Here is a 57,671-nt window from a genome sequence, read left to right as displayed (position 1 = left end):
GCTTCTGAGCATAAGGTGTTTATCAACGGCAATCGGACTGTGGTTTTTAGCTAACCCAAGCTTATATCAGCTAAAAAGTGAAAGGGCTTGTTACAGCTGGGTATTCACCACTGTGACAAGCATTATTAGGCGATATACCAAGACTCTCTTTGCCTAGTGCATTAGAAGTCTTCTATAGTATTGCTGCAGTATTTAACTCACTGCTTCTACGGGTTCTAGTTGTAGTTTTGAAGCAATCAGTACAGCTTGAGTACGGTTATAAACGCCTAGCTTTCTAAAGATAGCAGTAATATGTGCCTTTACTGTCGCTTCAGAAATATGTAATTCATAGGCGATTTGCTTATTCAGCAAACCTTCGTGTAGGTATTGTAATACTTTATATTGTTGTGGCGTGAGTGAAGCAACTTGCTGTGCGAGCTCTCTGTCTTCATTTTCAACATTGGCTACTTTATCTTTTATATTTTCTGGTAACCAAGTTTCTCCTTCAAGCACAGTTTCGATACCTTTTGCGATATCTTGTGTTGAGGAAGCCTTCGGAATGAAGCCCATGGCGCCGTATGCCATTACTTTAGAAATGATGCTGAGATCTTCACTGCCTGACACAACCACAATAGGAAGACTTGGGTAGTCTTCACGAATACGGATCAGACCGTATAAATCACCGCTGCCGGGCATATGTAGATCAAGCAAAAGTAAATCTAACTCGTCTTGCTCTGATAACACAGCAAGGGTACTGTCAAAACTTTCAGACTCGAAAACGGTTAAATCATCAAACTGACTTTGTAATGCGCCTTTTAAAGCTTCCCTAAATAAAGGGTGATCATCCGCAATTAAAAACTGATTCATGCTTTACTCCTAAAAATTCGGCTGTCATCTGAAAGAAGACAGCCGATATAGTACGATTAGAATTTAATGAAATTCAAGTTTTTAGCGTTCTATTAACGATTTAAACGATTTTCTATTAATTCATCTACTACAGTAGGATCGGCCAGTGTCGACGTATCACCTAGCTGTTGGTGCTCATTCGCGGCGATCTTACGTAAAATACGGCGCATAATCTTACCAGAGCGTGTCTTAGGCAGACCCGGTGACCATTGGATCATATCTGGTGAAGCAATTGGGCTTAACTCTTTACGAACCCAGTTACGCACTTCTTTAGTTAGCTCATCGCTTAGCTGCACGCCTTCATTCGGTGTTACATACACATAAATGCCTTGACCTTTGATGTCATGTGGGTAGCCCACTACAGCCGCTTCTGCGACTGCTTCGTGTGCAACTAGAGCACTTTCGATTTCAGCAGTACCTAAGCGATGACCTGATACGTTCAATACGTCATCTACACGACCTGTGATCCAGTAATAACCGTCTTCATCGCGACGACAACCGTCACCTGTGAAGTAAACGCCTGGGTAAGCTGAGAAGTAAGTTTGCTCAAAACGCTCATGGTCACCATACACTGTTCGCGCTTGTGACGGCCAGCTATCAAGAATAACTAGGTTACCTTCTGTTGCGCCTTGAAGTGTTTCACCTGCAGCATCAAATAGAGCCGGAGCAATACCAAAGAATGGACGTGTTGCCGAGCCTGGTTTCATGTCTGTCGCACCTGGCAGTGGTGTGATCATGATGCCACCCGTTTCAGTTTGCCACCAAGTATCTACGATTGGGCATTTGCTGTTACCAATGCGCTCATGATACCAAGTCCATGCTTCAGGGTTGATTGGCTCACCTACTGAACCCATGATACGCAGTGAATCACGCTTTGAACTCGCTGTTGGCTCATCGCCTTTCGCCATTAGTGCGCGAATAGCCGTTGGAGCAGTATAAAGAATGGTTACATTGTGCTTATCAACCACCTCACCAATACGGCCTGCGCTTGGGTAAGTTGGTACACCTTCAAATACAACCTGAGTACAGCCATTAGCTAGTGGGCCATATGCCATGTAGCTGTGACCTGTGATCCAACCCACATCGGCTGTACACCAGTAAATATCGTCTTCTTTAATATCGAACACATATTCATGGGTCATTGATGAATAAACTAGGTAACCACCGGTTGTATGTACAACACCTTTTGGCGTGCCAGTCGAACCAGAGGTATAAAGAATGAAGAGTGGGTCTTCGGCATTCATTGGTGTTGGTTCACATTCAGCTGGTACATCTGCTGTTAACTCATGCCACCATACGTCATGACCTTGCCAATCAACTTCACCACCGGTTAGTTGATGCACAACAACATGCTCAACCGTCGTTACGCCATCTTGAGAAACGGCTTCGTCAACGTTGGCTTTAAGCGGAACTGTATTGCCACCGCGGCGGCCTTCATCAGATGTGATAACCACTTTCGCGCCAGAGTCTTTAATACGATCCGCAATTGCTGATGGCGAGAAGCCACCAAATACCACTGAGTGGATAGCACCAATACGCGCACAAGCCTGCATTGCATAAATTGCAAATGGCGTCATCGGCATATAAATCGCAACGCGATCGCCTTTTTCAACACCTAGCTTTTTAAGGCCGTTGGCAAGTTTTGCCACTTCGTCATGAAGCTGTTGGAAAGTGATATTTTCGCTTTGCTCTGGGCTATCCCCTTCCCAAATTAGCGCAACTTTATCGGCCTTGTCTGTAAGGTGGCGGTCGATACAGTTATAAGATGCGTTAAGCTCGCCATCTTCATACCAATTAATGCTGATATGACCTTTATCGAAAGAGGTGTTTTTAACTTTTGTATAAGGGGTTGACCAATCAAGGCGTTTACCGTGCTCAGCCCAAAATGCTTCAGGATTGTCGATAGACTGTTTATATAAAGTCTCATACTGGTCGTTATTAACTAATGCATTGTTCTTGATAGCTTCAGGAACCGGATAAATGCTTTGTGACATAGTCATCTCCATATTAATTTACTTGCCCTTGGGCTTTCATCAAGGATCACTCAGGCGTTGCAGTTAAAGAATTAGACCTTAGTTGTATAAAGGTTAAAAAACAAACATAGATCAATTTTTGCAATAAAGTGCCTAAAATAGAACCAAACAGTCCAACCCTATATTAAATAAATGAAAAATACAGCGTAAAATGCGTTTAATCCTACTTTTATAGACGAAATATTGCCACAAATTATTAATGGACTGTGAATTTTTTGTTTATCCCTCCACCTTGGTCGTATAGACCAAAGACTAATTGAGCAAAAAGCGACCATCAACAACAGTGGATATGAACTCTCATTTATGACAGCGTCGTTACAATTAACAACGCAGCTTTAAGGAACATCAACTATGACAACTAAAAGTGTAGCAATTAAAACCCTTACAGCTCTAGCAGTATCAAGCGCTCTAAGCCCACCTGCTCTAGCAGGCACCATTGAAGACACCAAAATAAGCTATGGCGGTTACGTTAAGCTCGACGCTATTTGGAGTGATTTTTCTGACGGTACTTTAGGCGCACAGCATATTGGCCGTGATTTCTATGTGCCTGGTACAACACCTGTATCAGCTTCTAGCAGTGAAGATGCGGTATTTGATATGCATGCCCGTCAATCTCGTTTTAACTTTGGTACAGCCACTAAGCTTGAAGATGGCAGCACCATAAAAACGAAAATTGAGCTAGATTTTATTGCCTCAACAGGTGGTAATGAGCGCGTCAGTAACTCTTATTCTCCGCGTATTCGTCAAGCATTTGTTACCTACAAAGGTTGGTTATTTGGTCAGGCTTGGTCAAACTTCCAAAACGTCGGTGCTCTGCCTGAAACAATCGACTTCATAGGTCCAGCTGAAGGTACAGTATTCGTTCGTCAAGCTATGGCGAAATATACGAGTGGTAACTTCTCGTTCTCAGTAGAAAACCCAGAAAGTACAGTAACCACTGCTGATGCAGGCCGTGTTGTTTCAGATGATGCATCTATGCCTGACTTCACGGCTCGTTACACGCACAATGCTGATTGGGGTAACTTTGTACTTACTGCTTTAGCACGCCAGCTCACTTACAAAATTGGCGCTGCTGATGAAAGTGAAACATCATTTGGTGTAAGTGCATCAGGTCGTGTGAACTTTGGTAAAAATAACTTCAAGTTTATGCTAACTCAAGGCGCGGGTCTTGGCCGTTATGTAGGTCTAAACGTTGCAAATGGCGCGGTATATGATGGTTCAAATCTGCATACGATTGATTCAACGTCTGGCTTTGTTGGTTATCAACACCACTGGAATGACAAATTCCGTTCAACTTTCTTATACTCTTTCTTCAATGCTGATAATGTCGACAACGTTTTAGGTGATACTTATAACCCGACTAAATCAAGCATGAGCTATAGTGCTAACTTGCTTTACTCTCCGGTTAAAAAGCTGACTTTTGGTGCTGAATATAAGGTAGGTACACGTGAAACAGAGAATGGTGCTGAAGGTGATTTAGATCGCATCCAAATGTCTGTGAAATACGTGCTCTAAACTCCCAACTTACCCATACTTTATGGGCAAAGTTTTTAGCGGCGTAATACGCCGCTTTATTTTTTAAGTTTCGTCGAAGTTACTCTTCAACTAACTGTTCGCTTCTATAAAATCCTGCTTCATCAGATAGTAAATCAACTAACTCAGGTAAAACTTCATCCATGGTCTTTTTTAGTGTCCATGGTGGATTCACCACCATCATACCTGATGCCGTCATTCCATGAACGTCAGTATCGGCACTGGTTGCCAGTTCAAATAATTGAATGTTTCTAACGCCAGACTCTTTTAAAGTTTGCTCCATTAAATCAATGCGCTCTCTGTCTACAACCGGATACCAAATCATATAGGTGCCAGAGCTAAACTTTTTATGCGCCTTAACTATCATCTTCACGGCATGTTGATAATCGGTTTTAATTTCATAAGGCGGGTCCATCAACACGCAGGCTCTTCTTGAAGTTGGTGGCACCAAGCCCTGCAAGCCTTTAAAGCCATCTTCACCTTTTACACGCAAAGATTTTTTATGTTGAGTGTTTTTCTCAAGTAAATCTAGATCTTGCGGGTGTAGTTCAAAGAACCAGCCTTTATCTTGACGACGTAAAAACTGTTCTGCCACTTTTGGAGAGCCAGGATAAAACGCTAATGACGCTTCGTTCATACCTTTAACCAACTCAACAAAATCTAGAATTGCTTGGTTTTGACCTTGGTAATGCCAAAGCTTGCCAATGCCATCAAGATATTCTTGTGTCTTTTGTGAATCAGCGCCTGCTAATTCAAAAAAACCAGCACCAGAATGCGTATCAATGTAATCAAACGGTTTATCTTTTTTAGTCATGTATTCGAGCACTTGTGCCAGAACAAGGTGTTTGATGATGTCAGCAGGATTGCCTGCATGAAATGAATGTCGATAACTCAGCATAATTGCGCCCAAAAGTGTTTACCTGAGCACTCACTCAGGTTTGAAGATAACAGCTTACATTATCACCTAATTACCTTCAGATATAAACGACACCGTCCTGAGAAATATAAAATTAAAGAGAACCCAACTTTTCAAAATAGTGTTTATTACATGTATTAGAGCTGAATTTACTCATTTATGACTAAATAATGACAAAATGCACCGCAAAGCTAGGTATTTGCTAGCATCCTTAGTCAGTTTGTTTTACATTTGTACCATATATAACAGTCAATAGAGCGCCTTTATGAACAACGAAACTCTCCCAAAACTCGAACAATTGATTGATGAACTGATCAACCAAAACAATCGTTTAAATAACGAACTTTCAGAGCTTAAAGCTCAAAATGAAAAACTAGTTGATGAAAATGAAACTCTGCAGCTAGAAGTACTTGAAAGTGAAGAAAAGCAAAAAGAGACAAGCCAAACTTTATCTGGCCTGTTGAGCAAGCTACAGAGTGCAACTCAGGCTAGCTAATGTCGCAAAAAACCAATCAAGTTGAAGTGAGCCTGCTTGGCAAAACACATCAATTTGCCTGCACTGAGGGGCAAGAAGCCGCGCTCCTCGATGCTGCAGCCTTGCTAAATAGCACGGTAGAAGAAATGAAGCAGCGCAGCTCTATTCGCACTGAGCACAACGCGTTACTTATGGCCGCGCTTCACCTGTGTCACGACTTACAAGCACAAAAAACTGCGCAAGAGGGGTTAATCACAAAACTTTCTTCTCATCTAACTAGCAGCGAAGAGTAATTTACTTTAATCAACTCGCATAATCGGTTAAATTACGTGCAACTTTGAATTGCACAGTAATGTTCTATTTGATTATGCGATTTTTCTTCGCCCTACTTTTTATTTTTATCTCAATTTCAGCTTCTGCAACACAATGGCTAAAGTTCGATGACAAGACTTTTTTGATTGCCCCTCCGTCCGACGCCCGATACCTCACAAGTAATCAGGCTATTTTAGTCGGTCAAAGATGCGCAGCTATTATTGATGCACATGGAGACTTTAGCGCACTAGAAAATTTTGCAAGCGAAGTAAAAAAACGCATTCCCCAACCTATTTGCCATTTATTCAGCACCAGCAGTGATGAAGAGCAAATCTTAGGGATGATGCTACTAGCGAATGAATTTCCTGGTGCGACATGGCATGCACCACGTCATGTTTCACAGCATTTCAATGAATACCAAAGCGCCTTAAAAGATAAACTCTCTCGATTCGAAAAAAGTCTACAACTCAGTCAATCGCGGGTAGAAATACAATCTAACGCTCAGCTTCAACAACGTCTTAATAAAGCTAAAGCACGTATTGATAAGTGGCTAAGTACATCATTTTCTTCTCCTACTTTATTAAAGGCTGCTCAAGTGACTCTAGATTTAGGTAAGCACTCTATTGTCGTAGAAGAAATCGAAGGGGCGACACAAGGTAACCTAAGTATATTAAGTCATCATAATCTGGGATTATTTGCAGGCTTAACCACGAACCCTATTCCCTATGTACAGGAAAGTGATTTAGAGGCTTGGTTCACAACAGTTAAAAAACTACGTCATGCTGAAAAAGTGACTTGGTTACTACCTGCACAAGGTAAGCCATATAAACTCAAAGCGTTAGAAAAACCAATTTCCTTTTTAGAGGCCGCAATCAACAGCGACTCGATGGCAATGCCAGAAGCATTGCTGGCAATGTACAAAACGGATGAGCTCACGCAAACTCGGCTGAGATTGATGTATGAGCTAGCTAAAGCCAAACAGGTGCAAAAAATGCAAAAGCAAGGGACAGTGCTATAATTGGTAAAGGAGTATGGGTATGAATATACATTTTAGAAGCATTTTATTGTGTATCGGGTTGCTAGTATTAACAGCATGCCAAAGTACCTCTTCACCTGATCAAAATGGCTCAGCTGAACCTCATGAAATTTCGGCGCTATTAAATCAGTCTACACCTGAATATAAGCCATATAAAGCAGATAATAAAATACAAGAAGACATACATTCCAGTATTACACCCAAAGTTAGCCCTGTCGTTTACGACGATCTTTGGCAAGAAATAATTGCCAGTTTAGCCTTTGACATAGTGCCGACACCTCGCTTGCAAAAACGCATTGATTGGTATTTGAAACAACCCGATTACTTGTTGAAAGTAAATAAGCGTGCAAAGCCTTACCTGTTTCATATTGCTGAAAAAATAAAGCAAAAAGGCTTACCCATGGATATGGTATTACTGCCATTTGTTGAGAGTGACTTTCGCCCTAAGGTACATTCTAGTCAAAGTGCAGTGGGCATTTGGCAGCTAATGGATAGCACCGCCTATCACTTTGGCGTTACAACCGATGAATGGTACGACGGCAGACAAGACGTGTTGGCCTCAACCGATGCCGCCCTTGATTATTTAGTTTATCTTTACCAACGCTTTAACGGTGATTGGTTACATGCTCTCGCAGCCTATAACACCGGAGAGGGTCGAGTAAAAAAAGCGATTCGAAAAAGTAAAAAACAAGGCAAGCAAGGCTACTTTTGGCAACTCAAACTCCCTTCTGAGACCGCCGACTACGTACCAAAGCTACTCGCTCTAAGTTATCTACTCCAGGCCAAACATCCTGAGTTTAAGATACCAAAGCTGCCCAATTATGCCTTAACCAGTGAAGTCGACTTTGCTCAGCGTTTTGACTTTTCGGTACTTGCCTCACTTACAGGGGTTAGTAAAAGACAACTCCACCAGCTAAACCCTGGCTACCTACAACACCAAAGTGCCCCTGAAGGCCCTCACAAAGTATTGTTACCCCTGACCGAAAAACAACTTTGGCAAAGTGACTTCTTTCAAAACTACTTTAGCCAAACTTACACCGTGCTGAAAAACGACACCTTTTATGGTTTAGCGCGTCGCTTTAATACTTCGGTCAATGCATTAATGGCACTCAATAATAAACAAACAAGTCTTTTAAAAGTCGGAGAAGTACTAAAAATAAAAAAGGCACAACCGCTCGCCAACTTAATGCTTGAATATCAAGTAAGCCCTTACCTTGCTCAAGAAGAGAAACAACCAGTGTTAACCATGGAACATGAATACATCATTCAAAATGGCGACTCTCTTTGGGAGATCAGTAAACAATTCAATGTGCCCGTCAAAGATTTACTGACATGGAATAACCTAAAAAGCACTAGCTTGCTTAAACCAGGCAAAAAGCTGGTGCTGCATTTACCCAGACCTGCGCAAACACCTAAAAAGCCAGAACCTAAAAAGTTTCTTTCTGAGCTCGAGCAGCTCGTAAAGCCGAATACTTCTCCTTAACACTCGCACTTCATGGTTTGCTCACGTAAAATGTGCACCAAACTGAGATAAGAGAGAAAAACATGCAAATTACTAAAGATACGGCTGTCGAGTTTCACTACACGTTAAGTGAAGCCGGTGAGCAAATTGAAACAAGCACAAACGCTGAGCCATTAACTTACCTTCATGGCACTGAAGGCATGCTACCAGGTCTTGAAGCGGCACTTGAAGGCAAAGCTGCAGGCGACAAATTCAGTGTGACACTTGAGCCTAAAGACAGCTACGGCGAGTATCAAGAAGGCTTAATTCAACGTATTCCCATTAAACACTTACAGGGCCTAGGCAACAACAAAATATGGAAGCCGGGTATGAGTGCCATTGTTGAATCAAATCAAGGTCGCCATCAAGTAAGCATTGTGAAAGTTGGCCGTTTTAACGCTGACTGCGATTTAAACCACCCTTTTGCAGGTAAAACACTGACATTTGATGTTGAAGTGATATCTGTGCGTGAAGCGACGGCTGAAGAGTTATCTCACGGTCATGTTCACGGTGAAGGTGGCTGCGGTCACTAATTTTAGATTGAATAACTTATTATGAATAAAGTTGCCATCGTTACAGGTGGCAGCTTTGGCATCGGCCTCGCCGTTGTTGAAAAGCTGCTATCAGAAAACTACCAAGTCTTTAATCTCGATATTGCCCCTTCTGAGATTGGCAATTTCGTAGAGTGTGATGTAAGTTGTGTCGAAACGGTTAAGCGCTGTATAGCTGAAATTATTACGCAAAAAGGTCGTGTTGACGCCCTAGTTTCGAATGCCGGCAAACATTTAAGTGCCACCATTGAAGATACCGACGAAGCCACGTTAGACGCGCTATTTAACTTGAATGTCAAAGGCGCTTATGCAGCTATTCAAGCCGTATTGCCAAGCATGAAAACACAAAAAAATGGCGCAATTGTGTTAATGTCATCAGATCAAGCCATCATAGGTAAACCGAACTCATTTGCGTATAACCTTACTAAGTCATCATTAGCTTCAATGGCAAAAACCACAGCACTTGATTACGCAAAGTTTAATATTCGCGCGAATGCAGTGTGCCCTGGCACAATTGAAACGCCGCTATTTCACCACGCTATTGATAAGTACTGTGATAAAAGTGGCGCTAATAAAACAGAAATCGTGGCTGAAGAAGCGCAACTACAGCCATTAGGTCGATTAGGTCAAGCCCACGAAGTCGCTGCGCTAACGGCATTTTTATTGTCTGAAGATGCTAGCTTTATCACAGGCAGCCTACAAAGTATCGATGGGGGCTATACAGCACAATGATGCAGATAATTGATCCACACTTACACTTTTTTGACTTAAGTTTGGGTCAATATCATTGGCTTACTCAAGGCTCAGGCCCAAACTGGCCTAATCTAGAAAAAATAAAACAAAACCACCACTATGCAGATTTAGCCAATACTGAATTTGCAGTGCAAAGATTTGTGCACATAGAGGCTGGGTTTGACAATACCAAGCCAAGTGCTGAACTTGAATGGCTTGCCAATAGTACACCTGAGCATGTCCCTTTTAAAGCCATCAGCTACATTCAAATAGACAGTGAACCAACTATCTTTGAACAGCAACTAACCGAGTTACTATCAGCACCTAACTTCATTGGTATTCGTGATATCACCGAAGGTGAAGATCACCTTAGGTTATTGTCTGATAACACCAAAACAAACCTTAGTACGCTCGCTAAGCACGGTTTAATCTTTGAAGCGCAGTTTGAGCTTTGTCATCTAAATGCTGTAAAAATTGTTGTTGAGCTCGCAAAACAGTACCCTAGTTTCAAAGTTGTTCTCAATCACGCCGGCTTTATTGATAACCTGCATGATTACACTATCGCTTTGTCATTATTAAGAGATACAGATAGCATATTTATTAAGTTTTCTGGCCAGGAACACTGTGCAGATGCTTTAGACTCAAAGGCAAAATTAAAGCTCCTATTGAATTACTTTGGTGAAGATAGAGTGATGTTTTCTTCTAACTATCCCGTTTGTTTAATGCGAGAGGGTTATTTTCAGGTGTGGCAAGGTTACAAACAGTTAGTGAGCGACTCTTTGCTCTGGCATAAACTCAGCTTTGCGAATGCCGAGCGATTTTATTTTGTCAACTCAGTATAAAACCAGTTTGTGTTAGCTACTTACTTAGGCGCTCTGATCCGAACTAAATCATAGGCTTTTAGGCTTGGGACTATAGCTTGCAGACGTGCTTCCGTTTCATCTAGTGAGTTTAAGCACTCACAATATTCCTCTGCTTTATCTTCTAGCTGCTGTGCCTTCTTTTTTAGAGATTTATCGATTTCTTTAGAAATGATCTCCATACGTTGTCCCATATCTGTAATACGCTCTTCAATATTGCCTTCACGCGACTTAAAGGCATCACCGAGTGACACTAGAATAGATCCTAAAGAACCATGGATAGCTGAGTGAATTTTTTGACTGATCTCTTCTGTAAAGAAATCATCAATTTTAGACAGCGACTGAGGCGCGATAAAGAAGAAGTCATCTCCGCGTTTGAATTTATCCATTAACGCACGTTCAACATACTGCAACTGGGTCTTTAATACTTCCGGTTCTTTATCTGACATGCCTTCTACTATTTGCTCAATAGCACTGAGGCCTAAGTTAACCCCATCAGTTGCTAAGCTGACAAGTTCAGGAACGGTATCACGAATACCTAAAGCATATTCACGAAGTACTTTAGTTTCTTCATCATTAAGTTGAATAAAATAACCTTTAATGAGCAATTGTTCATCATGGTTGATTTGCACACGGGTTTGCCCTTTATCGACAATGCGAATAACCGAATCTGTGATGATCAAACCATGATCTAGTTCTACATCACATTTGTCGTTAGCCGACGCAAAGCTAGAAAACAAAGCAGCAAATAAAAACGGTGTAAAATATTGTCGCAAAATAGGGTCCCATAAAATGAAGGCGGGAAGATTAGCAAATTTTAACTTTAAGCTAAATCTATTTTGCGTAACGTACTAGCCTTAATCGACCAGTTTGCGTTTTTTTGAGATACCTGTTCTTGCCGTCTGAGACTTGAAACGTCCAAGCATACTCGGGCTCCAATGAAACGGTTGTATTTGACCAATAATCGCCTTCTTCACCATTAAGTAATTCATTACTGAACAAGAAAATACCCAGCTCTAGCTGAGCTAATGCTGGTGATGCACAACTATGATCAATAATACTGGCGAGTTCTTTTATATTGGGTACATGCCAATCTGTGTAACTGGCGTGACTATTATCATTAGCCTCAAGAAGCGCCTGCTGCCAAGTCAGTTTTTGAATGCTACCCGTACAAGTTCTGGTATCAGCATTATAATTCAAACCAACTTCGCACTGCTGCCACATTAGGCCCGTACTGCGGTCCAATACCACGCCATCGGTTTCATTAATCTCAAACCGCTCGGAAGGGTCAATCTCTCGTTCAGGATCAACCGCTTCAGGAATACAGACTTGTGCCTGACTAAGCGCACTGCCTAAAAGCATAGGTATCAAAACAAATTTGTTACTCTTCATTATTAGATACCTCTCTTACCAAGCGAATATACGCCTTATTATCTTGTTCTAATTCAACTGTTTCACCCGTCAACATATCAAATGCATAGGCTTCTATTAGATTAGTGTTATCACTGGCACCCTCTATACTCGGCTGTGAAGTCCAGTAAAAGCTTGATCCCGTCCAGTTAGGGTTAGCTATATTAGGAAAATAAGTTGGATCAAGCACATAAGAACCACCTGCGACTTCACCATAGTTAAATAACCCTATCATCTCGATAAAAGTCGGTAGCCGCCAATTACGTCCGCCACAGTAATTAGTGGCATTTACTTCATTGATATATATCTGGGTATCGCACCTTACTGAGCTTGAACAGCTAGAAATATCTGTACCAGGCATGCCATTCGGGTAATTGGTTAAATACCAAGTGTAAGTATTTCGAGTGTCTCGTAAAGGCGCATTTGGTGGAATTGCTGAATTCGCTTGCTTCACTTCCCAGATCAAGCCTGTATTGTTATCTTTGACACAACTGAAGTTACTAGTGCTACTATCAAGAATAGGACGGGCATTTTCATCTAATTTAGTAAAATCAAATGCAGCCAAACCGGATCCGGTTTTTCCTTCATTTAAAACAAAGCTATCCCGACCAAGTTCTGCATCTTGCCTCGGAAAAGTCTCATTTTCGCAATCAATCACCGCTTCGCTATTAAAACAACGTTGCTGACCAGTATCATTCAGATTTTCACCCACAGCCCGTCTTTGCACACTGACTTCCATACTGTCTTTGTCGGTAAAACCACCAGGCTCAGTCACCGTCACTTGAAACTTTAACAGCGAAGCGATATCGACATCAGGCGCGGTAAAAGTGGTTTGGCATAGGTTTGCGTCTGAAATTAAGTCGTCAAGTTGTGTTTTAGGTCGCTCTAGCTGCTCCCATAAACAGCTATAGTCTCTGGTAGAAGATAAGCTTCCCGATGCATCTAATTGCCCTTTATCAAACTCAATCACTTTGATGTCTTCACCTGCATCAGCAAATACAACTTGCGCATTTTTGTATAAGGTCAGAGAAAACTCTGTACTACTTTCCCCCCCCTCATCATCGGTGAGAGTAAGTTTAAAACGAGCGGTTTCATTAGCTGATAATAGCGGGTGAATAAAGCTGAGAGTGACTTGATCTTTGCGTTCAAATGTGAGCGAAGGACCACTCACTTGTTGCCAAGCATACTCAATGATTTTGCCGTTTTCATCTGGATCCGTAGATGATTCAGCACTGAGTGTCACTTCATCTTTGTATTGTAAAACATCCCTATCAGGTGCAATTTTCTCAATAAGAGGGAGAGGAAGTTGATTTCGAGAACCAATAGCAATATTGACTGTGTCTGAAACTAACACACCGCTGGGAGCTAAATACTCAACTTTTAATGTGGCTGAGGTATCGGCCTTAACATCCGGCGCTGTTAAACTTAGTTCTTGTCCTTCTTGAGGAAACCCTTTCATATTGGGTCCCTCTATCACCTGCCAGGTAAAAGTACCACCAGATGGAGAGCCGACAGCTGATAAAGTAAAATCGGCTTTTTCTTCAACACCGAAATCTGCCCCCGCATTAACACTGGCATTTTCTATACGGTCATTTGAGTCGGAGCCTCCACCGCCACACCCTAAAAGTAAAAAACTCGCTACAACACTTAGAGATGCTCGACGCAACATAGACGCTCCTAATAGAATTAGAGATAGCTATCTTGATGTATGCGCACAAATAACTTTGTTCCGATCTTACTATAATCGATTTTGTATTCACGCCCATCAAGCGCTTGGATAAACAACAAACGTTTTACTTCCCCAAAAACATCCGCACTTGCGACTTGAACAACTTCTAAATAACGCTCTTTACCTTCACGTCGGTTTCTTGGCAGTCCTTCTTTGAATGGCACAAGTCCATTAGCAGTTACTTTAATTTTTGGGTGTGCCTCACCGTTTACAATTACTAGGTCGAGCTTCTTTTCTTTATGAATAATGGTATTACGTCCACTTTTAATAAAGGCTCTTTCTATACTCATGAATCGTTCCTGTTACTTCTTGCAACGGTGGCCTGTTTATCTAGCAATTCTTGGACCACCATTTCTGGATTTAATTTCCAGTGGTTCAATAGGTTTGAAAAATCCCATATATCCCTATCTAACACATTTGCGGGCAACAATAAGTGGTAGCCTGTCAACGTATGTAAATGTTGCATCCGATTTGCAAACATGGCGATTAAACCGGTATAAATTTGACCCGAGCCCGCTTGGAACTCACTAGGTTCAACAAGCCATTCTGATGGGCAGGAGCCGGATTTGCAATGCATTTTAACAGCTTGTAAAAAAATATGTCGTTGTTCAATTAATAATTTACACGCTAGTCGTGGGTGTAAGTCGTTTAAGAAACGTATTTCATCTTTGAGTTTTATACCTACTGCGTTTAATTCTACTTGTTCAAAACCATCGCTTGCTGTAGGAACTCCGACAGATGAGATATTAGATATTTCGATACTCCACTCACCAACCTTATGATAATAAGTGATTTTTCTATAATTCAATTGAAAGCTATAAAAGGGTTCACGGCTTTTCAAAAAGCCCAAAACCACCGCCATTATCGCTGTGGCGACAAATATAATTTCGATGACACTTATTGGTGTTGCTCTGAGTGTAACAAATAGCATAACAATCGCGATAGCGACACCACCTACCAGCATCAACTCTATACTGAACCTATTTGCAGAGGCCCTTAAAAAAACATGTTTAGTTGATTCAGCCATTGTACAAACTAAAATAAAAAATGAACATCAAAACTGTCCAAACAACATATTTTCTAATTTTCTCACATCGGGGACACTTTTTTTCTGGCTTCATTTTGACATCCACAAACATAATCGGTACAAGCACATAGCTGAGATTTAATTTTCGTTCAACACACAAATTAATACGACCATACTCATTTTTCGATCGTATAAAGCTTGTAAACTGAGCTCATCAATAGCAGTGGTCGAATAACATGTATAACAAGCAATCAGGTAAAGTCCTATTTCCCGTTTTAATTTTAATCTTAATCGCTATTAGTGGTTACTTTTATCTACCAGTGAGCCACAGTAAAACAGGACCTTCGTCTCGCCCAGCAACCCAAGTTGCAGCGCATATAGTTAGTACTGACATCAAAAGTATCAATATTGACGCCGTAGGTACAGCCAGAGCAAACCAAGCCATCAACGTCATCAGTGCACAAAGTGACTATATAGAGTCTCTTACCTTCAAAGATGGCGAGTTTGTGCAAGTTGGGCAAGTGCTTGCCACCCTTCGCGATAAACAAGAGCGTTTAACCGTTAAAGAATTAAAAATTAATTTAAAAGAGCAAAAACGACAACTTAAACGCTTGCAAGAGCTAGCTCGCTCTCAATCTGCTGCCCAATCTCAGCTAGAAGAACAAGCATCTGAAGTCGATGCATTGCAAGCAAAACTTGCCAATGCAGAATCAAAATTGCAAGAGATGGTGATCAAAGCCCCATTTTCTGGAGTGCTAGGTAAACGTCTAGTCGATATCGGTAGTTTTGTGAATAGCAACACCCCTTTCACCACTCTAGATGACATCAGCATTATCAAAGTAGACTTTCAGGTACCTGAAAAGTATCTAGCTCAATTAACCCAAGGCATGCAGGTATCTGCGATTTCAGATGCTTACCCTAATACTCCGTTTACTGGTGAAGTGACACATATTGAACCGCGTATCAATCAAGCAACACGTAGCGTATCTGTCACTGCCAGTTTTGAAAATGAAACCAACCTTTTACGACCAGGTATGCTGATGCAAGTAGCATTGGAGCTGGGCCGTATCGAAGCGCTCATGGTGCCTGAAAAAAGTATCATCCCTCGTCAGGAAAACCACTTTGTGTATATCATCGATGACAACGATAAAGCACAGCAAGTCAAAGTCGAGTTACTTGAACGTTTTCATGGTTGGGTTGCCATTAAAAGTGGTTTAGAAGCAGGTCAACAAGTGATCACCGAAGGTACCATTAAAATTCGCCCTGGCTCTTCAGTAACGACACAGGGGTAATCGAGTGAGAATTACAGATACTGCGGTAAAGCGCCCCGTTTTTGCAATTGTAATTAACCTGCTATTACTCACGTTCGGTATCGTGGCATTTACCATGTTGCCACTGCGTGAATACCCAGACATTGAAACACCAATAGTCAGTGTCTCTACAAGCTATACTGGTGCTTCAAGTGAAGTGGTTGAAACGAAAATCACGCAAGTGCTCGAAAACCGTATATCAGGTATTGAAGGCATCAAGAGCATCACTTCATCATCTCGCAATGGTCGCTCAAACATCACCATTGAATTTAATATTGACCGAGATATTGACGCAGCAGCAAATGACGTTCGCGAGCGTGTTTCACGCGCATTAGATAGACTTCCAGAACAAGTACGTCCTCCTGAGGTCTCTAAATCAAATTCAGATGAGAGCCCTATCGCTTGGTTTGTTCTTAACAGCACCTCTATGAACACGTTAGAACTGTCTGACTTTGCTCAGCGCTATATTGTCGACCGCCTTGCAGTGGTTGATGGTGTTTCTAACGTGCGTATTGGTGGTGAACGTCAATATGCCATGAAAATTTGGTTAGATAGAAAAGCCATGGCAGCACGCGGCATTACTTCAAGCGACATAGAGCAGGTTTTACGTCGTGAAAATGTTGAGCTGCCAGCTGGTGAAATTGAATCTCTTGACCGAGATTTTTCTGTACGCATAACACGTAGTTACAAAACCCAAAAAGACTTTAATAACCTTGTCATTAAACGAGGCGAACAAGGCTATTTAATTCGCCTAGGGGAAGTAGCAGATGTTCTACTTGAAGCCGCTGACAACGAAAGTACATTTCGCGGGAATGGTAAAAACATGGTTGGTATGGGCATTGTAAAGCAAGCCAAAGCCAATACCTTAGAAGTCGTCGATAATGCCCGCAAGGAACTAGAGAAAATTAAGCGTAACCTGCCTGAAGGCACGACGATTCAGGATAGTTACGATTCTTCTATCTTCATTCGTGAATCTATTACCGAAGTTTATCGTACGCTTGCGATTGCTATGGGCTTAGTTGTGGTAGTGATCTTTATCTTCTTAGGTAACATTCGTGCAACTTTAATTCCTGCGGTCACTGTGCCCGTAGCGCTTATCGCTACCTTTATGTTCTTACTCTCAATGGGTTATTCAATCAACTTACTCACTCTATTGGCTCTGGTATTAGCAATAGGTTTAGTCGTGGACGATGCCATTGTTATGCTCGAGAACATTTATCGCCGTATCGAGCTTGGTGAGCCGCCACTTTTAGCGGCATTTAGAGGCGCACGTGAGGTAGGTTTTGCCATCATAGCCACAACACTTGTACTCGTTTCTGTGTTTGTACCCTTGGTATTTATGGATGGTCGAATTGGTGCACTCTTTACTGAGTTTGCTATGGCAACCAGTGCCGCTGTTGTATTCTCAAGCGTCACAGCCCTGACCCTGTCACCAGCTTTATGCTCCAAAGTACTTAAGCCTAGTAGTAGTGAAAGTCGCTTTACTCAGTGGATGGATAAACAATTTACTAAGCTTGAAAATGGTTATCGTAAAGTACTAGAAGATAACTTAAACAGACGTTTCAGCTTATTGGCGGTACTGGTGTTAGCGGGTTTTGCAACTTATACCCTCATGAAGCAAATTCCATCTGAACTCACACCTAGAGAAGACCGCGGTACTTTCTTTGTTATGATGAATGGCCCTGAAGGCGCGAGTTACGAAAACAATGCTGAGAATATGGCAAAGATTGAAGAACGACTACTGCCATATGTTGAAGCGGGTGAACTCAGCCGTGTACTAGTGCGTGTTCCAGGTTGGGGTGGTCGTGGTGGTGTTGCCATCGTAGGTATGCCTGATTGGGACGAGCGCAAGCGTTCAACTTGGCAGGTTATGGGTGAGATCAGCGGCAAAATGCGCGAAGTCACCGATGTGCGTGCTTTTGCTATTATGCGCCGAGGCATTGGCGGCGGCGGTCAGTCACGCCCTATCGAATTTGTACTGCAAGGTAACGATTACGAAGAGCTGGTCGAATGGCGAGATAAAATTTTATCTAAAGCACGCCAGAACAAAGGCCTTGTTCGCCTAGACCATGATTACAAAGAAACCTTCCCACAGTTTTTGGTCAGCATTGATAAATTAAAAGCGGCAGACTTAGGAGTGTCGGTAAGTGATATTGGTCGCACCCTTGAAACTATGTTGGGCCAACGCCGCGTTACCACCTTTATTGACCGCGGTGAAGAATATGATGTGATTTTGAAAGGTACTAAAGCAGATTTCGCTGCGCCTAATGATATTGCTGATATCTTTGTTAAGTCTCGTACAGGAGAACTGATCCCACTAGACAGCTTGATCACTGTGACTGAAGAAGCCACAGCTTCACGTTTAAATCGCTATAACCGTATGCGTGCAATCACCATCACTGCAAACCTTGCGGATGAGTATACGCTGGCCGAAGCTTTAGATTTCTTAAACACGGTTGCTGCTGAAGAAAACCATATAGATGGTGCTGTTGATTATAAAGGTGAATCTAAGCTGTTTTATGAAGGTGAGTCGGCCATGACTTACGTATTCCTACTCGCGTTGACTGTCACCTTCTTAGTGCTTGCTGCTCAGTTTGAAAGTTTTATACACCCACTGGTGATCATGCTAACCGTACCGCTTGGGCTGGTTGGCGCTATGTACGGTTTATTTATCACCGACAGTAGCCTGAATATCTACAGCCAAATTGGTATTGTGATGCTGATTGGTTTGAGTGCTAAAAATGGTATTCTCATTGTTGAGTTTGCCAACCAGTTACGCGACAAAGGCATCGCATTTGAGCAGGCTTTAGTTGATGCTGCCGTTCAGCGCCTGCGCCCTATTATCATGACGTCGCTGACGACGGTAATGAGTGCGATCCCGCTGGTATTTGCGACAGGCCCAGGCTCAGAAAGTCGCATGGTAATTGGTGTAGTTATTTTTGCAGGTGTAAGCGTGGCAACTATACTGACGCTATTTATTATTCCTTGCGCTTATTCGTTACTGGCGCGTAAGACTCAATCACCTGAGTTCTTAAGTCAAAAAATTGCTGAACAAGCACGCACTTTAGAGGAGAAAAATCATGGCTAACATTGCAACGGCAACCTTTGCCGGTGGCTGCTTCTGGTGTATTGATGCGGCTTTTCGCCGCGTCAAAGGCGTTCATAAAGTTGAATCTGGCTACATGGGGGGTCATACCAACGATCCTACCTACAAAGATATCTGTACAGGCATGACCGGCCATGCTGAAGTAGTTCAGCTCAGCTTCGACGCTGATGTCATCAGCTACAGACAACTATTAGATATGTTCTTTACTTTGCACGATCCAACTCAATTAAACCGTCAAGGTAATGACGTAGGCACGCAATATCGCAGTGCAGTTTTCTATCACGATGACGCACAAGCTGAACTGACTGAACAAGCCATCAAACAGTTACAGCCACATTTAGCCGAGAAAATTGTCACTGAGGTAACACCTGCGGTCACTTTCTACTCTGCAGAGCAGTATCACCAAGACTACTTTAATGAGAACCCAAATCAGGGCTATTGTAGTGTGGTTGTGGCCCCTAAAGTAGCAAAGTTTAGTCAAAAGTACGCACACCTACTCGATGAGTAAATTTGCTGATATTCAATAACAAAAAAGGAGCATCAAGCTCCTTTTTTAATGTCTATAATACCAGTTAATCTTTAACTGTCTTTGTTACGGTTTTCTTTTGAAAAAGCTCGTAACTTACGCTTTTGCGATAAAGTCATCTTGTTGCTGCGACCTGCATACGGGTTATCACCTTCTTTAAATTCAATCTTAATCGGTGTACCCATAACGCCAAGTGCTTTACGGTAGTAATTCATTAAGTAACGCTTATAACTGTCAGGTAAGTCATGTACCTGGTTACCGTGAATAACAATCCGTGGCGGGTTGTAACCACCGGCGTGCGCATACTTTAACTTCACTCGACGGCCACGTACTAGCGGCGGCTGGTGATCAGCTTGCGCCATATCCATGATACGACGTAGCATTGCTGTGCTGATACGCTTAGTCGCAGATTCATAGGCTTCGTCAACAGACTCAAATAAGTGACCTACACCTGTGCCATGAAGTGCTGAGATAAAGTGTAAACGGGCAAAATCGATGAAACCTAAACGACGGTCTAGCTCAGTTTTGATACGCTCTTTTACATACTCGTCCAAGCCATCCCACTTATTGATGGCAATGACCAGTGAACGACCCGCGTTTAACGTAAAGCCTAATAAGCTTAAGTCTTGATCAGAAATACCTTCGCGCGCATCAACCACCAATAACACTACATTGGCATCTTCAATGGCTTTAAGCGTTTTGATCACTGAGAACTTTTCGACTACATCGCTGACCTTTTTACGCTTACGTACACCAGCAGTGTCGATCAGGACATATTCTTTATCGTTGCGCGTCATCGGGATATAAACAGAGTCACGGGTCGTACCCGGCATATCGTACACAATCACACGCTCTTCACCTAGAATACGGTTAGTAAGCGTTGATTTACCTACATTAGGACGACCAATAATAGCTAGTTTAACCGGCTTATCTTCAAAACCCGTTTTACCATCTTCCAGCTTCTCGCCATCTTCACCTTCAAGGTAAAGCTCAGCTAAGCTTTCGTCATCTTGCTCAAGCTCTTCAGCTTCGCCTGCCAACTCTGCGATAACAGGCTGTAAAGTATGATCTAATAACTGAGTAACACCACGACCGTGCGCTGCTGCAATTTGGTGAACATCACCCAATGATAATTGATAAAACTCAGCACAATGAGAATCAGCATCGATACCATCGGTTTTATTCGCTACGATAAAGCATTTTTTCTCTTGTTTACGTAAATGCTGCGCAATCGCCTGATCGGCTGCATTCATACCCGCACGGGCATCTACTAAGAATAAAACAATATCCGCTTCTTCAATGGCAAGCAGTGACTGCTCAGCCATTTCGGTTTCAATCCCTTCTTCGCTACCATCGATACCACCTGTATCAACAACGATAAACTCATAGCCATCATAGTTCGCTTGACCATATTTACGGTCACGCGTTAGGCCAGGAAAGTCCGCTACTAACGCATCACGAGTGCGTGTTAAACGGTTAAAAAGTGTGGATTTACCCACATTAGGTCGCCCAACTAGAGCGATCACCGGAAGCATAGACTACCTCATCAATAAACAACAAAAGGCTTCGCAATGCGAAGCCTTGAAAAAATGCATGAATAAACTAACTGTTACGGGATCTTAACCGCGCTAACTTCACCGTCTCGGGTTACCACAATTAATTTGTCTTCAGCTACAACAGGCTCAACATAAAAACCTGAGCTATCAAAACTTTCTCGAGAAACTAAATCACCAGTTTGCTTATCTAACCAGTGTAAGTTACCTTCTTGATCGCCTACAGCTAAATAATTACCAGCAACAGCCGGTGCTGTTAGATACCAGCCACGAAGTCCAGCCTGACTCCAGCGTTCGATACCTGAATCCTTATCTAGCGCGTAAATAACGCCTTCACTGTCAACTACGTATATTACATTCGCTTCAATGCTTATATCGCGATAGCTACTGTACTCACGCTTCCAAATAACGTTACCACTGCGCACATCAACCGCTGCTAAGTTACCATTATAGGCGATTGCGTAAGCAAATGCGCCTACCACGATAGGTTTAGTATCAACATCAACCAGACGCTCAAACTCAGAAGCGCCTTTTGCAGTCGCAACTTCAGCACTCCAAGCGGTATAGCCATTCTCAGCGATCAGTACGGTTAATTTACCGCTTTCTTCGCCAAATAATACACCACCATTAGCGCTAACAGGAGTACTTAAGCCTCGTAAAGTTAGAGCTGGTACTTCTTGTTCATGACGCCAACGTTCTTCACCCGTGTCAGGGTGTAATGCTAGTAGTTTACCTGAGCCTAAATTTACATAGATAAGCCCGTCGCCTGCAGATGGAGATGATAATGCTTCACCAGGCACCGCTTTACGCCAAACTACCTCACCTGTTTCACGGTCAAGTGCGATGACTTCTCCATGCTCAGAGCCAATATAAAGCTTGCCATAAGCCTGTAAAATGCCGCCCGAGAGTTTTGCACTGTCGTTATCAGCCCAAGGCCAAAAGCTCACATTTTCTCGTACATCGACTTCCCAAACGGTATCACCAGAATCAACTGAAATAGCCTCAACTTCACCGTTTCGTGCTGCAACATAAACAATATCGTTATGAATGGTTGGCGTTAAACGAGAGAAGTAATGCTCTACGCCATCACCAACACCGTTCGTCCAATCAACTTGCGTTTCGAATTGGTTTACAATTTCTGGTAAAACAATTTCTTCTTCATCATCGCTCGATGAACAACCTAGCAAAGACGCCATACACAACGCCAATGTGGCCATACTTAGCTTTCTCATCGGAACTACTCCTAAGCTGCTGGCTGAGCTGTGGCTAAATTGTCCAACTTAATCTGTAGTAGGCTGTTATTACCTTCTTTTGACTCAGCAAGCGCAGCTTCATATTCAGAGCGAGCGTTGTCTTTGTCACCTTTTGCAAGGTAAACATCACCTTTTACTTCAGCAACTTGCGCTTTAAAAGCCTCTGGTGTTGTTTGTGATAATGTTTTTAGAGCTGCATCATATTGTTTAAGCTGTGCTTGTACACGCGCTAAACGTAAGATGGCTGTGGCTTTTAGTTCTGGGTTTTGAACATTGTCTTGTAACCAAGTTAGTTTAGTTACCGCCGTTTCAAACTCCCCTTTCTCAACTGCTTCTTTAGCCGCAACAAATGCCGCTAATGCCGCATAGTTTGAACCGCCATTCTCAGTAATGAATGAGTCAGACTTAGAAAGAACTTCACCACTTTCAACTAACTCGTTGTAAGCGTTTGAAGCAGCTTCAGCAGATGTGATCTCGCTTTGGTTATAGTATTTCCAACCGTATAAGCCGCCAAGACCAATGACGATACCTAACGCAAGTGAAACGCCGTTTTCACGGAAAAATCGTTTTATTGCTTCTGCTTGTTGTTCTTCTGTTGAGTAAATTTCCATACAGTCCTCTTATACTGCTAAGTCTATTAACAGTGTTTTTACCTCTTCCAGGCTCACTGTGACTTGTTCTTTTTCTTCTCGCAGATATTTCACGGTTACCTTGCCTTCAGCAAGCTCGCTTTCACCTAAAATTAGCGCAACTAGCGCGTCGCTCTTATCTGCACGTTTTAATTGTTTCTTAAAGTTACCGCCACCACAGTGCACCTGTACACGAAGGCCGGCTACTTCTGTTCTTAATTGCTCTGCAATCACTGGCGCTTGAATACTTGCGGCATCACCCATAGCTGCAACATACACGTCTGCATTACGGCGAATTTCACCTACGCTTTCTAGCGCTTGGAGTAGTAAAACTAAACGCTCCATACCCATTGCAAAACCAACCGCAGGGGTTGCTTTACCACCTAGCTGTTCAACTAGACCGTCGTAACGACCACCAGCACATACAGTGCCTTGTGCACCTAGACTTTCCGTTACCCACTCAAATACAGTGCGGTTGTAGTAGTCTAAGCCTCGTACTAGCTTTTCGTTAACATGATATTCGACGCCTGCTGCGTCTAAACGTTCACATAAATTTGCAAAATGTGCTTTTGACTCTTCGTCTAGGTGCTCAGACAGCTTAGGCGCATCAACCAAGATAGCCTGTACATCTGGGTTTTTGCTGTCTAGAACGCGTAGTGGATTTGAGTACATACGACGCTTAGAATCTTCGTCTAACTTATCAATATGCTGCTCTAAAAACGCCACAAGTGCATCACGATATTCTGCTCGCGCTTCATTTGAACCAAGAGAGTTCAGCTCTAAACGAACATGATCTGAAATACCAAATGCTTGCCATAAACGTGCTGTAAGTAAAATCACTTCAGCATCGATATCAGCAGTCGCAATACCAAACGCTTCAAGACCGAATTGGTGGAATTGACGGTAGCGACCTTTCTGTGGACGCTCGTGGCGGAACATTGGACCCATGTACCAAAGACGCTGCTCTTGGTTATACAATAAGCCGCCTTGGTTACCCGCACGTACACACACTGCAGTACCTTCAGGGCGCAGTGTTAAGCTATCGCCGTTACGATCTTCAAAGGTGTACATTTCTTTTTCAACGATATCGGTAACTTCACCAATAGAGCGTTTAAATAAGTCGGTAGATTCAACAATTGGGAAACGGATTTCTTGATAACCATAAGACGCCACCGTATCACGTAATACTGCTTCTACTTTCTGCCAAACTTGCGTATCACCTGGCAGACAATCGTTCATACCACGAACTGCCTGAATTTGTTTTGCCACTGAAAATCCTAAATCAATCTATTTGCTAAATGCGAGTGCCACACACACAGTGCGCATTGCGGGTAAAGGAATCAAGTATTATACCCAGCTCGCGTAAAACGTAAACGACAGAGCAAAAGATCTGCAGGATATTCTTTGCTCTGTCGGTAATTTTTAAAAATTATTCGACGATTTTAATGTCGATCGCTGGCTGCGCTTGCTTCTTAGCAACAAAATCGCGCACCTGCTCTTCAAGTTGCTCAACGATGTTATCGTTATCAATACGCATCTTTTGACGCTCGCCGTTGATATACAACCCAGAGCGGCGGTTCGCACCAGCAAGGCCAATATCACTCACCAAGGCTTCACCTGGGCCATTTACAACACAGCCAATCACTGACACTGAAATTGGCTCAATGATGTCTTCAAGGCGCTCTTCAAGTTGGTTCATGGTGTTGACCACATCGAACTCTTGACGAGAACAGCTCGGACAGGCAATAAAGTTGATACCACGAGAACGAATACGCAGCGACTTTAAGATATCAAAGCCTACCTTGATCTCTTGTACAGGATCGGCAGCTAACGATACACGCAAGGTATCACCAATGCCTTCGGCTAATAACATCCCTAAACCAACCGCTGATTTTACTGAGCCAGAGCGGAAGCCGCCCGCTTCTGTGATACCTAGGTGAAGGGGTTGATCAATTTCTTTTGCCAGTAGACGATACGCACCAACAGCTAAGAATACATCTGACGCTTTTACAGAAACTTTGAACTGGTCGAAGTTCAAACGCTGTAAGATTTCAACATGACGCATCGCTGATTCAAGTAAAGCTTCAGGTGTCGGCTCACCATACTTTTCTTGTAAGTCACGCTCCAACGAACCGCCATTTACACCGATACGAATTGGAATATTACGTTCGCCCGCAGCATCTACCACGGCACGAATACGATCTTCACTGCCGATGTTACCTGGGTTGATACGTAAACAATCTGCGCCGTACTGTGCCACCTTTAGCGCGATACGGTAGTCAAAATGAATGTCGGTAACAAGTGGAATATCAACTTGCTCTTTAATGCTTTTGAAAGCCTCGGCTGCATCCATAGTTGGCACTGATACACGAACGATATCCGCTCCCGCATCTTGAATAGCACGGATCTGTGCAACAGTCGCATCGATGTCCATAGTATTGGTGTTCGTCATTGACTGCACGGCAATTGGTGCGCCATCACCAATAGGCACGTCACCTACATAAATACGGGTCGATTTTCTACGTTTAATTGGAGATTCTGAAAACATGACGGTTACTCTGATAAGGGTAATTTAAATTTAGCTGAACGATTGCGTGGCAATGATGATAAATCAACGGTTTGACCATCTAGCTCTACATCAACCTGCTGATGACGGCCTAACACCACAGAAAACGGTGCAACGCCCTGCACTGTCATGGTGTATCCAGCTTTTTTAACACCAAAAGCAATACGCTCTGATGAGGCATCAAAGATCTCTACCCAAGAGTCGTCTTTGAAATGCATCACAATAGTATTTAATACAGGTGCACTGTTTATCTCTTCGACTGGTGCTGGTTCGGCTTCTACAACATCTAAAACTGGTTTGTCAGTTTCTATCACTTCGATGACTGATTCAGACGGTTGCTCAGGTCTTGTAGCAACATCAGTTTCAGTGACTATTTCATCATCGCTCTTTACTGCAAGTTCCTCGCTTTGCGGCATAATACTTTGCACTTCAGGCACAATGACATCGCTTTCATTAGATGTGGTTTGCCAGTACATAAAACCAGACGAGCCCAACACGATAGCCAAAATGATATAACTGACTAACATCAAGCGGCTATCATTGGCTTCTTTTTCAGTGCGACGTGAAAAACTTTGCATGCCCTTATTGTCTGCCACACTATCAGGTGTTTCGAATAAAGCTAAGGTTTGTGCTTGGTCTAATTGCAACAAGGTACAGTACGCTTTGATATACCCTTTTACAAAAGTAATAGGCCCTAAAGCAGAATAGTCATCTTGTTCTAATTTGGTGATTTGCTTTGGGCTAAGCTTTAGCCTATCCGCTACAGCCTCAATGGTCAGGTTCGCTTCTTTTCTTGCACTAGCAAGCACTTGGCCCAAAGAGGCTTGTTGCTCAGTCGATTCTGGGCTTATTTCATTCATAAAGTATATTTACTCGGATCTACAATCAGTAAACTATGTCCAGCCGCGAGTTCAACGTCTGGTGTTAATTTGTTCCATCGCATTAAATCACCAATCTGCAATTGGTAATCGGTGGCGATATTATACAGACTATCCCCATCTTTTATGATATGGGTGGTAAGCGGATTATTTAAATACACTTGTTGACCAATCTGTAAACGGTCTGATTCTTTCAGCTTGTTCCATTTTAACAAACTCGCCATTTTGACATTGTATTTAACCGATAAACTAAATAAGTTTTCACCTAACCCAACTGTATGCACTGGCACATTTGGTAAATTCACTTCTGGATTTAGCAAAGGTGTATTAGCTGATGAAGGCTTAGCTGTAGGAACTGGGGCATTATTTTCTTTTATTTCTCTGAACCTAACCTGACTTACATCTGTTTGGTGGAACTGCACTTGACCTTGAGTTGGTTGCACAGCTTTTGGTTCACCAAAAGACACCACCCTAACTTGATTATCAAGAGTTTCTGCAACTAGAGTCGACAATTGGGTTTTCTCTTCGGCTACAGATGTAACTGTCGTGCTTGCGGGCTGATTTAATTGAGCTTGCGCTTCAACCACTGAGCCTGTTTGCAAACCGGCACGCAATGACACCGCTTCACTTGAAGTGACACCTCTTATGCTTGTTACAGTAGTAGGCTGCTTTACTGCAGTTTGATTATTGCTTTCTCGTTTCGGTGCTTTCTTACGAGTTATTTTTATTTTGGGCTGTGTAGTATAGAGCTGTGGTGAGTGTTCTGTTATCTCTGCCACTTTAGCCTTTCGATACTGCTCACGCAAAATACCAAACTCGCTATTACCATAGTCTTCTTTAATAATCGCTTGCGCTTGGTAAGATTGCGGGTAGGTTTGCACTAACGTCGTGGCTATTTTCTGAGACTGCTCTAAATGCCCCATCTCTTGATGTAATAGGTACTCTAAAAACAAACTACGCGATGAGATAAAACCATTTTGAGTATAACGTTCAAGGACCCTCAGCGCTTGATGCATATCACTCTTAGCATAATATAACCCGGCCAACGCGACTAACGCGCTTTGACTTTGCCCATCATGCTGAACTGCACTGTTCAAATAATCTAAAGCAAGATCAAATTTGTCTTGCTTCACTGCACATAATGCAAGATTTTCATAACTCTGAGAAACACGAAGGTAGCCATTCATATCAATGGCTTTATGGAGCTGCTCTGAAGCCTCGTCATACTCACCGATACGACACAAAAACGTGCCATAGTTATTCAGTGTGTTAGGGTCATTTGGAACAAGTTTAAGAGCCGTTTGATAAGACGCTTTTGCTTTTTGGTATTCTTTAACCTGCTCATAATAATAAGCAAGTGTGTAATGTGCCTCTGGTAAGTTTGGCGCAAATTTGGCAGCACGTTCTAAATTAAATTTAGCTTGAATGTTATTTCCCGCTTTAAGATATTCGAGTGCTAAAGTAATACGCGTTCTTGCTGCATCTTGGTTGTTAACCTCAGTATTCACAACAGGGCTATTCTTAGTCACGCTGTGCGTTTCAGTTACACAACCACTTAAGCCCAATAATGCAAACGGGATCACCCAAAAAGAACGCATGTATCACCTTGATAGTATGAAATAATAAGGACCTATATTACCGAAAAGCCCCTATCTTTCATCTATTTTATGTAAATAACTTCAGCAATAAATAATTACTTAAACTCAGTTACTAAAAGTTAGTTACTCACATTCACAGCAATGGAATTATCTTCGCGCTGCTGTTTTTTCATAATACGTTTAGTACGGTCAACTACGTCACCCACTAGCTGGCCACAAGCTGCATCAATGTCATCACCGCGTGTACGACGAACAATACAAGTTAAACCAGCGGCCTGTAATACTTTTGAGAAACGATCGATACGGCTGTTACTTGAACGACCATACTCATTACCCGGGAATGGATTGAATGGGATCAAGTTTATCTTAGACGGTGTACCTTTTAATACTTTAACCAGCTCATGCGCTTGATCTGTACTGTCGTTTACACCTTGCAGCATAACGTATTCGATGGTGATGTCTTTATTGGCTTTAGATCCATCAATATAACGACGACATGCCGCTAAGAACTCTTCAATTGGGTACTTTTTATTGATAGGTACTAACACATCACGTAAGTCATTGGTTGGCGCGTGAAGAGAAATAGCCAGTGCCACGTCAATTTTCTCTTTAAGAATATCAAGCGCAGGTACAACACCTGAAGTACTTAGTGTTACACGACGTTTAGATAAACCAAACGCCCAGTCATCCATCATCAGTTCCATCGCAGGAACGACATTGTTGATGTTTAGTAATGGCTCACCCATGCCCATCATAACAACGTTAGTGATTGGACGCTTAGTGCTGTCACCATTATGTAAGCCAATATCTGTCGCAACACGCCATACCTGACCGATGATCTCAGATACTTTTAAGTTACGGTTGAAGCCCTGCTGCGCCGTTGAACAGAATGTACATTCAAGCGCACACCCTACCTGTGAAGATACACACAGTGTTGCACGGTCTTTTTCTGGGATCCAAACTGTTTCAACTTCTTGGCCGCCTTCTAAGATCATCGCATATTTAATGGTGCCATCACTGGCAACTTGCTTAACTGAAATTTCAGGCGCTTTAATTTCGCACTGTGCTTGTAACTTAGCACGTAGCTTTTTATTGATGTTGCTCATATCGTCGAAGTTATCGATGCCGAAGTGATAAATCCACTTCATTACCTGATCAGCGCGGAATGGCTTTTCACCAACTGATGCAAACAATTCACGCATCCCCTCGCGATTCAAATCAAGTAAATTAATTTTTTTCTCTGTAGTGGCCATGAAGCAACCTCGATAAAGTGACGGTACGAAATTAAAAAGACGACGTATTGTATAAAAACCAACCAACACACTCAAACATTGTTGATGATTTTGCAAAAATAGCTACATAAGCTGACTTTGCAAAAGCAGCAAGGACTAAAAAAGGGCCCGAGAGCCCTTCTTTACTCTGTTCGATCCGCGATTAGCGAGTACGAGGACAGATTTCTTCTTCAGCGAAGAAGTAAGCGATTTCGCGAGCAGCTGACTCAGGTGCGTCAGAACCGTGTACCGCGTTCTCGTCGATGCTGTCAGCATAGTCAGCACGTAAAGTACCAGCTAATGCTTCAGCAGGGTTAGTAGCACCCATGATTTCACGGTTCTTAAGAACTGCGTTTTCACCTTCAAGAACCTGAACCATTACTGGACCAGAAGTCATGAAAGAAACTAGTGCACCAAAGAAAGGACGCTCTTTGTGCTCTGCGTAGAAACCTTCAGCTTTCTCTTGAGAAAGGTGAACCATTTTAGAAGCAACGATCTTAAGACCAGCAGATTCGAAACGGTTGTAGATTGCACCGATGTGGTTTTTAGCTACCGCATCAGGCTTGATGATTGAAAAAGTACGCTCTAAAGCCATCTTTTTAGCTCCAATAATAATTGTTGAATATTTACGGGCGCGAATTATACGCGTTTTAGCGCTAAAAACCTACTAGATCTTGATCCTTTAAAAATTTCGAATAGATCAGATTTCAGCGAAAAACCATGATCTGCGTCAAACATGACAATTTCATTAACCTTTATACTGCGCCGCTTTTTAATTTCACTTGAAATTTTATCGTCACTTTTGACCGAAACAGCTGACCAGCACTCAGTTCAATGTAAGAGGTTTTTACTATGTTTGTTCCAGAGCTTTTATCCCCTGCAGGTAGTTTAAAAAATATGCGTTATGCATTCGCATATGGTGCCGATGCCGTGTATGCAGGCCAACCACGTTACAGTTTGCGCGTGCGTAACAATGAATTTGATTTAGCCAATTTAGAATTTGGGATTAACGAGGCTCATGCGCTCAATAAAAAGCTCTATGTGGTTTCAAACATCGCGCCACACAATAAAAAAGTACAAACCTACTTAAAAGACATCGAGCCTGTGATTGCAATGAAGCCCGATGCGCTCATTATGTCTGATCCGGGTTTAATCATGCTGGTGCGTGATAAGTGGCCTGATATGCCAATCCACCTTTCAGTACAAGCTAACGCAGTTAACTATGCGTCAGTTCAGTTTTGGGCAAAACAAGGGATTGAGCGCGTAATTTTATCCCGTGAATTATCCCTTGAAGAGATCGCTGAAATTCGCGAGCTTTGCCCACAAACCGAGTTAGAAGTGTTTGTTCACGGCGCATTATGCATGGCCTACTCTGGTCGCTGCTTATTATCAGGCTATATCAATAAGCGAGATCCAAACCAAGGCACCTGTACCAATGCATGCCGTTGGGAATATGACGTTAAGCCAGGCAAGGAAACTGAAACCGGCGATGTAGTGCACAAAATCGACCCACAATCTGTGATCCCTACGCTAGGCGAAGGCGCACCGACCAATGAAGTTTTCATGTTAGAAGAGCAAGGTCGTCCGGGCGAATACATGCCAGCCTTTGAAGACGAACATGGTACGTATATCATGAACTCTAAAGACCTACGTGCGGTGCAGTATGTTGATCAGCTGACAAAAATGGGCGTGCACAGCTTAAAGATCGAAGGTCGTACTAAGTCTTTCTATTATGTGGCTCGCACTGCACAAGTTTACCGCAAAGCAATTGATGACGCGGTAGCAGGTAAACCGTTTGATCCAAATCTAATGCGCACTCTTGAAAACCTAGCACACCGAGGTTATACCGAAGGTTTCTTAAAGCGCCACGCTCATCAAGATTACCAAAACTATGAATACGGCCATTCAGTTTCTGACAAACAGCAATTTGTAGGTGAAGTATTAGGGCGCCTAGACAATGGCTTGGTTGAGATTGATGTTAAGAATAAATTCTGTACGGGCCACAGTCTTGAGCTGATGACACCTCAAGGCAACATCAGCTTCAACCTTGAGCATATGGAAAACAAAAAAGGCGAGAAAATTGACGATGCGAAAGGCTCTGGTCACATTGTAAAAATTCCATTGCCTGAAAATATCGATTTAGATCACGCTATTTTGATGCGTAACCTGAACGATCAAGAAGATACGCGTAACCCATTTAAAAAGGCCTAAATCATGGCGCTGTTGATCAATTCAAAGTGCATCAACTGTGATATGTGCGATCCTGAATGTCCGAATGAGGCCATTTATATAGGTAAGAAAATTTATGAGATTGATCCAAATAAATGCACTGAGTGTGTAGGCCATTATGACACCCCCACGTGCGTAAGTGTTTGCCCGATCGATTGCATAAAGCCCGACCCCAATCACAAAGAAGATTTAGATGCCTTAGCTGAGAAGTTTTTACGTCTTACTGGTTAAGGCAATTAAATCAAAATAGGTAATTCAAGAAAGGAAATATTAGCTTTCTGAAAATAAAAATGGCGCCCAATGGACGCCATTTTTATTTCTTCGATAAATTATAACTAAGTAATAAATTAGCGAAGTGCTTTTTCAACTTGATCGAAATGCGCAATCACTTCAACAATTTCAAGTTCAGCATCTTCATAGGCCGATTCAAACTGCATACCTTGTGAGGCCATTGCTTGCACAGTTGCAGGGTGAACCAATAAATCTTTTGCGTGGTAGCACACAGGTGAATCGTATTTAGGTAACTTGCCATCTTTGTGGTAACCAGATTCAATTTCTTCTAATGGCAATGTAGGAATAACGTCTGCAGCTTTGTCTAATGCCGAAAGGTAGCTGTCACATGCTGGGTATTTAGCGGTGAATTCAGCTAATAATTGACGAGAGGTCGCAACAAGTTGCTGTGAGCTTTGCTCTAGTTTTTGAGACGCTTCGTTGGCTCTGATCTCACCAAGTAAGCTTTGTGCTTGTTGCTTGTAGGTGTCTAAGTTGGTTACTTTAGCTGGTGCAGCTTCAGTTGTTTGTGTTTGTTGCTCAACCTGCTCTGAACATGCTGTTAGTGCAAGACTTGTAAGTAAAATTGCCAACCTAGATTTCATGAGAACCTCGTAATTATTATTGAAAACAATTCTCATTATACTCTTTAAAGAAAAGAATGAAATATCATTGTCATAAAATTATGAGGTTTTCTTTATTCTTCTAAATTCCGAGAATTTAGATAACTTTTAGATAGCTTACTTACCCTTACAGGTATTGGCCATAATGGCTTTTTGCGCTTGCGCTTCTTTCTCATTGTTATTTGATTTCGCCACCGCGTAACTGATCTTCGCATCGTTACACTTGTCTCTAAGTTCTTTATCCATCAAATATAGTTTATCTTTTTGTGCCTGAGCAAGCCCTTCTGTGCCTACATACTCAGCGCGTTCTTCAGGTGCTTTATCTTTTTCGTATGCTTCACCTTCGTTTACCTTACAACCTGATAAGACAAAGGCCAAAGGTAATACTGCAATCAATAAGCTTTTCATAAATTTACCTATTTTAAATACTTTTCTTGATTATAACTGATTTGATGCAATTACAAAGGAAAGGTTCAAAAGTTGCTTTTCAGACAATAAAAAACCGCATATTTGCATATGCGGTTTTTTTAAAGAAAACATTGGTTTTCTTAAGGCATGGCGTCTAAGTCCGCACCTTCTTTTTCAACTTCTACCGGTATTAAATCTTCTTTGCTTACACCCATAGCAACAGCAACCGAGCTTGCAACATAAACAGAAGAGTAAGTACCAATGAACACACCAAATAGTAGCGCAGTTGCGAAACCATGAATGGTCTGGCCGCCCCATACGAATAGCGCAATCAATACTAAAATAGTCGTAATTGATGTAACTAACGTACGATTTAGTGTTTGCGTGAGTGAGATATTGATAATTTCAATGGTGTCATCAATACGCACTTTACGGAAGTTCTCACGAATACGGTCAGATACAACAATGGTGTCATTCAGTGAGTAACCGATAACCGCTAAGATTGCTGCAAGGATCGTCAGATCAAATTCTAGGTCTAATAATGAGAAAAGACCCATAGTGATGATCACATCATGGAAAAGTGCCGCTACCGCACCGATGGCAAAACGATATTCAAATCGAAATGCAACATACATCAAGATACAGATAAGCGCGGTTAGCATGGCTAAGCCACCCTGCTCTTTTAAGTCTTCACCCACACTTGGGCCTACAAACTCAATACGACGCATTTCTACACTGCTATCCGCTTGCTTAAGCGCCGCAATTAGTTGGTTACCAATTGTCTCTGCTTTAACATCGCTGCCGCGAGGCGCTAAACGAACCAGTACATCTTGGCTCGAACCAAATAACTGTACTGACGCATCAGCAAAACCATTTTCAGCTAAGACAGAGCGGATTTTTGCCAGATCAGCTGGCTGTGAAAAGCCAACTTCAACCGCAGTACCACCAGTAAAGTCTAAGCCAAAGTTCAATCCACGGATTGCCATAGACGCAATTGATGCCAAGATCAATAACGCAGAAAGCGCCATGGTAAGCTTGCGCGCTGACATAAAGCGGATGGTGTCATTTAATTTTAATAACTGCATATCCGTCTCCTAGATTGAAAGCTTATTAATGCGCTTGCCACCGATCACTAAATTGATCACAGCACGCGTACCGACAATGGCCGTAAACATCGACGTGATGATACCGATTGCAAGTGTTACAGCAAAGCCCGCAATTGGACCTGTACCAACCGCAAATAAGATAACGGCTGCAATCAGTGTAGTGATGTTGGCATCGAAAATGGTGCTAAATGCACTGTCATAACCTTGGTGAACTGCTTGCTGAGGGCTACGACCGTCGGCTAATTCTTCACGAATACGCTCAAAGATAAGTACGTTCGCATCTACCGCCATACCTACCGTTAGTACGATACCGGCAATACCTGGTAATGTCAGAGTGGCACCTGGGATCATCGACATAACACCAACAATAAGTACTAGGTTAGAAGCAAGTGCAATGTTAGATACCAGACCAAAGCCTTTGTAGTACAACAACATAAATGCCAGTACAAATGCAAAACCAAGTACCACAGCTGTCATACCCGCTTCGATGTTTTCCTGACCTAGGCTTGGACCTACTGTACGCTCTTCAACGATTTGAATTGGCGCAACTAAGGCACCAGCACGAAGTAATAAGCTCAGGTTATGGGCTTCAGCTGGGTTATCAATACCTGTAATACGGAATGAGTTGTTCAGACGAGCTTGAATGGTTGCAACGTTAATCACTTCTTCAACCTTAATTGGCGGAAGCGCTTTCCCGTTTTCATCTTTCTTACCCGATGGCTTGTATTCAATAAAGACTGTCGCCATACGCTTACCAACAGCACGTTTAGTGAAGGCACTCATTTTAGCACCACCTTTGCTATCAAGGTTGATGCTCACTTGAGGGCGTGAGTATTCGTCTATACCCGATTGTGCACCAGTAATGTGAGAGCCGCCTAAAATAACACGTTTCTTCAGTACTACTGGGTAGCCATCTTTGTGCATGATCACTTCAGTGCCAGGTGGAACACGGCCCTGTGCAGCAGAGCGCACATCCGCGTTTTCATCTACTTCACGGAACTCAAGCGTTGCCGTTGCACCTAAAATTTCTTTAGCACGAGCAGTGTCTTGAACACCTGGTAGTTGCACGATAATACGTTCAGCACCTTGCTGTTGTACATTTGGTTCAGCAACACCTAATTGGTTAATACGGTTACGAATGATGGTTTCATTCTGTTTGATTGCGTAAGCGCGGATCTCTTTAAATTTCTGATCGCTCAAGCTCGCAAAGAATGCCAAGCTGTTGCTGCTATCATCAACAAAGTTATATAGTGGGTAACGCTGTTTTAAGAAGCGCTCAGCCGCATCTTTGTCATCATCATTACGCATGATCACTTGTACGCGTTCAGCACCCGACACACGGCGTATTGAACGATAACGAAGTTTCTCACCACGTAAGTCACTCTTGAAATCTTGCTCCATGGTTTCTAGCGCATTGTCCATCGCTGTGACCATATCGACTTCCATTGTGAAGTGAACACCACCACTTAAATCTAGGCCAAGCTTCATTGGGTTACCGCCAATGTCTTTCAACCAATCAGGTTGTGCAGGGCTCATATTAATTGCTGAAATGTAGTCTTCAGATAGGCTGTCACGCAAAATATCTTGCGCTTTTAACTGCTCTTCAACATTCGTAAAACGTACCAATACTTGATCGTTTTCTAATGCTGAAGATTTAACTGTGATGTTGTTCTCTTTTAGAGTCTCATTTACTTTGTCTAGCACGCTTAGATCAGCGCTGGCACCTTTAGTACCAGAAACCTGTATGGCCGGATCACGACCATACAGGTTTGGTGTGGCATATAAAATACCAATCGCTAATACAGCCAGAACAAGTAAATACTTCCACATTGGATACTTGTTTAACACAGGCTTTACCTTTTTATTTTTGTTTTTAGATTACAGCGATTTCATTGTGCCTTTAGGCAACACAGCTGATACTGATGATTTTTGTACTGTGACTTCAGTTTGGTCATTTAAAGCAATAACGACAAAGTCTTTGTCATCAGCAACTTTAGTGATTTTACCTACTAAACCACCTTGCGTTAGTACTTCGTCACCTTTACCTAATGCGCCCATTAGGTCTTTGTGCTCTTTTACACGCTTAGCTTGCGGACGGTAGATTAAGAAATAAAATACCAAACCAAATACACCAAGCATGATAAGCATTTCCATGCCACCGCCTGCAGGTGCAGGCGCCGCAGCACTTGCATGCGCAGTCGAGATAAATAAACTCATAACACTTCCTCTTATATTTTAAATTTATATTATTCTGTTTCAGCTAATGGCGGCACTGGTAGGCCACGTTTAGCGTAAAAATCTTCTACGAATTCGTCTAGTTTGCCTTCGGCAATCGCGTTTCTTAGGCCTTCCATTACACGTTGATAGAAACGTAAGTTATGAATGGTATTTAAACGCGCACCTAAGATTTCATTACACTTATCTAAGTGGTGTAAGTAAGCACGAGAGTAATTTTTACATGTATGACAATCACACTCAGGATCTAATGGACCTGTATCTGTTTTATGAACTGCGTTACGGATTTTAATAACACCCGTACTGATAAACAAGTGACCATTACGCGCATTTCGTGTCGGCATAACACAGTCAAACATATCTATACCACGACGTACCGCTTCAACTAAGTCTTCTGGTTTACCAACGCCCATTAAGTAACGTGGCTTGTCTTCTGGCATTTTGTAAGCACAGTGATCAAGGATATTGATCATGTCTTCTTTTGGCTCACCCACTGATAAACCACCGAGTGCATAACCATCAAAGCCAATTTCTTCTAAGCCTTTTTGTGATTCTGCACGAAGCTCAGGATACATACCACCTTGGATAATACCGAATAACGCTGAAGGGTTATCACCATGGCCCTCTTTCGAACGTTTTGCCCAACGAAGTGAAAGCTCCATTGAGTCTCGGGCTTCTTTTTCAGTTGCGGGGTAAGGTGTACATTCGTCAAAAATCATGACGATATCTGAACCTAAATCACGCTGCACTTGCATCGCTTTTTCAGGCGATAACATGATTTTTTCACCATTTACAGGTGACTTGAACATCACGCCTTCTTCAGAAATTTTACGCATTGCGCCTAAGCTGAATACTTGGAAACCGCCTGAATCAGTTAGAATTGGTTTATCCCAGTTCATAAAGTCATGCAGATCACCATGTTGCTTGATGATTTCAGTACCAGGACGAAGCATTAGATGAAAAGTATTACCTAAACAGATGTGTGCACCTGTATCTTTTAACTCGTCTGGTGTCATGCCTTTAACAGTACCGTATGTACCTACAGGCATAAATGCAGGGGTTTCGACCACACCACGGTCAAAAATCAAACGGCCGCGACGGGCTTTGCCATCTGTGCGATCTAATTCAAATTTCATAGCTACCTCAAAAGTCGGAAAAACAGTCCAACACTCGTTCTATAAACGCCATCGCGTTTATTTTTAGAGCTGATTTTAACCCTCCGATTCTACCCTGTTTACACAGTGAATTCTAATTATTGGGGCGAAAACTAAGAAATTAAAGATGACTGAGATAAGAGATAAGAGATAAAAATTAAGAGTTAAGAAAAAAGCTTAAAACAACAAGGCCCTGAGTTTCAGGGCCTTAATAATGTCATCTTAATGAAGATTATTTATCTTGTTTGGTGATAAACATGGCATCACCATAGCTGAAGAAGCGATATTGCTCAGTCACTGCCGTTTTATACGCCTTGATAATATGATCTTGACCAGCAAACGCACTCACTAACATGATCAAAGTAGATTCTGGTAAGTGGAAGTTAGTGATCATGGCATCGACTACCTGGAATTCATAACCTGGGTAGATGAAAATGTCTGTATCGCCATAAAGTGGCTGTAATTCACCTTCGCTCGCTTTCGCCGCAGACTCTAGTGAACGAACAGATGTCGTACCTACCGCAATCACTCGACCGCCATTGGCTTTGGTTTTCTTGATGGCATCAACCACTTCTTGAGACACTTCAATGTACTCAGAATGCATCACGTGTTCATCAACTGAATCAACACGTACAGGTTGGAAGGTACCCGCACCTACATGCAGAGTGATAAACTGTGTTTCTATGCCTTTTTCTTTGATCTTTTCGAGTAATGCCTCATCAAAGTGCAAACCCGCTGTTGGTGCAGCGACTGCACCCGGTTTTTCGTTGTATACGGTTTGATAACGCGCTTTATCTTCTTCCGTATCAGGACGGTCAATATAAGGCGGTAAAGGCATATGACCAATGTCATCTAAGATGTTTAATACCGTTTGCTCACCTTTGAACTCAAGCTCAAACAACTCACCATGACGGGCTACCATGGTCGCTTCTGCTTTACCTTCTAAGATTAGTGTTGCACCTTCTTTTGGTGACTTGCTTGAACGGACATGGGCAAGCACTCGATGCTCGTCTACAACACGTTCAACCAACACTTCAACTTTGCCGCCTGTGCTTTTTTGGCCATACATACGGGCTGGGATCACTTTGGTATTGTTGAAGATCATTAAATCGTTCGGGTTTAAGAAATCAATGAGATCTTTGAAGATCTTGTGACCTAACTCGCCTGTATTACCATCGAGGGTAAGTAGTCGGCTCGCAGTACGATCTGCCATAGGATGACGAGCGATTAACTCATCAGGAAGTTCAAAACTAAAGTCAGCAACGCGCATGACAACACCTCAAGTTATAAAACAGCGGCCAAGTTTAGTGTTCCTATAACACTTAATCAAGTGCTTGTAAGTGCACTAAAATAGCATTAACCTAGGTCTTCGAAGCAATGTTTTTAGAAACAGCTAATTACCGCATTCATAAGTAATAATTAATAATAATAAATTGCTATAAATCGGTGAGTTAAACCAATACAAGTCAACAATGCATAACAATCTTGGGGCGAAATAAAATATGGCAAAGCAACTTTCATTACTCATTGTTAATACCAGTGAGTCTGAGCGCGAAACCATTAAGCACACCCTAAATAGTCTTGAAGTTTTTAAATTTATTGAATGTACTGATAGCCAAGAAGCCATTCACTTACTTAAAAGCCAAAGCGTTGACCTTATCATTACTGGTTTGAATGTAGGTAAAATTGATGGTTGGCGCTTTGCTAGAATGATCCGTTCTGGGTTACTTAAAACCCCTAAAAACACCCCGATAGTACTCATCCCGCCGATTTACTGCGAACGTATTGCCGAAACGACAGCGCGCAGTTACAGCATTGATGCCGTATTACCGTTTGAGAAACATGCTCAGCTACCTGAGCTTCTTGCGAATGTTCTATCGACCCATTTAGAAAAAAGCAGCCGCTTAGATCTACTGCTGCTTGAACCTGATCCCATTCAAGCTAAAGCGATTTGCGAACATTTGGAGTTTAGCTTCGCGTGCACTGTCGTGAATACCCCGCAAGATGCGTATTCTATCTTCCTACAAAAACGGTTTGCCATCGTTTTGCTTAATACCACTGGTAATAACTATATTGAAAACAAACAATTAGTTGGCAACATTCTTGAACAAGAACCCAATCAAGCTGTTGTCACAATTATTGATAGCAAAGATGCTGATGATGCTGAGCAATTGCTACTAATGGGTGTGACTGATTTTATCCGTGCGCCCTATAATTTACGAATACTCAATAAAGTTTGTGACCATGCTGCACGCCGTGAAGATTTTATGGTGAGTTATGCTGAGTTTGCAGATAAAGTATCTCAACTTAGCCAAAGTGAGCGCCGTTATAAAGACCTTTTCTCAGCGCATCAGCGTATCTTGCTGCACTTAAATACAGTTGTTATGGAACTTGATACCGAATCTAAAATTCGTTTCATTAATCCTGCATGGGAAACCCTTTCTGGATTTGGGATTAAGGTCAGTCTGGGTGTTTCTCTCAACGAGTTTATTCATAGAGATGACCAACATAAATTAAATAAGCAACTGGCAAAAGTGCGCTCTGCAGAGCAAAAGTATGCTCAGCTTGAACTTCAACTCACGCAAAAAAATGGCGCTTCAGTATGGGTGGAATGTCGTTTTCAGTTGATCAAAAACACCACCAGCGCTGTTACTATCACAGCAACCATAGATAATATTCATGAACGTAAGCAGGCGGAACTACAATTACGCCACTTAGCTTTACATGACACATTAACAGGGTTACACAATCGCTATTACTTTGACCAGCAACTACAGACTCTGTGCAAAACAATGAGTGAAGACTCACTCTCTGAACATGCACTTCTATATATTGACCTCGACCATTTTAAAATTATTAATGATTCTAAAGGGCACCAGCAAGGTGACATCATTTTAAAAGAAGTAGCTCAGCTGTTTGGTCATAATATAGGTGATGAACACCTAATATTCAGAATTGGTGGTGACGAGTTTGCCGTTATTTTAAAAGAAGTGAGCTTGCTCGATGCGCATATCATTGCTGAAGGTATCTGTATGGCTATTGATAAGCATGAGTTTCATTCTGAAGAAAACAGCTTTTCCATTAGTTGCTCTATAGGGTTAACGCAAATTACCTGCGAGAATCATGATGCCAACGAGAGCCTTAAACAAGCTGATATTGCCTTATATATTGCCAAGAGCTTAGGTCGAAACCTAGTACACTGCTACAATAAAGAAGACGCCGAAAACAATACGCTACAGGGCGGATTAGAGTGGGGTCATGCCGTCAGGCAAGCATTGCAAAATGAGAAAATTGAATTACATTACCAACCAATTTGGTCATTTAAGCACGCAAATATAGCCTACTTTGAGACCTTACTGCGCTTAAGGGTCAATGATGAGCTCATTTATCCTAATCAATTTATACCTGCACTTGAGTTACTCAATGACACATTTTTAATGGATCAATGTGTTGTTAAACATGCAATTAAAGCTTTGTCGGAGCATGCTGAATTGAGCCAAGTTGCAATCAACTTATCAGCTCACTCATTCTTAGATGAAAGGTTATTACCACACATTCAAGATTGCCTAGTTCAGTACCAAGTAAACCCGAGCCGAGTGATTTTTGAGATCACAGAATCAGCCAGTATCAATAACTTGTCAGCTACTCAGACGATGATCAAAAAGTTGAATCAACTGGGCTGCCATTTCTCGATTGATGATTTTGGTACCGGATTCAGTACATTTAGCTACTTAAAGCAGCTACCTGCTCAACATGTTAAAATTGATGGCTCGTTTGTCCGAGATATGCTGAATGATCCGATTGATCTAGCACTTGTAAAAGCAGTGAATGATATTAGCCATTCTTTAGATAAGCACTCTGTTGCTGAGTACGTTGAAAGTAAAGAAATTTTTGACGCGCTAAAAGAGATTGGTATTGATTATGGACAAGGCTATTTCATTGCAAAGCCGCAGCCTATAGAGCTTCTCAAAAAAGAAATATCAACTATTTTGCCTGAGAAAACAGTTGCGTAACAATTTTAAACATAACTGAACTTTTACTTAACGATTTCTCATCTATACTTATTCTTGTGTGAAAAACGATGTCGACTTATATGTAGATTTTCACCTATATAGTACGACATCACAAGGATTGATTAATATCACAATAGGAAAGTTAAGGAGGTCGTTATGCTGCTATTAGTATCTTTTTTGCTGATCTTACACTGTGTCATTGCATTTCAGTGCTATCAAAGTACACAAAAGAAAGGCTACCCTACTTTTGTGTTTACCATCTTAAGTTTGATCCCATATTTTAACCTAGTCGTTTGGGTGTATTTATTATTTTTGCCTAACTTAAATGAGCAAACGCAAATACACCAATCAAGTCATTAAACTCTTTAAATCACAGCGAGAGAGCTTTACACCCTTTTGCTGTGATTTTTCTACTACTTAGGATTTATCAAAACGCATATTGTTCAGCACGTTCAGCTAACTTAGTAACTTGTATCTGACCTTTAACACACGATTCTATATCCGATTTTTTAAACACTAAAATGTGCTTTTCACGTTGTTGAGCCGGTGTAAACTTAAAGCTTACGTGCTCATTGCTTTTAACACTTCTTAAGCCGTTGCCATAGTCGCATAAGCTACTTGCGATACTTGTCTTCACTGTGGTTTTTAATAGCGCCTGCTGTGCTGCTTGTTGGGCTTGTCGAGCTTGCTTATCTTTCGCCAGCTTTTCTTTTAACTGCGTTTTGCTTTGGGCAAGCTTTTCTTTCTCAGCTTCCAGCTTTGCAATTTGCGCCTCTAACTCTTTACGGTGACGTTCAAGGTCTTTATCTTTGTCGTCTTGACGCTTAAGCATATAATTAAGCTCTTGCTTTTCGCGTTCCAATTCATGCAAGTCACGACGTGTATCTCGCTCTTGTTCAGCTACCTCTCGAATTTGTTCAGCGCCTTGTCTTACTGCCTCAAGTGCAACATGATAAGCTTCTTTTGATATATCCGCCACATTATCACTAAGATCTGACATCTGTACTTCTAAGGCTGAGAAGTCTGGAGATGGGATCTCTGAGAAACCATGTAAGTCACGCATACCTTCAATGTGCTTTCGCCAATCAAAGCGGCTTTTATTTCTCAAGCTCACATCAAAAACCAGACCTTGACCCGATAAATAGTAGCCTTCTACTGAACGTATTTGACCATCGGTGTCATGTTTTAAAGCAGTAGAAACAACACGCTGAAATATAGTAACTTCTCGCTTTAATTTATCTATCGCAGTTTGTTCTTTAGCGACACTCGAAAAAGACGCGCTTAGCACTGCGATTGATACTAGGGTTAACAAAGCTTTCATTAATGACCTCCATTTTGCGCCACAATCTCTGTTGGCGCATGTTCAACTTGCTCTGCAAGTTCATTCAACTGTAAGCGTAAAATTGCTTGATCTTGGGCTCTTTGCGTTTGCAAAAATGCCAGTAAATCATCAAGTGCCACTTGACGTTCAGCACGGTTTGTTAGTAACACTTGATTAGTTAGATCTGCTTGTAAGTTCTGACCTTTTTGCATCTGCTGTAAAATTTGCTGCATAGTATCTTGTTGTTTTTCTATTTGAGTTTGTTGTACAACAAGACCTTGCTCTAACGTTTTATTTTGCTGCCATAATTGCACAGATAAAATACTCAAAAAGCCAACACAAGCCGCCATGCCCCACTGCATCCAATTCCCTTGAAAACGACTTACTTGCTTAATTTCTGGAATAGCTATGGGCGTATCTGATGGCACTGATTGTTCTTCGTAACTATGCGCCATGTTTTGCCAAGCTTGTGCTTTTTCAAACAGCAACTTAGTTTCAGGATCAGCTAAGACTCGAGCATGCTGTGCTTCTGTGAGCTGCTCACCATCGAGCCATTTTTCAAGTAATTCATGAGCCGTTATTTCATGATTCGACACGGATCACCTCCAATGGCGCTTTCATCTTGCCAAGCGCACTATATAAACGGGATTTAACTGTATTAGGGGAAATTGCAAGTTGCTCAGCGATTTCTTCAAAGGTGAAATGCTGAAAAAACTTAAGTTCAACAATTTGTCTTTGCTCGAACGGTAAAGCCTGTAGCGCAGCATGAATATGCTGATTATCACTTTGCAACTGGACTGGGCAGTTGGGTGTATTCGCAGCTTCAGAGACTTTTTCAAGCGGGCTGGACTGTCTTTGCTTGCGAAAGAAGTCCATACACCGGGCTTGAGTCACTGAAAATAACCAAGTCTTAAACTGACTCTGACCATGAAAGTTATGTAAAGAGCGATAAACACTCATAAAGGCTTCTTGCATTAAATCAAGCGCATCATGGCAATCACCGGTCAGGCGAAGACAATGGTTATAAACCTGCTGCTCATGCTGCTTGATGAGCTTTAACCACGCAGCTTGGTCGCCTTGCTGGGCTTTTTTAATGAGTTTGTCTTGGCTTTGAAAAAACACCTTTAAACCCTAATTGTTAATCTCTGTTTAGTTAGTCGAAAGGTGTTTTAAAAAAGTTTGCCAAAAATGAAATTTATTTTTCGCAATCACATTGTTCAGTGATAAACGGCAATAATCCCTCACTGAATAAACGAAAATCTCGAATACGACCCGTGGTTTTACGCCAAATCAAACCAATCTCACGATATGCATCAGTGCCAGATTTTCTCACGGCTAAATCTTTACCAGATAATATGCCTGCATTTAAGGCCATTTGCGGCAAGAAAGTAACACCATGCTGATACTCAACCATGCTTAATAAAGTGTGTAAATTACTCGCTTCGAACGGATTAATACATTCATGCTTATTAAGATGGCAGGCACTGAGTGCATGACCTGTCAGACAGTGTTCCCTTTCAAGTAAAAACACACTCTGATCTGGCAGCAAGTTGTAATCATCAATGCCTTTTAGCGGATAGCTTTTATGATAAACCAAAGAGAAGGCGTCTTTAGTGAGCACTTTAGTGTGAAACTTTTCAGTTTGATAAGGTAAAGCTAGCATCGCCATGTCTATTTGCCCCTGCTCGAGACGCGCCAATAACTTATCGCTGGTATCTTCAATCAAGATCAGTTCTAAATTCGGGAAAGCTTCACGACAGTGTTGGTAAAGTGGTGCAGCAATAAAGCTAGCAATAGTAGGAATTAACCCCAAGACTAATTTGCCTGACAACGGGTTTTTAAAGCTCTCAGTGAACTCTTTAATGCTCATGGTATCTGCAACAATTTTCTTGGCACGTGTAACCACTTCTTCACCTAACTCGGTAAACATTAAGCTACGGTTCTCACGCTCAATTAGTTGACTGCCTAAGGTTTCTTCAAGGGTTTGAATTGCAGTACTCAAAGTCGATTGACCGATAAAACATGCCTGAGCGGCTCGACCAAAATGTTGATGCTGATGCACAGCAATAAGATATTGAAGCTGTTTAATACTAGGTAGGTTTGTCACAGTTTTCTCTAAGCAAACTCAAATTTCATTCAGTATAACGATGAAGTACTCAGAGTAAAACGGATAAGATCAATTGCTTATACCACCCCTCTTAATTAAGTGACCTTTTTGAGGCAAGGAAAGCTTGTCGATAACGAGGAGAAAATTTTGCTATTTAGTTGTTCTAAATGAGAAATTTTTAACGTAGTTAGCGGCAACTTTAGTCCCTCAAAATGATTAAGTATTACTAAGGGTTGGTATTAGATAATAAAAGAATAGCTGATATAAAAAGACCCCAGCACCGTGATGCTGAGGTCTTTTCAAGCTAAAAGTCTGTCTGTCTAATTAAACGCCGAATGCGGCTCTTAGAACATAGAATATAACAATAGCAAGAGCAGCACCGACTGGCAATGTAATTACCCAAGAAACCACAATATTTCTAATTACCCCCATATTCAGTGCAGCGATACCACGTGCCATACCTACACCTAGTACAGCACCTACTAGCGTTTGTGTTGTAGAGATAGGTAGACCAGTACCCGATGCAATAACTACCGTTGATGCAGCAGCAAGTTCAGCAGCGAAACCACGGCTTGGTGTTAAGTGCGTGATGCCTTCACCAATTGTTTTGATTACTTTCTTACCAAGGACTGCAAGACCCACTACGATACCGATACCACCTAGCGGTAAGATCCACCAAGCAAGTGCCGCTTTCTTAGCAATTTCACCGTTATGCTCAACAATGTTCACAACTGCCGCTAGTGGACCAATCGCGTTTGCTACGTCGTTTGAACCGTGAGCGAATGCCATACAACATGCAGTCAGTACCATTAGGATAGCGAATACTTTTTCAACGTTGTTGAACTGCATTTGCTTGTCTGCTTTAGGGTCCATTTTCAAACGGTTAATTGCCATTTTACCAATGATACCCACAACCACAGCAATACCTATTGCAAGCGCATAACCTTCAACCGCACCTAGGTTAATACCAATGTGCTTAAGACCTTTCTTAATGGTTACAAGTGACATAACAAAACCAGCTAGTCCCATATAAATAGGCACGTAACGCTTAGCATTTTGTAATGGCGAGTCTGTGTCGAAGATCAGCTTTTGCGCACTCATAAAGATTAAATAAGCAATAAAGCCTGAAATTGCTGGGGTAACAATCCAACTACCTACGATACCGGCAACTTTGCCCCATTGAATTGCTTCACTACCCACGGCAACCAATGCGAAACCAATAATCGCACCGATGATAGAGTGAGTTGTTGAAACCGGCCAACCCAGTAAAGACGCAAGTAATAGCCATGAGCCTGCTGCAAATAGTGCAGAGATCATACCTAATATCATCAACTCAGGAATATCAGCGAAAGGCGCTGCGTCGATGATACCTTTACGGATTGTTGATGTTACTTCACCACCAGCAAGGTATGCACCGGCGAATTCGAAGATCATCGCGATGATGATCGCTTGTTTAATGGTAAGTGCTTTCGAGCCTACTGAAGTACCCATGGCGTTTGCAACGTCATTTGCACCAATACCATATGCCATGAAGAAACCTACTGCCGCAGCAATTAGGATCAGCATGGAACCATAGTTAGCAATGATATCCATTGTTAAACCTTAAATTTTAAATACGAATAAAACGATTAACGAGCTAACATTAGCTCAAGTCGAGAACCAACACGCTCAGCAATATCAGCAAGCTCACCTACCCATTCAATGATCTTATATAAGAACATTACATCAACAGGGTTAAGTTCACCTTCGATAGCTCGGAGCTCTTGGCGGATCTTGATTTGCATTTCATCCGTGTCTTGCTCAATTGAGTCCAACTTTTCAAGCATGCTTTCAACCAGAGTTACTTCACGACCACGGAATCCAGTTTCCAGTAGCTCGTCAAACTCATTAATGGCTTTAGAGGCTTGTTTCGTTGCATCGACACAACGTTCAAGATAAGCAATGAAGTCATTTTGAATAGACTGAGGGATCACCATTTCACGACCAACAACACGACCTGCGATGTCTTTCGCTTTATTCGCAATTTTATCTTGCTGAGTGATCAACTCTAATAAATCGGTGCGCTCTACAGGCATGAATAAACCGCGAGGCAAGTGTAATCTTACTTCACGCTTTAAAACGTCTGCTTCACGTTCAAGGTTGCGGATTTCAAGACGAAGAGTTTCGGCTTCTGTCCATTCTGATTTGAATACATGATTAAAAAAAGGTACTAAAGTACTACTCGCTTTATGTACGATTTTAATGTGTTCTTCAATTGGCTTAATAGGTGACTTTGCAAATACACCTAAAAACGCATTTGATGGCATAACTGACCCTTAAATCATATTAATATGCTTGCAGGGTGAATTTTACAGCATTAGCCGACGTTGTGAACGGATTTTTGTCCGAAATGCGAATTAAGCTGCGCTGAATCATAAAAATCCAGCGCAAAGTGCGCATATATTTTTTACAGCGTTTTCGCGATATCTTCTTGAGATGTATGGCGAATATCTTTACCGTTCACAAAATAAATGACGTATTCAGCGATGTTCTGACAACGGTCTCCAATGCGCTCTAATGAACGTACAGACCAGATTAAATCCATAATTTTAGGAATAGAACGTGGATCTTCCATCATGTAAGTCATAATTTGACGCGTTAACGCTTCATATTCGCGGTCAACTTTTGCGTCTTCTTTATGCACCTCAAAGGCACTTTGCGCATCCATACGGGCGAACGCATCTAGCACATCATGCAACATCTTCGACACTTGGCGACCCATATTCTCTAAGTTTACCAATAAATCTTGCTGATCTTTAGTAAATGAATCTAGTGCAACACGTGCGATACGCTCAGCTTCATCACCAATACGTTCAAGGTCTGCGATAGTCTTAGCAATCGCAACTACTAAACGTAAGTCACTTGCAGCTGGCTGACGTTTAGCAATGATACGGGTACATTCTTCGTCAATGTTTACTTCCATGGCATTAACTTTGTAGTCGTTCTCGCTGACTTTACGTGCTTTTTCAGCATCGTTGTCGTTGATCGCATCAAGTGCAAGGTTTAATTGCTCTTCAACCAAACCACCCATGCTTAATACGTGGTTACGAACATTTTCTAGCTCTTCGTTAAAGCGGCCAGAGATATGCTTGTTTAAATTGTTTTCCATGATTTATTCCTCTCGCTCGCTATTAACCGTAACGACCCGTGATGTAGTCTTCCGTCTTCTTCTTAGAAGGCGTTGTGAATAGCGTGTTTGTGTCAGCGTATTCGATCAGTTCACCCATATACATGAATGCAGTTTGGTCAGAAACACGTGCAGCCTGTTGCATGTTGTGCGTTACAATCACAACCGTATACTTTTCTTTCAGGTCGTTGATCAGCTCTTCGATTACCAAAGTTGAAATCGGGTCAAGTGCCGATGTTGGTTCGTCTAGCAGTAATACTTCAGGTTCGATCGCAATTGAGCGGGCAATCACTAGACGCTGCTGCTGACCACCTGATAAACCAAAAGCACTGTCATGAAGACGGTCTTTAACTTCGTCCCACAACGCTGCACCGCGTAATGAGCGTTCTACCACTTCGTCTAGTTTACGCTTGTCTTTAATACCTTGTAGACGTAGGCCGTATACCACATTCTCATAAATTGACTTAGGGAATGGGTTTGGTCTTTGGAATACCATACCTACGTTACGGCGAAGTGCCGCAACGTCAACGCTCTTATCATAGATATTCTGACCATGAAGGTTAATCTCACCTTCGATACGACAGATATCAACTAAGTCATTCATGCGGTTAATACAACGTAATAATGTTGATTTACCACAACCCGATGGACCGATAAAAGCTGTTACCTGACCCTTAGGGATTTTCATATTGATTTTGCTAAGCGCTTGCTTGTCACCATAGTAAAGATCTAGGTCTTTGATCTCTAGTGCGGTTTGCTCTTCGCTCAAATTAGCTAAATCTAATTTAACTTGATTTGTGTTATTCACTTCAGGAGCTACTGTAATCATTTCTAAAATACCTAGTTATACTATTAATGTTCAAGAGAACGGAACTTTTCACGTAAATGGTTACGAATACCAATCGCAGTAATATTCAGTGCGATGATAACGCTGACCAGTAAGAATGCCGTTGCGTAAACCAATGGACGCGCGGCTTCAACGTTCGGGCTTTGGAAGCCTACATCATAGATGTGGAAACCTAAATGCATGAACTTACGATCTAAGTGAACAAACGGGAAGTTACCATCGATCGGTAACGTAGGTGCCATTTTCACAACACCTACTAGCATAAGTGGTGCAACCTCGCCGGCAGCACGTGCTACCGCTAAGATTAAACCTGTCATAATTGCCGGGCTTGCCATAGGTACAATGATGCGCCACAGCGTTTCGGCTTTTGTCGCACCCAGTGCCAATGAACCATGGCGTACTGAACTTGGAATACGTGATAAACCTTCTTCAGTCGAAACGATAACCACGGGTAGCGTTAAAATTGCTAAGGTTAATGCCGACCAAATTACACCTGGCGTACCAAATACAGGGCTTGGTGCAGCTTCTGGATAGAACAATTGGTCAATTGAACCACCTAACATATAAACGAAGAAACCAAGACCAAATACACCGTAAACAATCGAAGGTACACCTGCTAAGTTGATTACCGCGATGCGGATCATCTTAGTCACAGCGTTCTTAGCTGCATATTCGTGTAAGTAGATTGCTGCTACTACACCAAATGGCGTCACAATCACAGCCATTAGCATAACCATGAAAACAGTACCGAAGATTGCAGGGAATACACCACCTTCAGTATTCGCTTCACGCGGATCGTCTGAGATAAATTTGCCTGACTGAACAAAGAAGTGACCTAACTTTGCAAAAAAGCCCATGTCATTTGGGAACCACAAGTCTAATACCTGATAGATAGGTAAAGTTACTAGCTCCCCACGCATGTCTCGTACAACCACTTGATCTCGCTTCGCTTTCTTACGAAGTTCAAACAGGCGCGCTTCTAATACTTTGTATTCAGCACGAAGTTCTGCACGTTTTGACTCTAAATCAGCTAGTACTTCATCCGTTAAGGCATTATCAAGTGCGTATTTCTTTTCTTTTAAACGCAGACGCTCAAGTTCATAGTTAATGTGACCAATATCACCATTTTGTAGATCAAGTGCTTCTTCATTTAAGTCTACTGCACGCTCAACCAGTTCAACTAAACGTTCTTTAGGCGCATTAGTAACTTCTTTACCATCTTCGATTACACGCTCTACGTAGCCATAGAAATTACCATTTTTACTACGCTCAAATACCGCCATCGCTTCTGGCTTAGTTTGAGACTGGATATCTGTTGTGAGTATCCAGCGGAAATCTAGGTCTACATATTCACGGTTACCCGTTTTTACCAAGATACGTTCAATATATTCATCTTGGTATGCCGATAAATCATAGCCTGCTGCTTCTAAGCGAGATTTAGGCACCATCTCACGGTCATAAATCTCACCAATCACTGTTTGCTTAGGCACTGAGCCTTCAAGCTTTAATTCAACCACTTCTGATGGCCAGAAGAAGCTTAGACCTTTCCACGCGATCATCGCTAATAAACCGATAACCGAGATTAAACTGATGCTAACTGCACCACCTGTCATCCAGATCCAAGGAGATCCTGACTTAAACCATTGCTTTACCATGTCATGAAACTCCGATAATTACATTGAGCTGTATTTTTCACGTAGACGCTGACGAACAAATTCAGCGAGCGTGTTAAATACAAAGGTAAAAATAAACAACACGAATGCAGCAAGGAATAGAATACGATAGTGCGAACTACCCACTTCTGATTCAGGCATTTCAACTGCGATGTTTGCCGCTAAAGTACGCATACCTTGGAAGATACTCCAGTCCATGATTGGCGTATTACCCGTTGCCATCAGTACAATCATGGTTTCACCTACCGCGCGGCCTAAGCCCATCATGACCGCAGAGAAGATACCCGGACTAGCCGTTAGAAGCACAACATAAACAAGGGTTTGCCACTGCGTTGCACCGAGCGCTAATGAACCATTTGATAAGTGCTTAGGCACACTGAATACCGCATCTTCTGCGATTGAGAAAATAGTCGGAATAACCGCAAAGCCCATCGCAATACCAACAACCAGTGAGTTACGTTGGTCAAACGTTAGACCTAGCTCATTCGTTAAATATTGACGCACATTGCCATCAAATACCCACAGTTCGATTTGACCGCTGATTGCGAATGACAACCAACCGATAAATAACACTACAGGAATAAGTAAAATTGAATGCCAACCGTCTGGAATTAAATGACGAATACTCGCTGGCAGTTTAGTCCAACCAAATGCCGTCGCGATCACCGCCACTGGCAGTAAAGTCACGAGTGCAATCACTGCTGGAAGATGCGTTTCGATTAAAGGCGCTAACCAAAGACCCGCTAAGAAACCAAGGATAACTGTTGGTAGTGCTTCCATAATCTCAACGGTTGGCTTTACTACGCGACGTAATTCACTCGACATAAAGTAGGCTGTGTAAATTGCTGCTGAAATGGCAATTGGCACAGCAAATAACATGGCATACATCGCCGCTTTAATCGTACCAAATGAAATTGGTACTAAAGAGAACTTAGATTCAAAGTCATCAGATGCTGACGTTGACTGCCAAGTGTATGCAGGCTCAGGATAGCCTTCGTACCATACTTCATTCCAAAGTGCTGACCAAGTTACCTCAGGATGCTCGTTGTGCACTTCAAATATAGAAAGCGTATTGTTCGATAGAGACAAAACCGCGTTAGCTCGAGGTGATACAGCAAAATTATCAATGGCTTGTTCACTGATTTTGCCACGCCATAATTCAGCTTCACTGGTCGTGTAGTACACGCCTAAGTCGCCTGATGATGTCGTCGTGAAGAAAGTACGGCGATAATATTCTGTGTAGATATCTAGCTTATTCGTTTTCTCAGTTTCAAAAGCACGGATTTTGGCAAACTGACGGCCATTATCTTCCGTGTTTACTTCAAACCACTGAGACACTTCACCGTTATCGTTTGCCAGCATCAAAGAATTTGCACCAGCAAGTAATGTCGCGCTCACTAGGTTTGCATTCTCTTCGTTGGCAGCAAGAACTTGGAACTGCTCAACTTCAGCTGGGTCACGCGTATCAAAGATATATATTTTGTTTGCACTGCGAACAAATACGCGAGATGTATCTGGTGAAATCAGTAACTCATTTACTCGGCCATCAATGTCCAGTTCAGTGCGCTCAATTAGCCACTCAACTTCACCAGTAAACATATTCTCTTCAGGTGTAAAGGCTGCAAATACCACGCGCTTGTCTTCAGTCACTGCAACTGCTGCAGCTTTATCTTCATAATAACTGAAGGCAAACTTAGCAATTGCTTGCTCTTGCTCATCTACTAGTAATTGTTCACCATCTAATGGGTAGCCAATACGTGGTGTGATCAAGCGCTCGTTGCTAGGGAAAGTCACTAAGAAGCTCGGCTTAACCAGCTTAATTGCACCATTATCTAAACCGTATGCATATAAGCCTAAAAACGGCGCACTTTTCGCGAATGTCGTGATATTTCCATCAAGTTCAACATCTAGGCTTTTCATTAATTGCCCTGAGCTGTCGCCTTTTATATGGTAAAAATCGACATGCCCAGAATCTTCTAATAGATAAGCAATCTCTGTTTGCTCTTCAACACCAATACCAACATAGTTTTTCTCTGAAGATAAACTCACATCTGTGCGCTTCTCTACTTTTGCTGACTCTAAGATTGGCTCTACGACATATAGTAGATAGAAGAAGATCAACAGCAATGCCACAAGTACCATTACCCCACCTGCGGTAATACTGTATTGTGCAAAGCGATCTTTAAATAAACGGCGCTTGTCCGTTTTAAAAGATTTTTGCTGTGCTGAGGTAGACATTAAAACACCTTATTATCTTTGAATTGCGAGCATTATATTTCATCAAGATGACAGTAATGTTACACAAAAAGGACTGTGAAGATTAAAAAAGTGAACTTTTATTAACACAAATAAGTCAGAAAAAAAGTTCTTTAAAATGAATATTATTGAGTCTGAATTAGTGATTTTCTGGACAACAGACAAAACTTAACTAATCTTAAATTGCGGAGATTTATTGGCGTAAGGAGACGTTTAGTAAATAGCCGTTCGTTTCCACTTCTACTACACAGTAGACAAAAATAATAAGAGACATTGATATGAAGCAGTTAGTTTTAACAATTATAGGTAAGGACCGGCCGGGTCTCGTTGAAGAAATATCAGCAGCCATCCTAGAACACCATGGTAACTGGATGACCAGTAACCTCAGCCATTTAGCAGGTCAATTTGCAGGTATCGTGCAAGTTGAAGTTGCTGAAGAGCATCTTTTAGAAATTCAAACCGCACTTGATGAGTTACAAGGTTTAGACGTTCGTATTGAATCAGGTGATTCTGATACAGCAGAACAAATACCTGAAACGCTTAATTTAGTGATCACAGGTAATGACAGGCCAGGTATCGTCAAGGAGCTTTCAAGTGTTATTCGTCATAAAGGGGCAAACATCACACATCTGAACTCTCGCCAGCGCAGCGCACCAAACTGGGGGGTGCCTATTTTTAGCGCATTTGCAACGGTCACGTTACCTGCCGGTATGCATAAAGATAACGTTATTGATGCGCTTGAATCGATCACCAGTGATCTGATTGTTGATATCGAAAGCGAATAAATACTCACTTCTAATAAACCAAGTCTTATATGGCAGCTCGAGGAGTACAGCTGTCATATAAGTGTAATAAAAAATCCCTATATTTTGCAATTGTACCTTTGATTACCTACGGATAGATCATGCATTCTGTACCACACACCTCTACTAATATTAGCTATTTTGCCAAAGAGTTAAGTTGGCTTTCGTTCAACGAACGCGTTCTTCAAGAAGCCAAAGATCAAAATAACCCGCTTATCGAGCGACTGCGTTTTCTAGGCATTTTCTCTAACAACCTAGATGAATTTTTTAGAGTAAGAGTTGCTGATTTAAAAAGAAAAGTTTTACTTAACAGTTTATCTGACGCCCACTTTGACGCCGACGAAGAGCTGTTGAACCAAGTGAATAAAAAGGTTCTTTCTTTAGGGAAAAAATTTAACCACATTCATCATCACTTGTTAGATGATCTCGATAAACAAAATATTCATATTAGCCAGCCTGAGTCTCTATCTACGTTCCATCAAGAGTGGTTAGAAGATTTTTTTAATGACCAAGTATTACAGCATATGTCACCCATGTTACTCAGTGAATCAAAAGATTACTCAAGTAATATAAATGATGCGATGACTTATCTTTTCATTCATATGAGTGGTGAAAAATCTCAATATGCTTTGCTCGAGATCCCAACCGATCGACTGGATCGATTTGTAATTCTACCTACTGAGAAAAGCCGTCATAAAAGCATTGTCATGCTTGATGACGTTGTCAGTTATTACTTGGCTGATGTATTTAAAAGTTTTGTTAAATTCGACAAAATCGAAGGTTATTCAATTAAATTAACCCGTGATGCGGAATACAACTTAGACAATGAAATCGAAGAAGGCTTACTCGATAAAATGTCAAAGGGCTTAAAACAAAGGTTATATGCTGAGCCCGTTCGTATGGTTTACGACCAAGCTATGCCTGATGAGATGCTAAAGGTATTAAAAAAACGTTTAGGTGCAAGCCAGCAGGATGCGCTTATTCCTGGTGGTCGCTATCGAAACTTTAGGGACTTTATTTCATTTCCGAATGTTGGTCGTAAGCACTTAGAAAATAAGCCATTAAAACCCCTTATCAGTTCAGCTTTCGCCAAGCATAACAGCGTATTTAAAGCCATCTCAGAAAGAGATATTTTACTATATTACCCTTATCACACTTTTAACCATATGTTGGAGTATGTGAGACAAGCGGCTTACGACCCAAAAGTAACCCAGATTAAAATCAATATTTATCGTGTCGCTTCTCGCTCGAGACTTGTGTCATCTCTGATCAACGCAGCCAAAAATGGTAAAAAAGTCACTGTTATGGTCGAGCTAAAAGCGCGCTTTGATGAACAAAACAATATTGAGTGGGCAAAAGTGCTCAGTGAAGCCGGCATTAAGGTGCTAGTAGGACTCCCCGCGCTCAAAGTACACAGCAAACTATGTGTTATCCACCGAAAAGAAAAAGGTAAAATTGTAAAATATGCTCACATAGGTACGGGTAACTTCCACGAAAAGACAGCGCGAATTTACACTGACTTCAGCCTATTCACCAAACACAATGAAATCTGTGATGAATGTGATGAAGTCTTTAGATTTATCGAAACCAGTTATCGCCCATTTACTTTTAAGCATCTACAAATTTCACCGTTAAATGCCCGAGAGCGCATTTGTCAGGGTATAGAGAATGAAATTTTAGCCGCAAAGAATGGGAAATTTGCACAAATCACTATAAAAGTGAATAATCTGGTCGACAAACAGCTCATTGATTTGCTCTATAGTGCATCTCGACAAGGCGTAAAGATTCGCATTATTGTTCGAGGCATGTGCGCGCTAGTTCCCGGTTTACCTCAATTTAGCGATAATATTACAATTATCAGTATTGTTGACCGTTTTCTTGAACATCCTCGAGTTATGGTGTTTGAAAACCAAGGCGATCAGCAGGTTTATATCTCTTCTGCCGATTGGATGACAAGAAACTTAGATCACCGTGTTGAGGCTGGCGTGCCCATCTTAGATAAAGACTTAAAGCAACTTGTGATCAATATATTAGAGCTACAATTTAAAGATTGCTGCAAAGCTAGGATCATAGATGCAGAGCAACAAAATAAGTATGTACCGCGAGGTAACAGGAAAAAAGTACGCTCTCAAATTGCCATCTATGAGCTTTTGAGTAAATGGGAAAACGATTATGCACAACACACCTGAGCCAGCGCCGTTTGCTGCGCTTGATTTAGGTTCAAACAGCTTTCACCTGGTGATTGCTAGAAAAATAGAGGGTCAGTTACAGATCCTACATAAAGAAAAGCACCGTGTTCATCTTGCTGCCGGATTAAATGCACAATTTGAGCTCTCAGAAGAGGCAATTGAGCGTGCTATGTTGGCGTTCAAACAGCTGGCGCAAACTCTCCAAGGATTTGATGCGACTAACGTGCAAGTGGTCGCAACTTATACCCTTAGAAACATCAGAAACATTAAATGCTTTTTAGCTGAGGCGAAAAAGTATTTTCCATTTAATATCAATGTAATATCTGGCCAAGAAGAAGCTCGATTGATTTACCAAGGCGTCGCTAATTATGTGCACGGTGAAGACAATCGTTTAGTCATTGACATTGGCGGGGGTAGTACTGAGCTTGTCATAGGTCAACACTTTGAAACAAAGCAGTTAACTAGCCGTGATGTAGGCTGCTCCAATATTACCAAAGCATTTTTCTCATCAGGGAAACTAAGCAAAAGTGCATTTAAAAAAGCCATTATTGCAGCTAGACAAGAACTTGAGCCTATCACGCCACGTTATCGTAAATCAGGCTGGCAACAATGCTATGGCACATCTGGAACAATCAAAGCGTTATTGGCCATCGCTCAAGTACAATTTGACAGTGATATTTTAACCCTTGAAATTCTAGAAAACATCAAGTCTCTACTTATTGCGCAAAGTAGTATCGAACTACTTGATATAAAGGGACTTAATCCTGAGCGGCATACAAATATCGCGGGGGGCTTAGCTATTTTGATCGCCTCCTTTAAAGAATTAAAGATAGATAAATTAAGCTATTGTGATTACGCCCTAAGAGAGGGCGTGCTTCATGAAATGTTTAATTATGACGAGTTTGATCTAAGGGTGAGAACCATAGTCGCGCTCGGGCAGCATTATAATATTGATACAGTTCATGCTGATAATGTATTCGATACAATTAAGCACCTATTTCAACAATGTAAAAAGCCCTGGGGCCTGAAACAAAAAGATCTCCTATTGTTACAGTGGGCCGCGCAGTTACATGAAGTCGGATTAGCCATAAATTCTTCTGCAATTCAAAAGCACAGTGCCTATATTGTTTTAAACAGTGCCCTACCCGGTTTTACACAACAACAGCAAAATGTGCTCAGTGCTTTGATCAGATTTCATCGCAAGAAAATTAAAGTCATAGATTTGGAAAACTACAACATTCTCAACACTGAAAAGTTTGCAAAACTACTAAGCCTTTTCAGGTTAGCAGTAATGGTAAATAGAACCAGACAACTCACCGATATTTCTAGACCCACAATTGAAGTACTAGAGGCTTCAACGCTTGTGAAGTTCGATGAGCAACACAGTGAAGAGCAAGCACTTTTGTTGGCTGATTTAGAGCAGGAACAAAAGTATTTAGCCTCAATTAACATCAATTTAAGTTTTGAAATTGGCAGTGTATTTCAAAATTAATACTCATAAAATAACGAAATAAAAAAGGTGGCTAAGCCACCTTTTTTATTCTCTTATCTTTATCTAGCTAACCTCAGATCTGTATAAGA

The 57,671-nt window shown here is 41.8% G+C and carries 53 protein-coding genes (1 of these 53 running past the window's edge); 19 read left to right on the top strand and 34 right to left on the bottom strand.

The genetic code is table 11. The features are described 5' to 3' along the window. Positions 1 to 54: the 3' end of a formyltetrahydrofolate deformylase gene (gene purU / locus CWB72_RS11575; RefSeq protein ID WP_138631542.1), read on the top strand. Its footprint begins 777 nt before the window's first position; 54 of the gene's 831 nt are visible here — the last part of the coding sequence; its start codon lies beyond the left edge, outside the window; its stop codon occupies positions 52 to 54. A gap of 138 nt (positions 55 to 192) precedes the next feature. Here purU and CWB72_RS11570 read toward each other — a convergent pair whose 3' ends face one another. Together CWB72_RS11570 and acs are read right to left on the bottom strand one after the other, a co-directional pair. Then, positions 193 to 846: a response regulator transcription factor gene (locus CWB72_RS11570; protein ID WP_138566860.1), complete on the bottom strand. Its 654-nt coding sequence runs from the start codon at positions 844 to 846 to the stop codon at positions 193 to 195. A gap of 92 nt (positions 847 to 938) precedes the next feature. After that, on the bottom strand, positions 939 to 2,879 hold the full coding sequence (gene acs / locus CWB72_RS11565; RefSeq protein ID WP_138631540.1) for an acetate--CoA ligase: 1,941 nt from the start codon (positions 2,877 to 2,879) through the stop codon (positions 939 to 941). A gap of 390 nt (positions 2,880 to 3,269) precedes the next feature. Here acs and CWB72_RS11560 point away from each other — a divergent pair, with 390 nt between their 5' ends. Next, positions 3,270 to 4,433 (top strand): DcaP family trimeric outer membrane transporter, encoded by a 1,164-nt coding sequence (locus CWB72_RS11560; protein ID WP_138631538.1) that lies wholly within the window; start codon positions 3,270 to 3,272, stop codon positions 4,431 to 4,433. Between the two features lie 79 nt (positions 4,434 to 4,512). On the opposite strand, the gene CWB72_RS11555 is transcribed toward CWB72_RS11560, so the two are convergent. Further along, positions 4,513 to 5,349 (bottom strand): 23S rRNA (adenine(2030)-N(6))-methyltransferase RlmJ, encoded by an 837-nt coding sequence (locus CWB72_RS11555; RefSeq protein ID WP_138566857.1) that lies wholly within the window; start codon positions 5,347 to 5,349, stop codon positions 4,513 to 4,515. A 283-nt stretch (positions 5,350 to 5,632) separates the two neighbouring features. Here CWB72_RS11555 and zapB point away from each other — a divergent pair, with 283 nt between their 5' ends. The 7 genes from zapB to CWB72_RS11520 all read left to right on the top strand — a co-directional run bounded on the left by zapB (position 5,633) and on the right by CWB72_RS11520 (position 10,816). Continuing rightward, positions 5,633 to 5,863, top strand: a complete 231-nt coding sequence (gene zapB / locus CWB72_RS11550) for a cell division protein ZapB (protein WP_058028813.1) — start codon at positions 5,633 to 5,635, stop codon at positions 5,861 to 5,863. Continuing rightward, positions 5,863 to 6,135, top strand: a complete 273-nt coding sequence (locus CWB72_RS11545) for a cell division protein ZapA (protein ID WP_138631536.1) — start codon at positions 5,863 to 5,865, stop codon at positions 6,133 to 6,135. Before zapB ends, CWB72_RS11545 begins: the two co-directional genes overlap by 1 nt. Positions 6,136 to 6,194: 59 nt before the next feature. Continuing rightward, positions 6,195 to 7,172 carry a hypothetical protein gene (locus CWB72_RS11540; RefSeq protein WP_138631534.1) on the top strand — a complete coding sequence of 326 codons (978 nt, stop codon included), beginning with the start codon at positions 6,195 to 6,197 and terminating at the stop codon, positions 7,170 to 7,172. 19 nt (positions 7,173 to 7,191) lie between these two features. Beyond that, entirely contained in the window at positions 7,192 to 8,673 is a 1,482-nt protein-coding gene (locus CWB72_RS11535; RefSeq protein WP_138631532.1) for a LysM peptidoglycan-binding domain-containing protein, read from the top strand. A 62-nt stretch (positions 8,674 to 8,735) separates the two neighbouring features. Next, positions 8,736 to 9,224 carry an FKBP-type peptidyl-prolyl cis-trans isomerase gene (locus CWB72_RS11530; RefSeq protein WP_138631530.1) on the top strand — a complete coding sequence of 163 codons (489 nt, stop codon included), beginning with the start codon at positions 8,736 to 8,738 and terminating at the stop codon, positions 9,222 to 9,224. Positions 9,225 to 9,245: 21 nt separating this feature from the next. Then, the gene (locus tag CWB72_RS11525) at positions 9,246 to 9,974 is read left to right on the top strand and encodes an SDR family NAD(P)-dependent oxidoreductase (protein ID WP_138631528.1); all 729 of its coding nucleotides are present in this window, start codon (positions 9,246 to 9,248) and stop codon (positions 9,972 to 9,974) included. Beyond that, positions 9,971 to 10,816 (top strand): amidohydrolase family protein, encoded by an 846-nt coding sequence (locus tag CWB72_RS11520; protein WP_138631527.1) that lies wholly within the window; start codon positions 9,971 to 9,973, stop codon positions 10,814 to 10,816. Before CWB72_RS11525 ends, CWB72_RS11520 begins: the two co-directional genes overlap by 4 nt. 20 nt (positions 10,817 to 10,836) lie before the next feature. Here CWB72_RS11520 and CWB72_RS11515 read toward each other — a convergent pair whose 3' ends face one another. The 5 genes from CWB72_RS11515 to CWB72_RS11495 are packed head-to-tail and all read right to left on the bottom strand — an operon-like array spanning position 10,837 to position 15,000. Continuing rightward, the gene (locus tag CWB72_RS11515) at positions 10,837 to 11,610 is read right to left on the bottom strand and encodes a YggN family protein (RefSeq protein ID WP_436409854.1); all 774 of its coding nucleotides are present in this window, start codon (positions 11,608 to 11,610) and stop codon (positions 10,837 to 10,839) included. Between the two features lie 58 nt (positions 11,611 to 11,668). Continuing rightward, entirely contained in the window at positions 11,669 to 12,226 is a 558-nt protein-coding gene (locus CWB72_RS11510; protein ID WP_138631523.1) for a DUF1566 domain-containing protein, read from the bottom strand. Next, the gene (locus tag CWB72_RS11505; protein ID WP_138631521.1) at positions 12,216 to 13,913 is read right to left on the bottom strand and encodes a DUF1566 domain-containing protein; all 1,698 of its coding nucleotides are present in this window, start codon (positions 13,911 to 13,913) and stop codon (positions 12,216 to 12,218) included. The genes CWB72_RS11510 and CWB72_RS11505 overlap by 11 nt, the downstream gene beginning before the upstream one ends. 17 nt (positions 13,914 to 13,930) lie before the next feature. Further along, positions 13,931 to 14,263 (bottom strand): hypothetical protein, encoded by a 333-nt coding sequence (locus tag CWB72_RS11500; protein ID WP_138631519.1) that lies wholly within the window; start codon positions 14,261 to 14,263, stop codon positions 13,931 to 13,933. Continuing rightward, on the bottom strand, positions 14,260 to 15,000 hold the full coding sequence (locus CWB72_RS11495) for a DUF2982 domain-containing protein (protein WP_138631517.1): 741 nt from the start codon (positions 14,998 to 15,000) through the stop codon (positions 14,260 to 14,262). Before CWB72_RS11495 ends, CWB72_RS11500 begins: the two co-directional genes overlap by 4 nt. 236 nt (positions 15,001 to 15,236) lie before the next feature. Here CWB72_RS11495 and CWB72_RS11490 point away from each other — a divergent pair, with 236 nt between their 5' ends. From CWB72_RS11490 to msrA, 3 genes are read left to right on the top strand one after another with little or no spacing between them, the layout of a single operon-like run. Continuing rightward, positions 15,237 to 16,292 carry an efflux RND transporter periplasmic adaptor subunit gene (locus CWB72_RS11490; RefSeq protein WP_138631515.1) on the top strand — a complete coding sequence of 352 codons (1,056 nt, stop codon included), beginning with the start codon at positions 15,237 to 15,239 and terminating at the stop codon, positions 16,290 to 16,292. Positions 16,293 to 16,296: 4 nt separating this feature from the next. Further along, on the top strand, positions 16,297 to 19,398 hold the full coding sequence (locus CWB72_RS11485) for an efflux RND transporter permease subunit (RefSeq protein ID WP_138631513.1): 3,102 nt from the start codon (positions 16,297 to 16,299) through the stop codon (positions 19,396 to 19,398). Beyond that, a complete protein-coding gene (gene msrA, locus CWB72_RS11480) occupies positions 19,391 to 19,924 on the top strand; it encodes a peptide-methionine (S)-S-oxide reductase MsrA (protein ID WP_138631511.1) in 534 nt (177 codons plus the stop codon). Before CWB72_RS11485 ends, msrA begins: the two co-directional genes overlap by 8 nt. Before the next feature lie 71 nt (positions 19,925 to 19,995). Here msrA and der read toward each other — a convergent pair whose 3' ends face one another. The 9 genes from der to ndk form a co-directional block, all read right to left on the bottom strand. Then, a complete protein-coding gene (gene der / locus CWB72_RS11475; RefSeq protein WP_138631510.1) occupies positions 19,996 to 21,477 on the bottom strand; it encodes a ribosome biogenesis GTPase Der in 1,482 nt (493 codons plus the stop codon). Positions 21,478 to 21,551: 74 nt separating this feature from the next. Continuing rightward, a complete protein-coding gene (gene bamB / locus CWB72_RS11470; RefSeq protein ID WP_138631508.1) occupies positions 21,552 to 22,727 on the bottom strand; it encodes an outer membrane protein assembly factor BamB in 1,176 nt (391 codons plus the stop codon). 11 nt (positions 22,728 to 22,738) lie between these two features. Further along, a complete protein-coding gene (locus tag CWB72_RS11465; protein ID WP_138631506.1) occupies positions 22,739 to 23,359 on the bottom strand; it encodes a YfgM family protein in 621 nt (206 codons plus the stop codon). A 9-nt stretch (positions 23,360 to 23,368) separates the two neighbouring features. Continuing rightward, positions 23,369 to 24,646, bottom strand: a complete 1,278-nt coding sequence (gene hisS, locus CWB72_RS11460) for a histidine--tRNA ligase (protein ID WP_138631504.1) — start codon at positions 24,644 to 24,646, stop codon at positions 23,369 to 23,371. A 160-nt stretch (positions 24,647 to 24,806) separates the two neighbouring features. After that, positions 24,807 to 25,925, bottom strand: a complete 1,119-nt coding sequence (gene ispG / locus CWB72_RS11455) for a flavodoxin-dependent (E)-4-hydroxy-3-methylbut-2-enyl-diphosphate synthase (protein WP_138566842.1) — start codon at positions 25,923 to 25,925, stop codon at positions 24,807 to 24,809. Positions 25,926 to 25,930: 5 nt separating this feature from the next. Continuing rightward, complete coding sequence (locus CWB72_RS11450) at positions 25,931 to 26,803, bottom strand: RodZ domain-containing protein (RefSeq protein WP_138631502.1); 873 nt, start codon at positions 26,801 to 26,803, stop codon at positions 25,931 to 25,933. Then, positions 26,800 to 28,419: a type IV pilus biogenesis/stability protein PilW gene (pilW, locus tag CWB72_RS11445; protein WP_138631500.1), complete on the bottom strand. Its 1,620-nt coding sequence runs from the start codon at positions 28,417 to 28,419 to the stop codon at positions 26,800 to 26,802. The genes CWB72_RS11450 and pilW overlap by 4 nt, the downstream gene beginning before the upstream one ends. A 119-nt stretch (positions 28,420 to 28,538) precedes the next feature. Then, positions 28,539 to 29,672 (bottom strand): bifunctional tRNA (adenosine(37)-C2)-methyltransferase TrmG/ribosomal RNA large subunit methyltransferase RlmN, encoded by a 1,134-nt coding sequence (locus tag CWB72_RS11440; RefSeq protein ID WP_138631498.1) that lies wholly within the window; start codon positions 29,670 to 29,672, stop codon positions 28,539 to 28,541. A 181-nt stretch (positions 29,673 to 29,853) separates the two neighbouring features. After that, entirely contained in the window at positions 29,854 to 30,285 is a 432-nt protein-coding gene (gene ndk, locus CWB72_RS11435) for a nucleoside-diphosphate kinase (protein ID WP_058028790.1), read from the bottom strand. Positions 30,286 to 30,542: 257 nt separating this feature from the next. Between ndk and trhP the strand changes: the two genes are divergently transcribed. Both trhP and CWB72_RS11425 read left to right on the top strand, forming a co-directional pair. Next, positions 30,543 to 31,901, top strand: a complete 1,359-nt coding sequence (gene trhP / locus CWB72_RS11430; protein WP_138631496.1) for a prephenate-dependent tRNA uridine(34) hydroxylase TrhP — start codon at positions 30,543 to 30,545, stop codon at positions 31,899 to 31,901. 3 nt (positions 31,902 to 31,904) lie between these two features. After that, positions 31,905 to 32,150, top strand: a complete 246-nt coding sequence (locus tag CWB72_RS11425; RefSeq protein ID WP_138631494.1) for a YfhL family 4Fe-4S dicluster ferredoxin — start codon at positions 31,905 to 31,907, stop codon at positions 32,148 to 32,150. Positions 32,151 to 32,266: 116 nt separating this feature from the next. Here CWB72_RS11425 and CWB72_RS11420 read toward each other — a convergent pair whose 3' ends face one another. The 7 genes from CWB72_RS11420 to queA all read right to left on the bottom strand — a co-directional run bounded on the left by CWB72_RS11420 (position 32,267) and on the right by queA (position 38,985). Further along, on the bottom strand, positions 32,267 to 32,794 hold the full coding sequence (locus CWB72_RS11420; protein WP_171037282.1) for a hypothetical protein: 528 nt from the start codon (positions 32,792 to 32,794) through the stop codon (positions 32,267 to 32,269). Between the two features lie 135 nt (positions 32,795 to 32,929). Then, positions 32,930 to 33,220 (bottom strand): hypothetical protein, encoded by a 291-nt coding sequence (locus CWB72_RS11415; RefSeq protein ID WP_138631490.1) that lies wholly within the window; start codon positions 33,218 to 33,220, stop codon positions 32,930 to 32,932. 140 nt (positions 33,221 to 33,360) lie between these two features. Then, positions 33,361 to 34,305 (bottom strand): protein translocase subunit SecF, encoded by a 945-nt coding sequence (gene secF / locus CWB72_RS11410; RefSeq protein ID WP_138631488.1) that lies wholly within the window; start codon positions 34,303 to 34,305, stop codon positions 33,361 to 33,363. Positions 34,306 to 34,314: 9 nt separating this feature from the next. Further along, positions 34,315 to 36,174 (bottom strand): protein translocase subunit SecD, encoded by a 1,860-nt coding sequence (gene secD, locus CWB72_RS11405; protein WP_138631486.1) that lies wholly within the window; start codon positions 36,172 to 36,174, stop codon positions 34,315 to 34,317. Positions 36,175 to 36,204: 30 nt separating this feature from the next. Further along, complete coding sequence (yajC, locus tag CWB72_RS11400; RefSeq protein WP_138631484.1) at positions 36,205 to 36,543, bottom strand: preprotein translocase subunit YajC; 339 nt, start codon at positions 36,541 to 36,543, stop codon at positions 36,205 to 36,207. A 29-nt stretch (positions 36,544 to 36,572) separates the two neighbouring features. Further along, a complete protein-coding gene (gene tgt / locus CWB72_RS11395) occupies positions 36,573 to 37,697 on the bottom strand; it encodes a tRNA guanosine(34) transglycosylase Tgt (protein WP_058028782.1) in 1,125 nt (374 codons plus the stop codon). A gap of 250 nt (positions 37,698 to 37,947) precedes the next feature. Further along, the gene (queA, locus tag CWB72_RS11390; RefSeq protein ID WP_138631482.1) at positions 37,948 to 38,985 is read right to left on the bottom strand and encodes a tRNA preQ1(34) S-adenosylmethionine ribosyltransferase-isomerase QueA; all 1,038 of its coding nucleotides are present in this window, start codon (positions 38,983 to 38,985) and stop codon (positions 37,948 to 37,950) included. Between the two features lie 232 nt (positions 38,986 to 39,217). On the opposite strand from queA, the gene CWB72_RS11385 reads away from it, so the two are divergent. Continuing rightward, a complete protein-coding gene (locus tag CWB72_RS11385; protein ID WP_138631480.1) occupies positions 39,218 to 41,728 on the top strand; it encodes an EAL domain-containing protein in 2,511 nt (836 codons plus the stop codon). A 156-nt stretch (positions 41,729 to 41,884) separates the two neighbouring features. Beyond that, positions 41,885 to 42,088, top strand: a complete 204-nt coding sequence (locus CWB72_RS11380; RefSeq protein ID WP_138566830.1) for a hypothetical protein — start codon at positions 41,885 to 41,887, stop codon at positions 42,086 to 42,088. A gap of 67 nt (positions 42,089 to 42,155) precedes the next feature. Here the strand turns inward: CWB72_RS11380 and CWB72_RS11375 are convergent, their stop codons facing one another. The 10 genes from CWB72_RS11375 to CWB72_RS11330 all read right to left on the bottom strand — a co-directional run bounded on the left by CWB72_RS11375 (position 42,156) and on the right by CWB72_RS11330 (position 53,080). Then, entirely contained in the window at positions 42,156 to 43,049 is an 894-nt protein-coding gene (locus tag CWB72_RS11375) for a hypothetical protein (RefSeq protein ID WP_138631477.1), read from the bottom strand. Beyond that, on the bottom strand, positions 43,049 to 43,645 hold the full coding sequence (locus tag CWB72_RS11370) for an OmpH family outer membrane protein (RefSeq protein WP_138631475.1): 597 nt from the start codon (positions 43,643 to 43,645) through the stop codon (positions 43,049 to 43,051). Before CWB72_RS11370 ends, CWB72_RS11375 begins: the two co-directional genes overlap by 1 nt. Further along, positions 43,632 to 44,171 (bottom strand): RNA polymerase sigma factor, encoded by a 540-nt coding sequence (locus tag CWB72_RS11365; RefSeq protein ID WP_138631473.1) that lies wholly within the window; start codon positions 44,169 to 44,171, stop codon positions 43,632 to 43,634. The genes CWB72_RS11370 and CWB72_RS11365 overlap by 14 nt, the downstream gene beginning before the upstream one ends. 73 nt (positions 44,172 to 44,244) lie before the next feature. Further along, a complete protein-coding gene (locus CWB72_RS11360) occupies positions 44,245 to 45,156 on the bottom strand; it encodes a hydrogen peroxide-inducible genes activator (protein WP_138631471.1) in 912 nt (303 codons plus the stop codon). A gap of 324 nt (positions 45,157 to 45,480) precedes the next feature. Then, positions 45,481 to 46,749, bottom strand: coding sequence for an inorganic phosphate transporter (locus CWB72_RS11355; protein ID WP_138631469.1), 1,269 nt, complete (start codon positions 46,747 to 46,749; stop codon positions 45,481 to 45,483). A gap of 35 nt (positions 46,750 to 46,784) precedes the next feature. Then, the gene (locus CWB72_RS11350) at positions 46,785 to 47,462 is read right to left on the bottom strand and encodes a TIGR00153 family protein (protein WP_130254579.1); all 678 of its coding nucleotides are present in this window, start codon (positions 47,460 to 47,462) and stop codon (positions 46,785 to 46,787) included. A 140-nt stretch (positions 47,463 to 47,602) separates the two neighbouring features. After that, the gene (phoU, locus tag CWB72_RS11345) at positions 47,603 to 48,304 is read right to left on the bottom strand and encodes a phosphate signaling complex protein PhoU (RefSeq protein ID WP_058028772.1); all 702 of its coding nucleotides are present in this window, start codon (positions 48,302 to 48,304) and stop codon (positions 47,603 to 47,605) included. Between the two features lie 22 nt (positions 48,305 to 48,326). Then, complete coding sequence (gene pstB / locus CWB72_RS11340) at positions 48,327 to 49,151, bottom strand: phosphate ABC transporter ATP-binding protein PstB (RefSeq protein WP_058028771.1); 825 nt, start codon at positions 49,149 to 49,151, stop codon at positions 48,327 to 48,329. Positions 49,152 to 49,174: 23 nt separating this feature from the next. Continuing rightward, positions 49,175 to 50,824, bottom strand: coding sequence for a phosphate ABC transporter permease PstA (gene pstA, locus CWB72_RS11335; protein ID WP_138631467.1), 1,650 nt, complete (start codon positions 50,822 to 50,824; stop codon positions 49,175 to 49,177). Between the two features lie 18 nt (positions 50,825 to 50,842). Then, positions 50,843 to 53,080, bottom strand: coding sequence for an ABC transporter permease subunit (locus tag CWB72_RS11330; RefSeq protein ID WP_138631465.1), 2,238 nt, complete (start codon positions 53,078 to 53,080; stop codon positions 50,843 to 50,845). Positions 53,081 to 53,376: 296 nt separating this feature from the next. Here CWB72_RS11330 and CWB72_RS11325 point away from each other — a divergent pair, with 296 nt between their 5' ends. The 3 genes from CWB72_RS11325 (at position 53,377) to CWB72_RS11315 (ending at position 57,582) form a co-directional block, all read left to right on the top strand. After that, entirely contained in the window at positions 53,377 to 53,883 is a 507-nt protein-coding gene (locus CWB72_RS11325; protein ID WP_138566822.1) for a glycine cleavage system protein R, read from the top strand. A 119-nt stretch (positions 53,884 to 54,002) separates the two neighbouring features. Beyond that, the gene (gene ppk1 / locus CWB72_RS11320; RefSeq protein ID WP_130254574.1) at positions 54,003 to 56,090 is read left to right on the top strand and encodes a polyphosphate kinase 1; all 2,088 of its coding nucleotides are present in this window, start codon (positions 54,003 to 54,005) and stop codon (positions 56,088 to 56,090) included. After that, entirely contained in the window at positions 56,074 to 57,582 is a 1,509-nt protein-coding gene (locus CWB72_RS11315) for a Ppx/GppA phosphatase family protein (RefSeq protein ID WP_138631463.1), read from the top strand. The genes ppk1 and CWB72_RS11315 overlap by 17 nt, the downstream gene beginning before the upstream one ends. Positions 57,583 to 57,671 lie beyond the last annotated feature (89 nt).

Source organism: Pseudoalteromonas phenolica, from assembly GCF_005886345.1.
Classification (GTDB): domain Bacteria; phylum Pseudomonadota; class Gammaproteobacteria; order Enterobacterales; family Alteromonadaceae; genus Pseudoalteromonas; species Pseudoalteromonas phenolica_A.
Note: the sequence above shows the minus strand (reverse complement) of the source record. Positions and strands in the feature narration are given on the sequence as shown.

What these genes read in the sequence shown, in the direction of transcription:
- CWB72_RS11330 (WP_138631465.1), bottom strand. Translation starts at nt 53,080, where the DNA reads ATGTCTACCTCAGCACAGCAAAAATCTTTTAAAACGGACAAGCGCCGT.
- CWB72_RS11355 (WP_138631469.1), bottom strand. Translation starts at nt 46,749, where the DNA reads ATGGATATCATTGCTAACTATGGTTCCATGCTGATCCTAATTGCTGCG.
- CWB72_RS11425 (WP_138631494.1), top strand. Translation starts at nt 31,905, where the DNA reads ATGGCGCTGTTGATCAATTCAAAGTGCATCAACTGTGATATGTGCGAT.
- CWB72_RS11380 (WP_138566830.1), top strand. Translation starts at nt 41,885, where the DNA reads ATGCTGCTATTAGTATCTTTTTTGCTGATCTTACACTGTGTCATTGCA.
- ppk1 (WP_130254574.1), top strand. Translation starts at nt 54,003, where the DNA reads ATGCATTCTGTACCACACACCTCTACTAATATTAGCTATTTTGCCAAA.
- CWB72_RS11415 (WP_138631490.1), bottom strand. Translation starts at nt 33,220, where the DNA reads ATGAAAAGCTTATTGATTGCAGTATTACCTTTGGCCTTTGTCTTATCA.
- yajC (WP_138631484.1), bottom strand. Translation starts at nt 36,543, where the DNA reads ATGAGTTTATTTATCTCGACTGCGCATGCAAGTGCTGCGGCGCCTGCA.
- pilW (WP_138631500.1), bottom strand. Translation starts at nt 28,419, where the DNA reads ATGCGTTCTTTTTGGGTGATCCCGTTTGCATTATTGGGCTTAAGTGGT.
- CWB72_RS11500 (WP_138631519.1), bottom strand. Translation starts at nt 14,263, where the DNA reads ATGAGTATAGAAAGAGCCTTTATTAAAAGTGGACGTAATACCATTATT.
- CWB72_RS11375 (WP_138631477.1), bottom strand. Translation starts at nt 43,049, where the DNA reads ATGAAAGCTTTGTTAACCCTAGTATCAATCGCAGTGCTAAGCGCGTCT.
- CWB72_RS11420 (WP_171037282.1), bottom strand. Translation starts at nt 32,794, where the DNA reads ATGAAATCTAGGTTGGCAATTTTACTTACAAGTCTTGCACTAACAGCA.
- CWB72_RS11490 (WP_138631515.1), top strand. Translation starts at nt 15,237, where the DNA reads ATGTATAACAAGCAATCAGGTAAAGTCCTATTTCCCGTTTTAATTTTA.
- der (WP_138631510.1), bottom strand. Translation starts at nt 21,477, where the DNA reads ATGCTTCCGGTGATCGCTCTAGTTGGGCGACCTAATGTGGGTAAATCC.
- CWB72_RS11570 (WP_138566860.1), bottom strand. Translation starts at nt 846, where the DNA reads ATGAATCAGTTTTTAATTGCGGATGATCACCCTTTATTTAGGGAAGCT.
- bamB (WP_138631508.1), bottom strand. Translation starts at nt 22,727, where the DNA reads ATGAGAAAGCTAAGTATGGCCACATTGGCGTTGTGTATGGCGTCTTTG.
- CWB72_RS11385 (WP_138631480.1), top strand. Translation starts at nt 39,218, where the DNA reads ATGGCAAAGCAACTTTCATTACTCATTGTTAATACCAGTGAGTCTGAG.
- CWB72_RS11530 (WP_138631530.1), top strand. Translation starts at nt 8,736, where the DNA reads ATGCAAATTACTAAAGATACGGCTGTCGAGTTTCACTACACGTTAAGT.
- CWB72_RS11350 (WP_130254579.1), bottom strand. Translation starts at nt 47,462, where the DNA reads ATGCCATCAAATGCGTTTTTAGGTGTATTTGCAAAGTCACCTATTAAG.
- pstB (WP_058028771.1), bottom strand. Translation starts at nt 49,151, where the DNA reads ATGATTACAGTAGCTCCTGAAGTGAATAACACAAATCAAGTTAAATTA.
- acs (WP_138631540.1), bottom strand. Translation starts at nt 2,879, where the DNA reads ATGTCACAAAGCATTTATCCGGTTCCTGAAGCTATCAAGAACAATGCA.
- CWB72_RS11545 (WP_138631536.1), top strand. Translation starts at nt 5,863, where the DNA reads ATGTCGCAAAAAACCAATCAAGTTGAAGTGAGCCTGCTTGGCAAAACA.
- CWB72_RS11495 (WP_138631517.1), bottom strand. Translation starts at nt 15,000, where the DNA reads ATGGCTGAATCAACTAAACATGTTTTTTTAAGGGCCTCTGCAAATAGG.
- ispG (WP_138566842.1), bottom strand. Translation starts at nt 25,925, where the DNA reads ATGTTTTCAGAATCTCCAATTAAACGTAGAAAATCGACCCGTATTTAT.
- pstA (WP_138631467.1), bottom strand. Translation starts at nt 50,824, where the DNA reads ATGGTAAAGCAATGGTTTAAGTCAGGATCTCCTTGGATCTGGATGACA.
- CWB72_RS11315 (WP_138631463.1), top strand. Translation starts at nt 56,074, where the DNA reads ATGCACAACACACCTGAGCCAGCGCCGTTTGCTGCGCTTGATTTAGGT.
- CWB72_RS11510 (WP_138631523.1), bottom strand. Translation starts at nt 12,226, where the DNA reads ATGAAGAGTAACAAATTTGTTTTGATACCTATGCTTTTAGGCAGTGCG.
- CWB72_RS11325 (WP_138566822.1), top strand. Translation starts at nt 53,377, where the DNA reads ATGAAGCAGTTAGTTTTAACAATTATAGGTAAGGACCGGCCGGGTCTC.
- phoU (WP_058028772.1), bottom strand. Translation starts at nt 48,304, where the DNA reads ATGGAAAACAATTTAAACAAGCATATCTCTGGCCGCTTTAACGAAGAG.
- CWB72_RS11505 (WP_138631521.1), bottom strand. Translation starts at nt 13,913, where the DNA reads ATGTTGCGTCGAGCATCTCTAAGTGTTGTAGCGAGTTTTTTACTTTTA.
- msrA (WP_138631511.1), top strand. Translation starts at nt 19,391, where the DNA reads ATGGCTAACATTGCAACGGCAACCTTTGCCGGTGGCTGCTTCTGGTGT.
- CWB72_RS11525 (WP_138631528.1), top strand. Translation starts at nt 9,246, where the DNA reads ATGAATAAAGTTGCCATCGTTACAGGTGGCAGCTTTGGCATCGGCCTC.
- tgt (WP_058028782.1), bottom strand. Translation starts at nt 37,697, where the DNA reads ATGAAATTTGAATTAGATCGCACAGATGGCAAAGCCCGTCGCGGCCGT.
- trhP (WP_138631496.1), top strand. Translation starts at nt 30,543, where the DNA reads ATGTTTGTTCCAGAGCTTTTATCCCCTGCAGGTAGTTTAAAAAATATG.
- CWB72_RS11540 (WP_138631534.1), top strand. Translation starts at nt 6,195, where the DNA reads ATGTTCTATTTGATTATGCGATTTTTCTTCGCCCTACTTTTTATTTTT.
- CWB72_RS11520 (WP_138631527.1), top strand. Translation starts at nt 9,971, where the DNA reads ATGATGCAGATAATTGATCCACACTTACACTTTTTTGACTTAAGTTTG.
- CWB72_RS11450 (WP_138631502.1), bottom strand. Translation starts at nt 26,803, where the DNA reads ATGAATGAAATAAGCCCAGAATCGACTGAGCAACAAGCCTCTTTGGGC.
- CWB72_RS11535 (WP_138631532.1), top strand. Translation starts at nt 7,192, where the DNA reads ATGAATATACATTTTAGAAGCATTTTATTGTGTATCGGGTTGCTAGTA.
- CWB72_RS11555 (WP_138566857.1), bottom strand. Translation starts at nt 5,349, where the DNA reads ATGCTGAGTTATCGACATTCATTTCATGCAGGCAATCCTGCTGACATC.
- ndk (WP_058028790.1), bottom strand. Translation starts at nt 30,285, where the DNA reads ATGGCTTTAGAGCGTACTTTTTCAATCATCAAGCCTGATGCGGTAGCT.
- CWB72_RS11465 (WP_138631506.1), bottom strand. Translation starts at nt 23,359, where the DNA reads ATGGAAATTTACTCAACAGAAGAACAACAAGCAGAAGCAATAAAACGA.
- CWB72_RS11560 (WP_138631538.1), top strand. Translation starts at nt 3,270, where the DNA reads ATGACAACTAAAAGTGTAGCAATTAAAACCCTTACAGCTCTAGCAGTA.
- CWB72_RS11440 (WP_138631498.1), bottom strand. Translation starts at nt 29,672, where the DNA reads ATGGCCACTACAGAGAAAAAAATTAATTTACTTGATTTGAATCGCGAG.
- queA (WP_138631482.1), bottom strand. Translation starts at nt 38,985, where the DNA reads ATGCGCGTTGCTGACTTTAGTTTTGAACTTCCTGATGAGTTAATCGCT.
- zapB (WP_058028813.1), top strand. Translation starts at nt 5,633, where the DNA reads ATGAACAACGAAACTCTCCCAAAACTCGAACAATTGATTGATGAACTG.
- secF (WP_138631488.1), bottom strand. Translation starts at nt 34,305, where the DNA reads ATGCAGTTATTAAAATTAAATGACACCATCCGCTTTATGTCAGCGCGC.